The 44,105-nt window shown below is 65.5% G+C and carries 47 protein-coding genes, 1 pseudogene and 1 riboswitch; of the genes and pseudogenes, 22 read left to right on the top strand and 26 right to left on the bottom strand.

What is annotated here, in order from left to right; translation table 11 throughout:
• From TBU01S_RS17690 to TBU01S_RS17680, 3 genes are all read left to right on the top strand, one after another.
• Positions 1-416: FAD-binding protein (locus tag TBU01S_RS17690; protein ID WP_217999655.1), on the top strand; the 416-nt coding region annotated here is incomplete at its 5' end.
• A 309-nt stretch (positions 417-725) separates the two neighbouring features.
• The gene (locus TBU01S_RS17685) at positions 726-1,013 is read left to right on the top strand and encodes a CopG family ribbon-helix-helix protein (RefSeq protein WP_068638551.1); all 288 of its coding nucleotides are present in this window, start codon (positions 726-728) and stop codon (positions 1,011-1,013) included.
• Positions 1,010-1,231, top strand: a complete 222-nt coding sequence (locus tag TBU01S_RS17680) for a type II toxin-antitoxin system RelE/ParE family toxin (RefSeq protein WP_245650969.1) — start codon at positions 1,010-1,012, stop codon at positions 1,229-1,231. Before TBU01S_RS17685 ends, TBU01S_RS17680 begins: the two co-directional genes overlap by 4 nt.
• A 231-nt stretch (positions 1,232-1,462) precedes the next feature.
• On the opposite strand, the gene TBU01S_RS17675 is transcribed toward TBU01S_RS17680, so the two are convergent.
• On the bottom strand, positions 1,463-2,401 hold the full coding sequence (locus TBU01S_RS17675; protein ID WP_068638550.1) for a LysR family transcriptional regulator: 939 nt from the start codon (positions 2,399-2,401) through the stop codon (positions 1,463-1,465).
• A gap of 161 nt (positions 2,402-2,562) precedes the next feature.
• Here TBU01S_RS17675 and TBU01S_RS17670 point away from each other — a divergent pair, with 161 nt between their 5' ends.
• The 14 genes from TBU01S_RS17670 to TBU01S_RS17605 all read left to right on the top strand — a co-directional run bounded on the left by TBU01S_RS17670 (position 2,563) and on the right by TBU01S_RS17605 (position 15,850).
• Positions 2,563-3,423 carry an HTD2 family dehydratase gene (locus TBU01S_RS17670; RefSeq protein ID WP_068638548.1) on the top strand — a complete coding sequence of 287 codons (861 nt, stop codon included), beginning with the start codon at positions 2,563-2,565 and terminating at the stop codon, positions 3,421-3,423.
• 106 nt (positions 3,424-3,529) lie between these two features.
• A complete protein-coding gene (locus TBU01S_RS17665; protein WP_068638546.1) occupies positions 3,530-4,696 on the top strand; it encodes an acyl-CoA dehydrogenase family protein in 1,167 nt (388 codons plus the stop codon).
• A 22-nt stretch (positions 4,697-4,718) separates the two neighbouring features.
• The gene (locus TBU01S_RS17660) at positions 4,719-6,089 is read left to right on the top strand and encodes an MmgE/PrpD family protein (protein WP_068638545.1); all 1,371 of its coding nucleotides are present in this window, start codon (positions 4,719-4,721) and stop codon (positions 6,087-6,089) included.
• Between the two features lie 10 nt (positions 6,090-6,099).
• Positions 6,100-7,317, top strand: a complete 1,218-nt coding sequence (locus TBU01S_RS17655) for a CaiB/BaiF CoA transferase family protein (protein ID WP_068638543.1) — start codon at positions 6,100-6,102, stop codon at positions 7,315-7,317.
• The gene (locus tag TBU01S_RS17650; RefSeq protein ID WP_068638541.1) at positions 7,317-8,162 is read left to right on the top strand and encodes an HpcH/HpaI aldolase/citrate lyase family protein; all 846 of its coding nucleotides are present in this window, start codon (positions 7,317-7,319) and stop codon (positions 8,160-8,162) included. The genes TBU01S_RS17655 and TBU01S_RS17650 overlap by 1 nt, the downstream gene beginning before the upstream one ends.
• A 46-nt stretch (positions 8,163-8,208) precedes the next feature.
• Positions 8,209-9,237, top strand: coding sequence for a TRAP transporter substrate-binding protein (locus TBU01S_RS17645; protein ID WP_083953698.1), 1,029 nt, complete (start codon positions 8,209-8,211; stop codon positions 9,235-9,237).
• A 64-nt stretch (positions 9,238-9,301) separates the two neighbouring features.
• Positions 9,302-10,039 carry a TRAP transporter small permease gene (locus TBU01S_RS17640; RefSeq protein WP_083953697.1) on the top strand — a complete coding sequence of 246 codons (738 nt, stop codon included), beginning with the start codon at positions 9,302-9,304 and terminating at the stop codon, positions 10,037-10,039.
• Complete coding sequence (locus TBU01S_RS17635; RefSeq protein WP_068638539.1) at positions 10,036-11,319, top strand: TRAP transporter large permease; 1,284 nt, start codon at positions 10,036-10,038, stop codon at positions 11,317-11,319. Before TBU01S_RS17640 ends, TBU01S_RS17635 begins: the two co-directional genes overlap by 4 nt.
• A gap of 84 nt (positions 11,320-11,403) precedes the next feature.
• Complete coding sequence (locus TBU01S_RS17630) at positions 11,404-11,793, top strand: VOC family protein (RefSeq protein WP_068638537.1); 390 nt, start codon at positions 11,404-11,406, stop codon at positions 11,791-11,793.
• The gene (locus TBU01S_RS17625; RefSeq protein WP_068638535.1) at positions 11,774-12,265 is read left to right on the top strand and encodes a PaaI family thioesterase; all 492 of its coding nucleotides are present in this window, start codon (positions 11,774-11,776) and stop codon (positions 12,263-12,265) included. Before TBU01S_RS17630 ends, TBU01S_RS17625 begins: the two co-directional genes overlap by 20 nt.
• Positions 12,262-13,479, top strand: coding sequence for an MFS transporter (locus TBU01S_RS17620; protein WP_245650968.1), 1,218 nt, complete (start codon positions 12,262-12,264; stop codon positions 13,477-13,479). Before TBU01S_RS17625 ends, TBU01S_RS17620 begins: the two co-directional genes overlap by 4 nt.
• Before the next feature lie 100 nt (positions 13,480-13,579).
• Entirely contained in the window at positions 13,580-13,999 is a 420-nt protein-coding gene (locus tag TBU01S_RS17615) for a TRAP transporter large permease subunit (protein ID WP_068638533.1), read from the top strand.
• A gap of 51 nt (positions 14,000-14,050) precedes the next feature.
• Positions 14,051-14,944, top strand: coding sequence for an NAD(P)-dependent oxidoreductase (locus TBU01S_RS17610; RefSeq protein WP_068638531.1), 894 nt, complete (start codon positions 14,051-14,053; stop codon positions 14,942-14,944).
• Between the two features lie 27 nt (positions 14,945-14,971).
• Positions 14,972-15,850 carry an AEC family transporter gene (locus TBU01S_RS17605; protein WP_068638529.1) on the top strand — a complete coding sequence of 293 codons (879 nt, stop codon included), beginning with the start codon at positions 14,972-14,974 and terminating at the stop codon, positions 15,848-15,850.
• 103 nt (positions 15,851-15,953) lie between these two features.
• Here TBU01S_RS17605 and TBU01S_RS17600 read toward each other — a convergent pair whose 3' ends face one another.
• The 5 genes from TBU01S_RS17600 to pdxH all read right to left on the bottom strand — a co-directional run bounded on the left by TBU01S_RS17600 (position 15,954) and on the right by pdxH (position 22,231).
• Positions 15,954-16,457: an alcohol dehydrogenase catalytic domain-containing protein gene (locus TBU01S_RS17600; protein WP_068638527.1), complete on the bottom strand. Its 504-nt coding sequence runs from the start codon at positions 16,455-16,457 to the stop codon at positions 15,954-15,956.
• A 67-nt stretch (positions 16,458-16,524) separates the two neighbouring features.
• Positions 16,525-17,646, bottom strand: a complete 1,122-nt coding sequence (locus TBU01S_RS17595; RefSeq protein ID WP_245650967.1) for a ribonucleotide-diphosphate reductase subunit beta — start codon at positions 17,644-17,646, stop codon at positions 16,525-16,527.
• Between the two features lie 104 nt (positions 17,647-17,750).
• Entirely contained in the window at positions 17,751-20,612 is a 2,862-nt protein-coding gene (locus TBU01S_RS17590) for a ribonucleoside-diphosphate reductase subunit alpha (RefSeq protein WP_068638523.1), read from the bottom strand.
• A 36-nt stretch (positions 20,613-20,648) separates the two neighbouring features.
• Positions 20,649-21,161, bottom strand: coding sequence for a GNAT family N-acetyltransferase (locus TBU01S_RS17585; protein WP_068638521.1), 513 nt, complete (start codon positions 21,159-21,161; stop codon positions 20,649-20,651).
• Positions 21,162-21,318: 157 nt separating this feature from the next.
• Positions 21,319-21,533: riboswitch (cobalamin riboswitch) on the bottom strand.
• A 50-nt stretch (positions 21,534-21,583) separates the two neighbouring features.
• Positions 21,584-22,231: a pyridoxamine 5'-phosphate oxidase gene (gene pdxH / locus TBU01S_RS17580; RefSeq protein WP_068638520.1), complete on the bottom strand. Its 648-nt coding sequence runs from the start codon at positions 22,229-22,231 to the stop codon at positions 21,584-21,586.
• A gap of 259 nt (positions 22,232-22,490) precedes the next feature.
• Between pdxH and TBU01S_RS17575 the strand changes: the two genes are divergently transcribed.
• Positions 22,491-23,474, top strand: a complete 984-nt coding sequence (locus tag TBU01S_RS17575) for a D-2-hydroxyacid dehydrogenase (protein ID WP_068638518.1) — start codon at positions 22,491-22,493, stop codon at positions 23,472-23,474.
• Between the two features lie 42 nt (positions 23,475-23,516).
• Here TBU01S_RS17575 and TBU01S_RS25010 read toward each other — a convergent pair whose 3' ends face one another.
• Together TBU01S_RS25010 and TBU01S_RS17565 are read right to left on the bottom strand one after the other, a co-directional pair.
• Positions 23,517-24,671, bottom strand: a complete 1,155-nt coding sequence (locus tag TBU01S_RS25010) for a methyl-accepting chemotaxis protein (protein ID WP_068638513.1) — start codon at positions 24,669-24,671, stop codon at positions 23,517-23,519.
• Between the two features lie 77 nt (positions 24,672-24,748).
• Complete coding sequence (locus TBU01S_RS17565) at positions 24,749-25,105, bottom strand: hemerythrin domain-containing protein (protein WP_068638511.1); 357 nt, start codon at positions 25,103-25,105, stop codon at positions 24,749-24,751.
• Positions 25,106-25,228: 123 nt separating this feature from the next.
• Between TBU01S_RS17565 and TBU01S_RS17560 the strand changes: the two genes are divergently transcribed.
• Positions 25,229-25,720: an RrF2 family transcriptional regulator gene (locus tag TBU01S_RS17560; protein WP_068638509.1), complete on the top strand. Its 492-nt coding sequence runs from the start codon at positions 25,229-25,231 to the stop codon at positions 25,718-25,720.
• 96 nt (positions 25,721-25,816) lie between these two features.
• Here TBU01S_RS17560 and TBU01S_RS17555 read toward each other — a convergent pair whose 3' ends face one another.
• Entirely contained in the window at positions 25,817-26,701 is an 885-nt protein-coding gene (locus TBU01S_RS17555) for a class I SAM-dependent methyltransferase (protein ID WP_068638507.1), read from the bottom strand.
• A gap of 438 nt (positions 26,702-27,139) precedes the next feature.
• Here TBU01S_RS17555 and TBU01S_RS17550 point away from each other — a divergent pair, with 438 nt between their 5' ends.
• Positions 27,140-27,946, top strand: coding sequence for a hypothetical protein (locus tag TBU01S_RS17550; RefSeq protein ID WP_088178895.1), 807 nt, complete (start codon positions 27,140-27,142; stop codon positions 27,944-27,946).
• Position 27,947: 1 nt separating this feature from the next.
• A complete protein-coding gene (locus tag TBU01S_RS17545) occupies positions 27,948-28,817 on the top strand; it encodes a toll/interleukin-1 receptor domain-containing protein (protein ID WP_068638505.1) in 870 nt (289 codons plus the stop codon).
• 26 nt (positions 28,818-28,843) lie between these two features.
• Here TBU01S_RS17545 and TBU01S_RS17540 read toward each other — a convergent pair whose 3' ends face one another.
• The 3 genes from TBU01S_RS17540 to TBU01S_RS17530 all read right to left on the bottom strand — a co-directional run bounded on the left by TBU01S_RS17540 (position 28,844) and on the right by TBU01S_RS17530 (position 31,471).
• On the bottom strand, positions 28,844-29,326 hold the full coding sequence (locus TBU01S_RS17540) for a YbaK/EbsC family protein (RefSeq protein WP_068638502.1): 483 nt from the start codon (positions 29,324-29,326) through the stop codon (positions 28,844-28,846).
• A 59-nt stretch (positions 29,327-29,385) separates the two neighbouring features.
• Positions 29,386-30,513 (bottom strand): AI-2E family transporter, encoded by a 1,128-nt coding sequence (locus tag TBU01S_RS17535; protein ID WP_068638500.1) that lies wholly within the window; start codon positions 30,511-30,513, stop codon positions 29,386-29,388.
• Positions 30,514-30,682: 169 nt separating this feature from the next.
• Complete coding sequence (locus TBU01S_RS17530) at positions 30,683-31,471, bottom strand: AraC family transcriptional regulator (RefSeq protein ID WP_068638498.1); 789 nt, start codon at positions 31,469-31,471, stop codon at positions 30,683-30,685.
• A gap of 136 nt (positions 31,472-31,607) precedes the next feature.
• Between TBU01S_RS17530 and TBU01S_RS17525 the strand changes: the two genes are divergently transcribed.
• On the top strand, positions 31,608-32,597 hold the full coding sequence (locus TBU01S_RS17525; protein ID WP_068638496.1) for a bile acid:sodium symporter family protein: 990 nt from the start codon (positions 31,608-31,610) through the stop codon (positions 32,595-32,597).
• Between the two features lie 122 nt (positions 32,598-32,719).
• Here TBU01S_RS17525 and TBU01S_RS24025 read toward each other — a convergent pair whose 3' ends face one another.
• From TBU01S_RS24025 to TBU01S_RS17465, 14 genes and pseudogenes are all read right to left on the bottom strand, one after another.
• Positions 32,720-33,748: a beta propeller repeat protein gene (locus TBU01S_RS24025; protein WP_157659193.1), complete on the bottom strand. Its 1,029-nt coding sequence runs from the start codon at positions 33,746-33,748 to the stop codon at positions 32,720-32,722.
• Complete coding sequence (locus tag TBU01S_RS23225; protein ID WP_083953695.1) at positions 33,705-35,303, bottom strand: PAAR-like domain-containing protein; 1,599 nt, start codon at positions 35,301-35,303, stop codon at positions 33,705-33,707. The genes TBU01S_RS24025 and TBU01S_RS23225 overlap by 44 nt, the downstream gene beginning before the upstream one ends.
• A gap of 16 nt (positions 35,304-35,319) precedes the next feature.
• On the bottom strand, positions 35,320-36,006 hold the full coding sequence (locus TBU01S_RS24020) for a hypothetical protein (RefSeq protein WP_157659192.1): 687 nt from the start codon (positions 36,004-36,006) through the stop codon (positions 35,320-35,322).
• Entirely contained in the window at positions 36,003-36,362 is a 360-nt protein-coding gene (locus TBU01S_RS24015; protein ID WP_157659191.1) for a hypothetical protein, read from the bottom strand. Before TBU01S_RS24015 ends, TBU01S_RS24020 begins: the two co-directional genes overlap by 4 nt.
• The gene (locus TBU01S_RS17505) at positions 36,359-37,465 is read right to left on the bottom strand and encodes a DUF2169 family type VI secretion system accessory protein (protein ID WP_068638488.1); all 1,107 of its coding nucleotides are present in this window, start codon (positions 37,463-37,465) and stop codon (positions 36,359-36,361) included. Before TBU01S_RS17505 ends, TBU01S_RS24015 begins: the two co-directional genes overlap by 4 nt.
• A 9-nt stretch (positions 37,466-37,474) precedes the next feature.
• Positions 37,475-38,014 carry a DUF6484 domain-containing protein gene (locus TBU01S_RS17500; protein WP_068638486.1) on the bottom strand — a complete coding sequence of 180 codons (540 nt, stop codon included), beginning with the start codon at positions 38,012-38,014 and terminating at the stop codon, positions 37,475-37,477.
• Complete coding sequence (locus TBU01S_RS17495) at positions 38,004-38,954, bottom strand: type VI secretion system Vgr family protein (RefSeq protein ID WP_068638484.1); 951 nt, start codon at positions 38,952-38,954, stop codon at positions 38,004-38,006. Before TBU01S_RS17495 ends, TBU01S_RS17500 begins: the two co-directional genes overlap by 11 nt.
• 89 nt (positions 38,955-39,043) lie before the next feature.
• Positions 39,044-39,976 carry a hypothetical protein gene (locus tag TBU01S_RS17490; RefSeq protein ID WP_068638482.1) on the bottom strand — a complete coding sequence of 311 codons (933 nt, stop codon included), beginning with the start codon at positions 39,974-39,976 and terminating at the stop codon, positions 39,044-39,046.
• Positions 39,977-39,987: 11 nt separating this feature from the next.
• The gene (locus TBU01S_RS24010; protein WP_157659190.1) at positions 39,988-40,185 is read right to left on the bottom strand and encodes a hypothetical protein; all 198 of its coding nucleotides are present in this window, start codon (positions 40,183-40,185) and stop codon (positions 39,988-39,990) included.
• Positions 40,186-40,436: 251 nt separating this feature from the next.
• Positions 40,437-41,117, bottom strand: a complete 681-nt coding sequence (locus tag TBU01S_RS17485) for a GAD-like domain-containing protein (RefSeq protein ID WP_083953694.1) — start codon at positions 41,115-41,117, stop codon at positions 40,437-40,439.
• Positions 41,093-42,205 (bottom strand): polymorphic toxin type 15 domain-containing protein, encoded by a 1,113-nt coding sequence (locus TBU01S_RS17480; RefSeq protein WP_157659189.1) that lies wholly within the window; start codon positions 42,203-42,205, stop codon positions 41,093-41,095. The genes TBU01S_RS17485 and TBU01S_RS17480 overlap by 25 nt, the downstream gene beginning before the upstream one ends.
• A complete protein-coding gene (locus tag TBU01S_RS17475) occupies positions 42,181-42,540 on the bottom strand; it encodes a DUF4150 domain-containing protein (RefSeq protein ID WP_068638476.1) in 360 nt (119 codons plus the stop codon). Before TBU01S_RS17475 ends, TBU01S_RS17480 begins: the two co-directional genes overlap by 25 nt.
• Entirely contained in the window at positions 42,530-43,804 is a 1,275-nt protein-coding gene (locus TBU01S_RS17470) for a DUF2169 family type VI secretion system accessory protein (RefSeq protein ID WP_068638474.1), read from the bottom strand. The genes TBU01S_RS17475 and TBU01S_RS17470 overlap by 11 nt, the downstream gene beginning before the upstream one ends.
• A gap of 2 nt (positions 43,805-43,806) precedes the next feature.
• Positions 43,807-44,105 (bottom strand): annotated as a pseudogene (locus TBU01S_RS17465) (hypothetical protein); the annotation flags it as partial.

Below are 44,105 nucleotides of genomic sequence, written 5' to 3'. Positions count from 1 at the left end.
TGGGCGTGGCGGCGCTGGCCGGCCGCGAGCTGACCAAGAGCGAGCGCCCTGAACTGGGTGCGGCCAAGGTCATCGTCTCGGGCGGCCGGGGCGTGGGCAGCGGGGAGAACTACCACACGCTGCTCGAGCCGCTGGCGGACAAGCTGGGCGCGGCACTGGGCGCGAGCCGTGCGGCGGTCGATGCGGGCTTCGTGCCCAACGACTACCAGGTGGGCCAGACGGGCAAGATCGTCGCGCCGCAGCTGTACATCGCGGTGGGCATCTCGGGGGCGATCCAGCACCTGGCGGGGATGAAGGACTCGAAGGTGATCGTGGCGATCAACAAGGACCCGGAGGCGCCGATCTTCCAGGTGGCCGACTACGGCCTGGTGGGCGATCTGTTCGAGGTCGTGCCGGAACTGACCGCGGCGCTCTGAGCCGGGCCGGGGACGGCGCCGGCACGGCTGTCCCCGCGTACCGTCGATGGTTTTTTCGTCCGGAGATCGCTCCTCTCCCCTCCTGCTGATTTCCGGAACGAATTGCGGCTTGGCTGACCCATGGTTCGCCAGGCCGTTTTTTTTTGACTCCATCCCGGCACTTCACTGGACTGCGTCGTAGCTCGACACAGCAGATTTATCGAGAACTTGCACGCAGCCGAAGGAGACGCCGAAGTTCTGACCGTGGAGAATGTCAGCACTCGGTTTGTGCTACGCTGCACTTGTTCTGTAACACATGAGAGTCATGCCATGAGCGAGGCTACGTTTACCTTCCGGGTGGATCAGGAACTGAAAAACGAATTCACCATGGCTGCCAAGTCCCGCGACCGCACGGGCGCGCAATTGCTGCGCGACTTCATGCGCGATTTCGTGCGCCAGCAGCAGGAAGCGGCCGCACATGATGCTTGGTTTCGCCAGCAGGTGCAGATCGGCCTGGACTCGGCCAATGCGGGCGATCTGATTTCGGCGGCAGAGGTAGAAGCCAGGTTCGCGGCCAAGCGGTCGGCCACCCGTCGCCGCCTTGAAGCAGCCAAATGATGGAGCTGTTCTGGACGCCAGAGGCGACCCAAGACCGTGACGAAATCTACGACTACATCGAGGCCGACAACCCCGTCGCCGCCCTGGCTTTGGATGAGTTGTTTGCCGAGAAGGCGGGCCGCCTGCTCGATCATCCCGGCTTGGGTCGGCCTGGCCGCATCGCCGGCACTCGCGAACTGGTCGCGCACCAGAACTACATCATCGTTCATCGTCTATGACCTGGCCGGCGACCTGGTGCGCGTGCTGCGTATCCTGCACGCTGCTCGGCAGTGGCCGCCGCTCCAATCCTGACCGCCGGCTGGCTGCTGGAAAAATCCTTCGCTGAACTGCTCTGCACGCCGCGCAGGATCGCGCCATCAGCCACTCCCGCTTCCTCCATCCATGCTCCCATGTGGGAAACCCCGCAGCCGACGCGGTCCATGGCTGGCGATACGCGAGGGGCTGCTACGTCAGGAAGCCCCGCCGGAGGGCGGGAGGATGCCCGCCCGGCTCTCCGCATGGCCGGGGTAGTCCATGATGCTTTCGATCAGTGCCAGCGTATGGCTCGGCAGCGAGTCGCCGCAGCGCGACAGCACGTGGCGCTCGCGTAGCGCCCAGTCCTCGTCGAGCGTCTTGATCGAGATCGCCATGGTCTTGCTGTTCCGCCGCGCGGCGGACTCGGGGACGATGCCGACGCCGACGCCGGCTTCGACCATGCGGCAGACCGATTCGAAGTTGCTCACCTGGACCCGGATGTGCAGCCGCTTGCGCGCGTTCTGCATCAACTGGTCGACGAAGGCCTGCAGGGTGCTGCCCTGGTGCAGGCCGATGTAGTCGTAGTCGATGATGTCGGCGAAGCGAACCTTGTCGAGCGCTTCGAGCGGGTGTCCCGGGGTGACGGCCAGCACCAGGCGGTCGGTGCTGAAGGTATGGAGTTCGAGTCCGTCGGCGGTGATCGGGCCGGAAGTGATGCCCAGGTCGGTGGTGCCGTCCAGCACGCCGCGGATGATTTCCGAAGTGGGGCGCTCCTGCAGATTGACGTCGACCTTGGGATGGGCGGCGAGGAAGGTGGCGAGCACTTCGGGCATGAACTCGGTGACGGCCGTGGTGTTGGCGAAGATCCGGATGCTGCCCTGCACCCCTTCGCCGAAGCGCTGCAACTCCGATTTCATGTGCTCGATCTCGCTCAGCACCGTGCGCGCATGCCGCAGCAGGCTCTGGCCGGCCGGCGTCAGCGCGACGCCGCGCGGCGTGCGGTACAGCAGCCGCACGCCGGCATTGGCTTCGAGGTTCTTCACGCGCGCGCTGACTGCGGGAAGCGACAGGTAATTGCGCTCCGCAGCTTTCGTCAGGCTCTTGGTTTCGGCGATGAGACTGAAGAGGGTCAGGTCGCGCAGATCGATGTTCATGCCGTCGTTCCGGTCATTATCCCCTCGAATGTTATGGCTTCGATGGGCGTTCGGGGCTTCGATTGTCGTTAAGGCAGGGTAAAGGAATGGCGAATTGTGATCGTTCGGCACCGGGCGGATCATGTTTCGCAGAAAAACATATGTGTGGAAAAGGAGAGTTTATGGAGACTGGGGCCAACAGCACGAACGCCGATCTGGCAGCGTGGGTGGGGCGGGAGGAAGTTCGCAGCGACCGCGTCGATCTGCGCATCGCCCAGGCGCTGGCCGCCACGTTCGACCATGAGCCGTCGGCCATCGCCGACGGTGATGCGCTGCCGCCGCTGTGGCACTGGGTGTATTTCACGCCCAATGCGCGCGCCAGCGAGATCGGCCCCGACGGCCACCCCCGGCGCGGCGGCTTCCTGCCGCCGGTCGAACTGCCCAACCGGATGTGGGCGGGCGGGCGGCTGCGCTTCGAGCGGCCCCTGCGCGTCGGCGAAAGCCTGCGCCGGGTGTCCCGCATCCTGAGTTGCGAGCGCAAGAGCGGCCGCAGCGGCGACCTGGTGTTCGTCACCGTCGAGCACACCATCTCGGGCGCCGACGGCGCCGCCGCGCTGGTCGAAGAGCACGACATCGTCTATCGCAACGCCTCGCCCGGCGGCGGCAAGCTGGCGGGCGAGGCGGTGCCGGCGCAGGCCGACTTCCGCCGCAGCATCGATCCCGACCCGGTGCTGCTGTTCCGCTATTCGGCGCTGACCTTCAACGGCCACCGCATCCACTACGACCATCCCTACGTGACCCAGGTCGAGGGCTATCCGGGCCTGATCGTGCATGGCCCGCTGATTGCCACGCTGCTGCTCGAAGCCTTCCGCCAGGCCCACCCGGACAAGCGCATCACCCGCTTCTCGTTCCGCGCCGTCGGGCCGCTGTTCGACATCCACCGCTTCGACGTCTGCGGCCGCATCACCGGGCCGGATTCGGCCGAATTGTGGACCGACGAGAACGGGCGCCTGACGATGAAGGCCGTCGTCGGCTTCGAGTAATCCGCTTCTCTTCCACTTCCGCTTCACCGACCGATGCGCTTCGGCAACGAAGCGCAGGGGCGCGCCTTGGCCGCGATTTCCCCGCTTACCACCACAGGAGACAAGCATGTCCACTCTGAACGCCCCCGACCAGCACCAGGACATCCGCGACGCCGTCCGCAGCCTGTGCGCGGAGTTTCCCGATGAATACTTCCGCAAGATCGACGAGCAGCGCGGCTACCCCGAAGCCTTCGTCGACGCGCTGATCGGCGCCGGCTGGCTGTCGGCGATGATTCCCGAGGAGTACGGCGGCTCCGGCCTCGGCCTGACGGCGGCGTCGGTGATCATGGAAGAGATCAACCGCTCGGGCGGCAATTCGGGCGCGGTGCATGGCCAGATGTACAACATGGGCACGCTGCTGCGCAACGGCAGCAAGGCGCAGAAGGAGAAGTACCTGCCCGACATCGCCGCCGGCAAGCTGCGCATCCAGTCGATGGCGGTCACCGAGCCAACCACCGGCACCGACACCACCAAGATCAAGACCGTGGCGGTGAAGAAGGACGGCCGCTACGTGGTCAACGGCCAGAAGGTGTGGATTTCCCGCGTGCAGCATTCGGACCTGATGATCCTGCTGGCGCGGACCACGCCGCTGGCCGAGGTCAAGAAGAAATCCGAAGGCATGTCGATCTTCATCGTCGAGCTGAAGGACGCCGTCGGCAAGGGCCTGACCGTCAGGCCGATTCCCAATCTGGTCAACCACGAAACCAACGAGCTGTTCTTCGACAACCTCGAGATCCCCGAGGAAAACCTGATCGGCGAAGAGGGCAAGGGCTTCAAGTACATCCTCGACGGCCTCAATGCCGAGCGCACGCTGATCGCCGCCGAATGCATCGGCGACGGCTACTGGTTCATCGAGCGCGCGGCCCGCTACGCCAACGAGCGCATCGTGTTCGACCGCCCCATCGGCAAGAACCAGGGCGTGCAGTTCCCGATCGCCGACGCCTTCATCGAGATCGAGGCCGCCAACCTGATGCGCTTCAAGGCCTGCGAGCTGTTCGACGCCCACCAGCCCTGCGGCGCCCAGGCCAACATGGCCAAGTACCTCGCCGCCAAGGCCTCGTGGGAAGCGGCCAACGTCTGCATGCAGACCCACGGCGGCTTCGGCTTCGCCAACGAGTACGACATCGAGCGCAAGTTCCGCGAGACCCGCCTGTACCAGGTGGCGCCGATCTCGACCAACCTGATCTTCTCCTACGTCGCCGAGCACCTGCTCGGGCTGCCGCGTTCGTTCTGAGTCCGCCCTGGGAGTTCGCGCGATGATCGATCAGAACACGCCCGCCGACGCGCTGTGCGCCTTCGTCGCCGGCCTGCGCTACGAGCAGTTGCCCGTGCCGGTGGTGGAGCGCTGCGAAGAACTGTTCCTCGACTGGATCGCCTCCGCGCTGGCGGCGAAAGGCATGCATCCGCTGCCGCAGTTCGAAGCCTTCGCCCACGCCATGGGCCCGGCCGGCGGGCCGGCGGAAGTGCTGGCCAGCCGCGGCCGGACTTCGCCCTACTTCGCCGCCTGGGTGAATGCGGCGTCCTCGCACCTGGTGGAGCAGGACGACCTGCACAACAGTTCGGTGCTGCATCCGGCGACGGTGGTGTTTCCCGCCGCGCTGGCGGCGGCGCAGGACGTTGGCGCTTCGGGCGCCGAGTTCATCGCCGCCTGCGTGGCCGGCTACGAGGCGGGGATCCGCATCGGCGAATTCCTCGGCCGTTCGCATTACCGCATTTTCCACACCACCGCCACGGTCGGCACGCTGGCGGCCGCCGTTGCCGCCGGGCACGTGCTGAAGCTGCCGCCGGAGCAGATGCGCAACGCCATTGGCTCGGCCGGCACCCAGGCGGCGGGGCTGTGGGAGTTCCTGCGCGACGCTGCCGATTCCAAGCAGCTTCACACCGCGCACGCGGCGGCCAGTGGGCTGGCGGCTGCCTATCTGGCGCGCGGCGGGGTGACTGCGGCGCGGCGCATTCTCGACGGCGAGAAAGGCATGGCCGCAGGCATGTCGTCCGATGCCGATCCGGCACGCCTCGGCGACCGGCTCGGCAGCCGCTGGGCCTTGCTCGAAACCTCGTTCAAGTTCCACGCCTCCTGCCGCCACACCCACCCGGCGGCGGATGCGCTGCAGGCCGTGATGAAGCGCGAGGGGCTCGCCCATGGCGACATCGAATCGGTGCTGACGCGCGTGCACAAGGGCGCGATCGACGTGCTCGGCGTCGTCGATGTGCCGACGACCGTGCATCAGGCCAAGTTCTCGATGGGCACGGTGCTGGGCCTGCTCGCGGTGCACGGCGATGCCGGCCTCGAGAGCTTCCGCGACCATGCGCTGAGCGACCCGGCGGTCGCCGCCTTCCGCGACAAGGTCGGCATGACGCTCGACGACGAGGTCGATGCTGCCTACCCCAAGCGCTGGCTGGGCCGGGTCGAGGTCAGGACCAGGTCGGGCGCCTGCTTCCAGGGGGCGATCGACGACCCCAAGGGCGATCCGGGCAACACCTTGTCGCGCGCCGAGCTCGCCGACAAGGCGCGGCGCCTGGCGGCTTTCTCCGGCGCCGCCAGCCCGGCCGAGATCGACGCCCTGATCGGGCGTGTGTGGCAACTGCGTACCGCGCCCCGCATCGGCGCGCTTCTTCCATCTTCCTGAGAGTGGGACCATGACTGCGACCCTGACCGATACCCACAAGCCGCAAGCCGGCTCGCTGCCGCTCGAAGGCGTGACCGTCGTCTCGCTCGAGCACGCCGTCGCAGCGCCCTTCGCCACCCGCCATCTGGCCGATCTCGGCGCCCGCGTGATCAAGATCGAACGCCCCGGCGTCGGCGACTTCGCCCGCGCCTACGACCACCGCGTCGATGGCATGGCCTCGTATTTCGTCTGGGCCAACCGCTCCAAGGAAAGCCTGACGCTGGACGTCAAGCAGCCCGAGGCGCAGGAAATCCTGCACAAGCTGCTGGCCAAGGCCGACGTGATGGTGCAGAACCTCGCGCCTGGCGCGGCCGCGCGCCTGGGGCTGTCCTACGAGGCGCTGTCGCCGGCAAACCCCGGTCTGATCGTCTGCGACATCTCCGGCTATGGCGAAGGCGGCCCCTACACCGAAAAGAAGGCCTACGACCTGCTGATCCAGAGCGAGTCGGGCTTCCTGTCCACCACCGGCACGCCCGAGGAGCAGGCCAAGGCCGGCATCTCGATCGCCGACATCGCCGCCGGCATGTATGCCTATACCAACATCCTCGGCGCGCTGATCGGGCGCGGCAGGACCGGCCGCGGCCGCCGCATCGAGGTCGCGATGATCGACGCCATGGTCGAGCTGATGGGCTTCCCGATGTACTACGCCTACAAGGGCCAGGAGCCGCCCAGGCGCTGTGGCGCGTCGCACGCCACGATCTATCCCTACGGACCCTTCCTTGCCGGCGATGGCCGCACCGTGATGATGGGCCTGCAGAACGAGCGCGAATGGGCGGTGTTCTGCGACAAGGTGCTGGGCGATTCCGGCATCGCGGCCGACGCGCGCTTTGCCAGCAATGCGCAGCGCGTGGCCAACCGCGACCCGCTCCGCGCCGTGATCGAGCAGGCCTTCGCCGGCTCCAGCGCCGAGGAGGTCCTCGGCAAGCTCGATGCGGCAGGCATCGCCAATGCCAGCGTCAATACGATGAGCGACATCTGGGCCCACCCCCAGCTCCAGGCGCGCAAGCGCTGGACCACGGTGGATTCGCCGGTCGGCCCGCTGCCCGCGCTGCAGCCGCCCGGCATGGGCGGCGACCATCCGGCGCGCATGGACCCGGTGCCCGCGCTCGGCGCCCATACCGACGCGATCCTCGACGAACTCGGCTACGGCGGCCGCATTGCCGAGCTGCATGCAAGGAAGGTGGTGTGATGGAAGAAAAACTCGATCTGGCGCGGGCGCGGACCTTCCTGTTCGTGCCGGCGAGCCGCCCGGAGCGCATCGCCAAGGCCGTCGCCACCGGCACCGACGCCGTCATCGTCGACCTGGAGGACGCGGTCGCGCCCGCCGACAAGCCGGGCGCACGCCAGGCGCTGCTGGCCTGGCTCGACGCCAATCCTGCGCAGGCCGTGGTCGTCCGCATCAATGCCGCCGGCACCGACTGGCACGAGGACGACCTGCTGGCCTGCCGGCATGCGGGCGTGGCCGGGGTGATGCTGCCGAAGGCCGACAGTGCCGCCCAGTTGCGGCATGCCCGCGCCAGCAGTGGCAAGCCGGTGCTGGCGATCATCGAAACCGCGGTCGGGCTGGATGCGCTGCGCGAGATCGCCGGCGCCGAAGGCTGTGCCCGCCTGGTGTTCGGCAAGCTCGACCTGGCCGTCGAGCTGGATCTGGTGCCGGACGAAGCCGATCCCGAGGAACTCGTCTTCCTGCCCTGGCGGGCGATGCTGGTGCTCGCCAGCCAGCGTGCCGGCCTGCCGGCGCCGGTGGACGGCGTGTTCACGGTGATCAGCGACGCCCAGGCGCTGCAGCGCTATGCCACGCGCGCGCGCCGGCATGGCTTCGGCGCGCAGTTGCTGATCCATCCCTGTCAGGTGCAGGCCGTGGCCGCGGCCTTCACCCCTTCGGCCAGCGAGATCCAGTGGGCGCGCGCGGTGCAGCAGGCCGCGGCGGCCGCGGGCGGGGGCGCTGCGGTGGTCGAGGGTCGCATGATCGATGCCCCCGTCATCGCGCGCGCCGAGCGTGTACTGGCCGTCGCCGCCACCTTCGGCCTTTGATCAGCCGTTTTTTTGCAGTCGTTCTTACAACAAGCAGGAGGAGACCATGAGCAAATTTTCCCATCTTCGCCGTACCCTGATCGGCGGCGCGCTGTCGCTGGCCCTGGCACCCTTGTCGACGCTTGCCGTCGCCGCCGAGCCGATCGTCATCAAGTTCAGCCACGTCGTCGCGCAGGACACACCCAAGGGCAAGGGGGCCGACAAATTCAAGGAACTGGCCGAGAAATACACCAATGGCGCGGTCAAGGTCGAGGTGTATCCCAACAGCACCTTGTACAAGGACAAGGAGGAAGTGGAAGCGCTGCAGCTGGGCGCGGTGCAGATGCTCGCGCCGTCGCTGTCGAAGTTCGGTCCGCTGGGCGTGCGCGAGTTCGAGGTCTTCGACCTGCCCTACATCTTCGACAGCTACGAGGCCCTGCACAAGGTCACCAAGGGCCCGGTCGGCCAGCAGCTGCTCGACAAGCTGGAGCCGCGCGGCATCAAGGGCCTGGCCTATTGGGACAACGGCTTCAAGGCACTGAGCGCAAACACCCCGATCCGGACGCCGGCGGACCTGCGTGGCAAGAAACTGCGCATCCAGTCGTCCAAGGTGCTCGAAGAGCAGATGCGTGAAGTGAGGGCCTTGCCGCAGGTGATGGCCTTCTCCGAGGTCTATCAGGCGCTGCAGACCGGCGTGGTGGACGGCACGGAAAACACCTTGTCGAACTACTTCACGCAGAAGGTCCATGAGGTGCAGAAGCACATGACGATATCCGACCATGGCTACATCGGCTATGTGGTGATCACCAACAAGCGCTTCTGGGACGGCCTGCCCGCCGAGGTGCGCAGCCAGCTCGACAAGGCGATGGACGAGGCGACCGACTACGCCAACCAGATCGCCAAGGAAGAGAACGACCAGATGCTGGAAGCGGTGCGCGCCTCGGGCAGGACCGAGATCCACATGCTGAGCGACGAAGAGCGTGCGGCCTTCATCAAGGCGCTGCTGCCGGTGCACAAGAAGATGGAATCGCGCGTGGGCGCGGCGACGATCAAGTCGATCTACGAAGCCACCGGCTTCGATCCGGGCAAGTTCTGAACGCTGGCCGGCTGATGCCCTGCTGCGCCCGTCGGGGCGCGGCGGGCCTCATGGGGGAGTCACCATGGTACTGAAACTACTCGATCGCCTGGAAGAGGTGCTGGTCGCCTTCTTCATCGGGGCGGCGACCGTGATCATCTTCGTGGCGGTGGTGCACCGCTACCTGTCCGGGTTCGAGATACCGGGGCTGCAGGACATGCTGCTGGACATCAACCTGGGCTGGGCGCAGGAGCTGTGCATCATCATGTTCGTGTGGATGGCCAAGTTCGGCGCGGCCTACGGCGTGCGCACGGGCATCCACGTCGGCGTCGATGTGCTGATCAACCACCTGTCGGACGCGGTGCGCCAGAAGTTCATCATCTTCGGTCTGCTGGCCGGAGCGCTGTTTACCGGCATCATCGGCACGCTGGGCGCGCACTTCGTGTGGGAGAACGGCATGGCCTACGCGGTGCTGAGCACGCTGGGCGCGGACACGGGCCACTTCTTCGAAGGCCCGGTCACGCCGGACCTGGAATGGCCGACGTGGATCGTGTATTCGGCGATTCCGCTGGGCTCCTACCTGATGTGCTTCCGCTTCCTGCAGGTCACGGCCAGCTTCTGGCGCACGGGCGAGCTGCCGCACCACGACCACGGCCACGTCGACGGCATCGACGAGGAAGGGCACGTGCCGGTCGATGTGAACTACTTCGAAATGGACGACGACCTGCACCCGCACGACCTCAAGCACAAGCACCCGCCGTACGACAGCGACGACAAGCGCAATGGCAGCCATCGCAACGGCGGCCAGGGAGGCAAGCCATGACCGCCGCGATCATCTTCGTACTGCTCACGGTCCTGATGCTCACCGGCATGCCGGTGTCCATTTCGCTGGGCCTGACGGTACTCACCTTCCTGTTCTTCTTCACCGACGTCCCGCTCGAATCGGTGGCGCTGAAACTCTTCACCGGCATCGAGAAGTTCGAGATCATGGCGATCCCGTTCTTCGTGCTGGCGGGCAACTTCCTGACCCACGGCGGGGTGGCGCGGCGCATGATCGACTTCGCCACGGCGATGGTCGGGCACCTGCGCGGCGGGCTGGGCATCAGCTCGGTGTTCGCCTGCGCGCTGTTCGCCGCGGTGTCGGGCTCGAGCCCGGCCACGGTGGTGGCGATCGGCAGCATCATGATCCCGGCGATGATGAAGGCAGGCTACCCGAAGCCGTTCGGTGCGGGCGCGGTCGCCTCGGCCGGGGGCCTCGGGGTGCTGATCCCGCCCTCGATCGTGATGGTGATGTACGCGGTGTCGACCAACAGCTCGATCGGCGCGCTGTTCATGGCTGGCGTCATCCCGGGGCTGCTGTGCGCATTCATGCTCGGCTTCACCACCTGGTGGGTGGCGCGCAAGGGCGACTTTCCGCGCGAACCCAAGCGCAGCTTCGCTGACGTGTGGGTGGCGTTCCGGCGGGCGATCTGGGGGCTGGCGCTGATCATCGTGGTGATGGGCGGGATCTACTCGGGCATGTTCACGCCGACCGAAGCGGCGGCGATGAGCGCGGTGTACGCGTTCTTCATCGCGATCTTCGTGTACAAGGACCTGAAGCTGTCGGACGTGCCGAAGGTGCTGCTCAATTCGGCGAACATGAGCGCGATGCTGCTGTACATCATCACCAACGCGGTGCTGTTCTCGTTCATCCTGACCAACGAGCAGATTCCGCAGGGGATCGCGCAGTGGATCATGGACTCGGGGATGGGGATGATCGGGTTCCTGATCGCGGTCAACATCCTGCTGCTGGTGCTGGGCAGCTTCATGGAGCCCTCGTCGGTGATCCTGATCACGGCGCCGATCCTGTTCCCGATCGCGATGACGCTGGGGATCGACCCGATCCACTTCGGCATCATGATCACGGTGAACATGGAGATCGGTCTGATCACGCCGCCGGTGGGGCTGAACCTGTACGTCGCGAGCGGCATCAGCAAGCTGGGGCTCACGGCGATGGCCAAGGCGGTGTGGCCGTGGCTGGTGACGATGCTGGTGTTCCTGATGTTGATCACCTACGTGCCCATCATCTCCACCTGGCTGCCAACCGTGCTCGGAATGATGTAAGGGAATGCCTGACCAGGCCGTTCGCCCTGGGCGTGCCGCAGGGCCCGGTCCGAACGGCCATGAACAAAGCATGGAGTTTGTCCGATGAAGATCGACGCACTGGACCATCTGGTCCTCACGGTGGCGGACATCGACGCCACGATCGCCTTCTATGCCCGCGCGCTGGGCATGGAGGCGGTCACCTTCGGCGAGGGCCGTCGGGCCCTGTCGTTCGGCAGCCAGAAGATCAACCTCCACCCCGCCAGCGCGCCGATCCGGCCGCATGCGCGCACGCCGCAGGCGGGCTCGGCGGATCTGTGCTTCCTGACCGGCGTGCCGCTGGACGAAGTGATCGCCCATCTGCACGCCTGCGGGGTGGCGATCGAGGAGGGACCGGTGCCGCGCACCGGCGCGACCGGGCCGATCCGCTCCGTTTACTGCCGCGATCCCGACGGCAATCTCGTCGAGGTGGCCAATGTCCAGTCCGCCGCCTGAGCGAGCGCCCCGGTCCGGCGAGCCGGCTGCGCAGGACGGCGGCGAAGCGGTGTCGGCACCGCCCAGCTTCCGCAACCCCTTTCTCGACCTGCTCGGCGCCGTCGATGACGGCGTCGGGCCGGGATGGGCGCGGGTCGCGCTCGACTCGCGGCCGGAACTGACCAACATGCACGGCAAGGTTCATGGTGGCGTGCTGATGACCTTGCTCGACACCACGATGGCGCGGGCGGCGATGGCACGCCAGGGCTTCCGGCTGTCGGTGGTTTCGATCGGCGTGACGGCAAGCTTCCTCAGTCCCGGCAGCGGCCGGCTGCGGGTCCAGGCGCGCGCCATCGGCGGCGGCCGCTCCACCTGCTTCTGCGAAGCCGAGATACTCGACGCCGAAGGGCGGATCGTCGCCAAGGGCGTCGGCACCTTCAAGTACCGCAAGCCGCCGCAGGGCGGTGCGACGCCGCCGGAATCGATCGAATGAATGGCGGCGCCCGCAACAGCGAGGGGGCGATGCTCATCCCCCTGAGCATCACCCTGGCGATCCAGATCCTCGCCACCATGGCCGCGCTGACCGTACCGGTGCTGGCGCCGGAAGCGGCCCGTACCACCGACCTGCCGGGTGCCCTGGTGGGGGTGTTCATCGCCCTGGTCTATGTCGGCGCGATGCTGTCGACGCTGGCGAGCGGCAATCTCGTCGGCCGCTACGGCGCGATTCGCGTCAGCCAGGCCTGCCTGCTGCTGTCCGGCGCGGGGCTGGCTTTCGCCGCCGGCGGAACGGTGTGGTCGATGACCGTCAGCGCGCTGCTGATCGGTTTCGGCTACGGACCGATCACGCCGTCGAGCTCCCACATCCTCGCCCGTACCACGCCGGCGCACCGCATGGGCTTCCTGTTCTCGGTCAAGCAGACCGGGGTTCCGCTGGGCGGCGCGCTGGCCGGCCTGGCCGTGCCACCGCTGGTACTGCTGTCGAACTGGCAGGGCGCCGCGCTCGCGGTGGGCGCCGCCTGCGCAGTCATGGCGCTGATCGCCCAGGTGGTGCGCACCGGCTTCGATGCCGACCGCGACCCTCGGCGCAAGGTGTCGCTGGGTGGCGTGATGCGCCCGCTGGCCCAGGTCTTCGCCCATCGCGACATCCGCAACCTGGCGTTCTGCACCTTCTTCCTGAGCGCGATGCAGCTGTGCCTGACCACCTACCTGGTGACCTACCTGACCGCGGAATACGGTGCTTCGCTGGTCACCGCCGGCTTCGTGCTGTCCTTGTCCCAGTTCGCCGGCGCGGGCGGACGCCTGCTGTGGGGCTACGCCGCCGACCGCTGGAAGGCGCCGAACCTGGTGCTGTGCCTGCTCGCGTTCGCGATGGCGGCAGCTTCCTTGATCACCGCGCTGTTCGAGCCGGACTGGCCGCTCGTCGTCGTCATCGCTGTCAGCATGGTGTTCGGCGCCACCGCGATCGGCTGGAACGGCGTCTATCTGGCCCGCGTCGCCCAGCTCTCGCCGCCGGGCCAGGCCGGCATGTTGACCGGCGGCACCCTGTTCTTCACCTATTTCGGCGTCGTGCTCGGCCCGCCGGCCTTCGCCGCGCTGGTCGGCGCCACCGGCTCGTTCGCGGCCGGCTACGCGGGGATCGGCGGGGTGATCCTGCTGGTCGGCGTGGTACTGCTGTACGCGGAGCTGAAGGGGAAGGGCAGGCAATAGTGGCGTGCGCGGCGCGGTCCTTCGTGGTGCCGGCTCGTGTGCCGTCGGGGATACCTTCGGCAACAGGAGAGCAGAATGGAACGCGACTCGATGGAATTCGATGATTCCGTGGCAGAAGCGCGAAGGCTATCCGGGTGCCTTCGCTGCTGCGGCCACGGCTTCGTCGGCGACCATCGCGGGCCTGATCCCGCCGTCGATCCCGCTGATCCTGATGTTGAACCTGATCATGGTGACGGTGGGGATGTTCCTCGACCTGCCGGCGGCGATCCTGCTGCTCGGCCCGACCTTCGTCGCCATCGGCAATGCGATCGGCCTCGACCTGATCCAGCTCGGCATCATGATGGCGGTGAACCTGAGCATGGGCCTCTTCACTCCGCCGGTCGGCACCACGCTGTTCATCGCCGCGGCGATCTCGCGCGATAGGGTGGGAGCGGTCGTGCGAGAGCTGTGGCCCTTCTATCTGGTGGCGATCACGGTGTTGGCGCTGATCTCCTTCGTGCCGGCCTTCACCCTTTACTGACCCTGTGCGGCCCCTGCGCCGCAGGGGCCGCCACTTGGACAAGGACGTTTCATGAACACGATTGCATTTGCCGGGCTCGGTTCGATGGGCCTGCCGATGGCAAGAAATCTGCTCGCCGCCGGGCACCGCGTACGCGGCATCGACCTGAATGCTGCCGCGCTCGCCACGCTGGCGGCGAGCGGCGCCGAGCCTGCCGTCGATGCGGCCGGCGCCGCTCGTGGCGCCGAGGTGCTGATCCTGATGGTGGTCAACGCCGCCCAGGCCGAACAGGTGCTGTTCGACGACGGCGCGCTGCAGGCGCTGGACGAGGGCGGCATCGTCTGCCTGATGGCAACCTGCCCGCCGGCCGCGGTCGAGCGCATCGCCGCGCGCGTCACCGCCAGCAAACGCCGCTTCGTCGACGCGCCGGTTTCGGGCGGCACGGCCGGCGCGACTGCCGCCTCGCTGACCATCATGGCGGCCTGCGATCGCGCCACCTTCGACGCGATGCAGCCGGTGTTCCAGGCCATGGGCCAGCGCATCTTCCACGTCGGCGAGCGTGCCGGCCAGGGCGCCACGGTGAAGACCGTCAACCAGCTGCTGTGCGGCGTGCATATCGCCGTCGTCGCCGAAGCCTTCGCGCTGGCCGCCAAGGTCGGCGTCAGCCTCGACGTGCTGCTCGACATCATGGGTGGTTCGGCGGCGTCGAGCTGGATGCTGAAGGACAGAGGCCCGCGCATGTTGCAGGCCGAGCCCGAGGTCAGCAGCGCAGTCGACATCTTCGTCAAGGATCTCGGCATCGTGCTGGAGGCCGGGCGTGACGCCAGGGCAGCGCTGCCGATCGCCGCGGTCGCGCACCAGCTCTTCCTCGCCACGTCCGGGCGCGGCGACGGGCGTGCGGACGACAGCCAGGTCATCCGCAGCTACTACGCACTGAACGGCACCATGTCGGCAGCCCGGTCCTGATCCCGCATCCTGCAAAGAGAATCGCCAATGTTCGTCCAGATCGTGAGCATCGTCTTTCCGGTGTTCACCGTGATTGCGATCGGCTACCTGTATGGCCGCAAGCATCGCCCCGACATGATCGCCACCAATCAGGTCAATATGGGCATCTTCGTGCCCGCATTGATTTTCTCCGCGCTTGCGGGGAAGTCGGTGGATCTGGCCGAAGTGCAGATGATTGCGATCGGCGGCCTGCTCATCGTCCTCGGTTCGGGGCTGCTGGGGTGGCCGATCGCACGCCGGATGGGCTACGCCCCGAAGACGCTGTTGCCGCCGATGATGTTCAAGAACGCGGGCAACATGGGGCTGCCCCTTTCGCTGTTTGCATTCGGGGAGAAAGCGCTTCCCGCCGCGGTCGTCCTGTTCCTGGTCGAAAACGTCCTGCACTTTGCGGTCGCCACCTGCTGGCTCGGCCGGAATGCGAAGCTGTGGCTGGTCTTCCGCGAGCCGGTCGTGCTGGCGGGCGTCGCAGGCGTGCTGGTCAGTCTTTCGGATCTGGCGCTGTGGCCGCCGTTTCTGTCGGCGATCAAGATCATCGCGGACGTCTCCACCGGGCTGATGCTGTTCTCGCTCGGCGTCCGGCTGACTACCGCGCCGTTTGCACAGTGGCGCATCGGAGTCGTGGGGGCGGTGGCGACACCACTCACGGGAATGTTGATCGCCTATGTTTTCTGCCTTGCATTCGGCGTGTCCGCCCACGAAACGAGCATGCTGCTGATATTCGGCGCACTGCCGCCCGCCATTCTCAACTTCATGTTTGCCGAGCGTTATTCCCAGGAGCCCGAAAAGGTGGCGGCGATCGTGATTCTCGGCAATCTTTTCGCACCGCTTTCGATTTCACTGGCGCTGGCATTCAGTCTGGCATCATGAGTGCGGCTGGCCACAAGTTGAAGAGGAGTGAACGGAGCAGGTGCTCCGCCTCCTTCATATTTTCTTCTGCAACTCGCCCATGACCATGTCTGGCCAATGGCACTTACCACTCCACGCAGATCTTGCCGAAATGCTGCCCGCTCTGCTGGTGGGCGAAAGCCGCGGCGAGATCCGTGTATGAGAACACCTGGTCGATGATCGGCCGGGCTTCCATCAGTTCGAGCGCGCGGACGAAGTCCTGCTGGTCCCGCCGGCTGCCGACGATCAGGCCTTCGATCCGGGCGTGCCTGGCGAGTGCCAGCAGGATCGGCAGATTGGCCGGCCCGGCAGGCCAGACCGGGAAGAAAGTGGAAACGACATGGTCGCCGGGCCTGAACTCCGTCACGCCCTCGCCGACTTCTGCCACGGTACCGGCGCCGTCCGACAGCAGGATGCGGCCATCCTCGGTGGGGACGGCGGCGCAAGCGACGAGCAGGTCGTGGTAGTTCAGTGAGCTGGCCTTGATCGCGACGCGGATTTCGCCCTTGCCAGGGCGTCCCGGGTCTGCGACCTCGGCTTCGGCGATGTTGACCAGGCCGCCCGGGGCTTTGAGCGTGATTGCCTTCATGTCTTCCTCACAGGCTTGGAGTGGAAGGCAAGCTTAGCCCGGATCATGGCCGTGCGCCGCCCGTGTTTCACTCCCAGGCCAGTGCGCCGCCGGTCTGGTATTCGGTGACGCGGGTCTCGAAGAAGTTCTTTTCCTTGCGCAGGTTGGCCTGCTCGTCCAGCCAGGGCAGCACGTTCTCGGCGCCGGGGAAGGGCTCGGGCAGGCCGAGCTGGCGGGCGCGGCGGTTGGCGATGTAGCGGAACTGGCCCATGTGCTGGGCGGCGGAGTAGCCCAGCATCGGCTCGCGCAGCAGGTAGCCGGAATAGGCGGCTTCGGCCGCTTCCGCTTCCTGCCACAGCAGCGAGACCGCCTGCGGGTCGAGTTCCAGCTCTTCCTCGGCGATCAGCGTGCGCACGGCGCGGATGCCGAAGGCGCAGTGCAGCACTTCGTCGCGCATGATGTACTGCAACTGCTCGGCCGTGCCCTTCATCAGCCCGCGCCGCTGCAGCGCGAAAATCGGCGAGAAGCCGTTGTAGAACCAGCAGCCTTCGAAGATCGCGGCGAAGAACAGGTAGGAGAGGGCGAATTCGTGCAGCTTGTCGCGGTCGCCGAGATCGAAGTCGGCGCGCATCACCCGCTCCAGGCGGCGGTTGGCGAGCGCGATCTTGCCGTGGATCTCGGGCACGACGCGGTAGCGGTTGTAGATTTCCTGCTGGTCGAGGCCGAGGCTCTCGATGCAGTGCTGGTAGGTCCAGGTGTGCAGCGCCTCTTCGTAGACCTGGCGGGCCTGGTAGATCTGCAGCTCGGGCGCGGTCATCTTCTCCATCACCGCCAGGCCGATGTTGCGCATCGCCAGGATGTCCGAAGTCGTCAGGTAGGACAGCACGTTCTCGAACACGTGGCGCTCTGCCGGCGTCAGGCGGTGGTGGTAGTCATGGACGTCCTGCGCCATCGAGATTTCCAGCGGCGTCCAGTGGTTCTTGTTGGCGTTGAGGAAGAACTCCCAGGCCCATGGATACTTGAAGGGCGCGAGCTGGTTGATGTCGCCCTGGCCGTTGACGATGCGCTTGTCGGAGACGCGCACCGGCGCCAGCGCGCCAGGCCGCGCCTCGGGCGCGAGCATCGCAGGGGTGCGCGTGGCGTTCGTGCCCAGGCCGGGGCGCGGTGCAGGGGCGGCAGCCGTCGCCGGGGTAGGCGCTGCTGCTGCCATCGTTGTCGCAGTAGCCGATGCGGGGGCCGAGCCTGTCGGCGTGGGCACGGACGACGGTGTGCGCGGGGCGGGCGTGTCCCAGTCGTTGAAGTTGAATGCGCTCATTATTGGCAGGCCTCGCAGTCGGGATCGAGGATGGAGCAGGCCTTGGGTGCGGCGCTGCCGTAGGCGGCTGGGGCAGCATCGGGCTGGGTAGCGGCGGTGCCGGTGCTGGCGCCAGTCTTTTCCATTGCGGTCGCGCCCAGGGTACGCAGGTAGTAGGTGGTCTTGAGGCCGCGCAGCCAGGCCAGGCGGTAGAGTTCGTCGAGCTTGCGGCCCGACGCGCCAGCGACGTAGAGGTTCAGCGACTGTGCCTGGTCGATCCATTTCTGGCGGCGCGAGGCGGCTTCGACCAGCCACTGCGGCTCGATCTCGAAGGCGGTGGCGTAGCGTGCCTTGATGTCGGCCGGGATGCGCTCGATCGGCGCCAGCGAGCCGTCGAAATACTTCAGGTCGGAAGCCATCACCGGGTCCCACAGGCCGAGCACCTTCAGCTCGCGCACCAGGTGGGCATTGACCACGGTGAATTCGCCCGACAGGTTGGATTTGACGTACAGGTTCTGGTAGTCCGGCTCGATCGAGGCCGACACGCCGACGATGTTGGAGATGGTGGCGGTCGGCGCGATGGCGACGCAGTTGGAGTTGCGCATGCCGTGGCGGGCGATGCGTTCGCGCAGCGGCCCCCAGTCGAGAGCGGACGAGCGGTCCACTTCGAGCAGCGCGCCGCCTTCGCTGGCGCGGCCGCGCGCTTCGGCGAGCAGGGCCAGGCTGTCCTGCGGCAGGATGCCGCGATCCCACAGGCTGCCGCGGAAGCTGGAATAGCGGCCGCGTTCCTCGGCCAGTTCGGTCGAGGCCCAGTAGGCGGCATGGCAGACCTGCTCCATCGAGCGGTCGGCGAATTCGACCGCGGCGTCGGAGGCGTAGGCCAGTCCCATCACGTGCAGCGCGTCGGCGAAACCCATGATGCCCATGCCCACCGGACGGTGGCGCAGGTTGGCGGCGCGGGCCTTGGGCGTGGCGTAGTAGTTGAGGTCGACGACGTTGTCGAGCAGGCGCATCGCGGTGCGCACGGTGCGCTGCAGCTTGCCGCTGTCGAGCTGCCAGGTGTGGCCACCCTCACCGTCGGCGCTGCGCACCAGGTGGGCCGGCAGGTTGACCGAGCCGAGGTTGCACACTGCGGTCTCGTCGTCCGAGGTGTTCAGCGTGATCTCGGTGCACAGGTTGGAGCTGTGCACCACGCCGACGTGCTGCTGCGGCGAGCGCAGGTTGCAGGCGTCCTTGAAGGTGATCCACGGATGGCCGGTCTCGAACAGCATCGTCAGCATCTTGCGCCACAGCTGCACCGCCGGCAGCTTCTTGCTCAGGCGGATCTCGCCCGAGGCGGCGCGCGCTTCGGCGGCGAGGTAGGCGGCCTCGAATTCCTGGCCGTACAGGTCGTGCAGCTCGGGCACGTCGGAGGGCGAGAACAGCGTCCATTCGGCGTTGCCCAGCACGCGCTTCATGAACAGGTCCGGAATCCAGTTGGCGGTGTTCATGTCATGGGTGCGGCGGCGCTCGTCGCCGGTGTTCTTGCGCAGTTCGAGGAATTCCTCGATGTCGAGGTGCCAGGTTTCCAGGTAGGCACACACCGCGCCCTTGCGCTTGCCGCCCTGGTTGACCGCCACCGCGGTGTCGTTGACCACCTTCAGGAAGGGGATCACGCCCTGGCTCTGGCCGTTGGTGCCCTTGATGCGGCTGCCCAGCGCGCGCACCGGCGTCCAGTCGTTGCCCAGGCCGCCGGCGAACTTCTGCAGCATGGCGTTTTCCTTGATCGACTGGTAGATGTCTTCCAGGCTGTCGGCGACCGTCGTCAGGTAGCACGAGGACAGCTGCGAATGGCGGGTGCCGCTGTTGAACAGCGTCGGCGTGCTGCTCATGAAGTCGAAGGAGGACAGCAGCAGGTAGAACTCGATCGCGCGCGCCTCGCGGTCGATCTCGTTCAGCGCCAGGCCCATCGCCACGCGCATGAAGAAGGTCTGCGGCAGTTCGATGCGGCGGCCTTCCACGTGCAGGAAGTAGCGGTCGTACAGCGTCTGCAGGCCGAGGTAGTCGAATTGCAGGTCGCGCTCGGGTTTCAGTGCCGCCGCCAGCCGGCTCAGGTCGAAGTCGGCCAGCCGCGGGTCGAGCAGCTCGGCATCGATGCCGAGCTGGATTGCTTGCGTGAAATGACTGACGTATCCGCCTGAAGGGGCGGCCATGTCGGCCTGCGAGGCTTCGTGGCCCAGTACCTCGACGCGCACCGCGGACAGCAGCAGGCGCGCGGCGACGTGGCTGTAGCCGGGTTCGCGTTCGATCAGCGTGCGTGCCGCCAGCACCAGCGACTGGCGCACGGCGGCGACCGGCACGCCGTCGTAGAGGTTGTGCAGCGCATGTTCGAGCACGGTGTCGGCGGACACGTCGGCCAGCCCTTCGCAGGCTTCGCGGCAGGTCGCGAGCAGCGCGGCGCGGTCGAGCGGCCGGCGCTGCCCGCCATCGACGACGTGCAGCACCGGCGCGTCGCCTGCGGCGTCCATGCCGGCGGCCTTCTGCGCGGCGCGTTCGGCGGCGCGGCGTTCGCGGTAGAGCACGTAGGCGCGGGCGACGTCGTGCTCGCCCGAACGCATCAGCGCCAGTTCGACCTGGTCCTGGATGTCCTCGATGTGCAGCATGCCGCCGTCGGGCAGGCGGCGGGTCAGCGCGCCGACGACGGTTTCGGTCAGGCGGCCGACGAGATCGCGCACGCGCGACGAATCCGCGCCCTGGCGGCCCTCGACGGCGAGGAAAGCCTTGCTCATGGCGACGGCGATCTTGCCCGGGTCGAAGGCCACCACGGCGCCGTTGCGGCGGATGACTTCGAAAGCGGTCAGTTGCGGGTCGATGCGATGGAGGGAGTCGGGGAGTCGGTCCACGGGATGTCCTGTCTGGAAGTGAGTGTGTGGAGGTGTTCAGGCGGCGGCGCGGCTGCGGGAGAGGCTGGCAGGAGCCGGGCTCGGCAGTTGCAGCGCCAGCGGTGCGGCGGGGTTCCCGCCGCTGCGGCGGAAGCCGTGGAGGCCGGCCATGTGCAGCACGGCGGGGCTGATGCTGTAGCACAGGACGCGTGCTGCGCCGCCGCGCTGCGCCATGGCAATGACGTGGCTGAACAAGGCATGGCCCAGGCCCTGGCCGCGGTATGGGCGCGTCACGCTGAGGCCGAAGTCGACGTCGCCATCGTGCATCGCGATATGTGCGAGGGCCACGATGTCGCCGCGGGCGTCGTTCAGGCCGTGGACGTGGTCCCGGACGTAGTCGAGGCGGGCGACGTAGCTGGCCAGTCCTTCGTCGCGGATGCCGTGGCCGAAGCGCAGCATGCGGTCGTCGGTGCCGAGCGTCAGCAGGTGGGCGAGGATGCGGGGCGCGTCATCGGGGCCGAAGCGCGTCATCGGGCTCAGCGCAGGAGCGGGGCGAGCGAGGTCTGACATGGCGGAGATCCGGTACGGGCAGGGCGGATCTCCGGCGGCTGGACGCGGCGCATCGCCCGCATGGACACGCCATGCGGTGCTGCCCGGCCGTCAGGAAAGCGAACAAGTGAAATGGTCTGAGCCATGCCTCTTGTCAGGGACACCCCGCCCCAAACTGTTGAAGGTGATGTGCATGGCAGGTCTCCTGACTCACGGGTCGTCGCCTTGCGCCAGCCTTCCCGGAACGTGCTGCTGTTCCAGTGGCGTGAGGGGGCGCAGGACTCGCCGATTACAGTTGCGGGGGCAGTTCCGGGTTTCGCGCGCGGGCGCGGCACCGGATTCCCTTTTCATGCCTGCCGGTGTCGGCAGGCAACCATGAACAGGGGCGCAGATTAGCCCCGGCCTTCCGGGCTGTCAAACCGGCCATGGGCGGGCAGGCGGCCTCAGGGCGCCAGCCGCTGCCGCCGCCAACTGCCGTCGTCCTGCAGCCGGTAGGCGATGCGGTCGTGCAGGCGGGATGCGCGGCCCTGCCAGAATTCCCAGTAGTCGGGCTCCAGGCGGTAGCCGCCCCAGTGCGGCGGACGGGGCGGATTGAGGCCGAACTTGAGTCCGTAGTCGGCCGCGCGCGCGACGATCGTGCCGCGCCCGTCGATGACCTCGCTCTGCGGCGAGGCCCAGGCGCCGATCCGGCTGCCGAGCGGACGGCTGGCGAAATAGCGGTCGGACTCTTCTGCCGAGACCTTTTCCACCCGGCCTTCGATGCGCACCACGCGCTCCATCTCCACCCAGTGGAACTGCAGCGCGGCAAAGGGGTGGACTTCCAGCTCGCGGCCCTTGCGGCTGTGGTAGTTGGTGTACCAGACGATGCCGCGCGCGTCGTAGTCCTTGATCAGCACGATCCGGGTCGATGGGCGGCCGTTTTCGCCCACGGTGGCGACCGTCATCGCGTTGGGCTCGGGAACGCCGCGCGCGAGGGCTTCCGACAGCCAGCTCTCGAATTGCCGCAAGGGTTCGCTGGCCGCTTCGTGCTCGTCCAGCGCGCCCTGCTCGTAGCTCTTGCGCAGGTCCGACAGGGGGGTGTTATTGCTCATGCCCGATCTCCGAGCTCGTGAATGAAGCCGGGCCGGCCGGAGAAGGCCGCCGGAAGGGCGGGATTGTACGCCGGGGCCGGCGTATCACGGCCTGGATGCCGGATAACCGCCCGTTTCGGTCCGGAGATGGTCCAGACGAGCGCGGCCCGGCCGTCATCCGGCGTGCAGTTGCCGCCGGAAACGCGGCCAGCACACAGCTGTGCGGCGACTCGCGGATAATGGCTGCGCCCAACCCACCTTCTTCCCGCAGGAGCCGACCATGGAAAAGATCGTCTTTCTCGACCGCGACACGCTGGCGCCGCAGATCCGCGTGCGCCGCCCCGGCTTCACCCACGACTACGTGGAATACGCGCGCACCACGCCCGCCGAGCTGGCCGAGCGCCTGGACGGGGCGACGATCGCGATCACCAACAAGGTGCCGCTGCCTGGCGAGGTGCTCGAACGCTTGCCCTCGCTGCGCATGGTCGCGGTGGCGGCGACCGGTACCGACCAGGTCGACAAAGCCGCCTGCCAGCGCCTCGGCGTGGCCGTGGCCAACATCCGCGGCTATTCGGTGAATACCGTGCCGGAACATACTTTTGCCCTGATCCTGGCGCTGCGGCGCAACCTCGTCCCGTACCGCGACGACGTGCTGGCGGGCGAATGGCAGAAGTCCGGGCAGTTCTGCTTCTTCAACCACCCGATCCGCGATCTGCACGGCGCGCGGCTGGGCATCATCGGCGAGGGCGATCTCGGCCAGCGCGTCGCCGGCATCGCGCGCGCTTTCGGCATGCAGCCGCTGTTCGCCGCGCACAAGGGCAAGACCGGCTGCGGCCGCTTGTACACACCGTGGGACGAGGTGCTGGCGGACAGCGACATCATCACCCTGCATTGCCCGCTGACGCCGGCCACGCGCGGCATGATCGGCCTGGCGGAATTCCGCGCCATGCGGCGCCGGCCGCTGCTGATCAATACCGCCCGCGGCGGGCTGGTGGACGAGCATGCGCTGGCGCAGGCGCTGGACGAGGGCCTGATCAGCGGCGCGGGCTTCGACGTCGCCGACGGCGAGCCGCCCGCGGCCGGCAGCCCGCTGCTGCGCATCGCCGCCCGCCCCGACGTGATCCTGACGCCGCACGTCGCCTGGGCGTCGGACGAGGCGCAGCAGACGCTCGCCAACCAGTTGATCGACAACATCGAGAACTTCGTCGCCGGCAGACCGAGCAATCTGGTGCAGGCCTGGCCAGGCACGCCGGGGCGCGCCTGAAGCGATGCCGGCCTGCCGTGATGCGCTTGCCGGCGGGCGTTTTCAGCGGCTGCCGCCCCTCCTGCCGCCTCCGGAGGGATCCGATGGGCCGGGGCGTCTGCGCGCGACGCTGCTTTCCAGCATCCGCTCGAGGCCCCGCATCACGGTCAGGTTCGCGCTTTCCATGGCCTGCAATTCGGTCAGCGCGTCTTCCAGTCTGCCCTGTGCGTGCAGTTCGACGGCGCGCAGTGCATGCACGTGCACTGCGCGATGCGGCGTTTCGAGCTCGGCGTAGCCGGGCAGGCCGGCGAAGCGCTCGCGGCCTTCGCCATCGTAGTACCACTGGCCGAGCCGGCAGTGCTTCTCGTCGGGCAGGGCGTCGGCGCGCAGCGTGGAAACCCCGAGGAAGACCTTGTACACCTCGAGTTTCAGGGTGAGTTCGTCGATGTTGGCGAGTTCCACGTTTGCGAGCACCGCCGACGAGGTCACGGCTTGCTCCATCCGCCGCGACAGATCGAGCAACTGCTTCATGCTGAGCACCGCCTGCGCGCTGTCCGTGGCGTAGTGGCTGGCGTCTTCCGCGCCGGCTTCCATCACTTCGCGTGCGGTGCGCGTCTCGTCCCGGATGTTTTCGACCAGGGAGGCGATCTCGGTGGTGGCGCTGGCAGTGCGCTCGGCCAGCTTGCGCACTTCGTCGGCGACCACGGCGAAGCCCCGTCCGGCCTCGCCGGCACGTGCGGCCTCGATCGCGGCGTTGAGCGCGAGCAGGTTGGTCTGGTCGGCGATTTCCTTGATCAGGCGGACGATGCCGCCGATCTCGTCGGCGCGGCGGCTGAGGGTCGTGACGTTCTTCGATGCCGCGTCCATGCGCTCGAACATGGTGTGGAGATTGCCGGCGATCTGCTCGAAGGCCGTGCGGTTTGAATCGGAGTGAGCGGCGGCTTCGAGGGCGGACGCCTTTTCGTCGTTGAGCGTCGTCGCGAGCCGGAAGAAGGATTCCTGCACGCCGCCGAGCGAGTTGCCGAAACTTCCCAGGCTCGCGAAAACGCCATCGAGGATGGTGCGTTCGCGGCGCAGGGCTTCGGCTTCGGCGCGCAGTCCGATCTGCTCCGCTTCGAGGGCGTGCACGCGCGCCTGCAGGCTTGCATTGGCTTGCTGTAGCAGTTGGTTCTCGGCTTCGCTGCGGCGTAGGTTCGCTTTCTGTCGGGAGAAGAACATGTTGCGCTCGGGAGAGGGGGCCGGGGCGGGCCGGAGGCGTCGTATGGAACGGTGGGGTGTCGGTGCCGGGGCGGGCGTTAGGCGCCGGCTTGTGCGAACAGGATTTCGATGGCCGGGAACAGCTCGCGCTCCTCGAAGCGCACATGCGCGATCAGTGCTTGTCCGGCCTCGGTTTCGCCCGTGCCATGCGAGATGGCGGCAAACAGCGTGCGCAGCTGTGCATGTTCGGCGTACAAGCGCTCGGCCAGGGCGAACTGGCCATGCTTCTGGAGCAGGGGAGCAAGGTCGCGTTCTTCCTCGTCAAAGTGCGCCATCAGAGCGGCGTGCTCGGCGCGCAGTTCGTCCGCGGCACCGCCGGCGACGAGATGCCGCCCCAGGCGGAGTGCGGTGTGGTGTTCGCGGGACAGCTGGATGAGCTTGGGGTGGCGTTTCATGCTGGATCTTCCGGCGGCGTCGGGATTGATGTTAAATGGCTCTCTTAAAGAGTCAACAAAAATGAATCTATTGGTGTTGAATTTTCACGTTCCTGATCCAGCGACTGCCGGAGCGATGCCCGCATGAACATCACCCAGCACACCGACTACGCTCTCCGCCTGCTCATGTATCTCGGCGCCTGTCCGGAGCGGCGCGTCACGATCCGGGAAGTGGCGGAGCGGTTCGAGATCTCGCGCAGCCATCTGATGAAGGTGGTCACCGAACTGGTGGCCAAAGGCTTCGTGGATGGCGTGCGGGGAAAAGGCGGCGGGCTGATGCTGGCGCGTTCGCCGGCTGCCATCGGCCTCGGCGAAGTGGTTCGCCAGATGGAGCCCTGCCTCGAGCTGCTGGAGTGCTTCGGCACCGGCTCCCGGTGCCTGCTCGATTCCGTCTGCCGCCTCAAGGGTGCGCTGGGACAGGCTCTGCAGGCCTTTCTGGCCGAGCTCGACCGGACGACGCTTGCCGACCTCCTCGGCCACGACGGGCAGTTGCAGAGGGCGCTCGGTCTGGACGAGCCGCATCCTGCATCAGGCAGGCCGGCGATCCCGATCCGGACGGCTGCAGGGCGGCGTTGAACGGTCCGGCGTGGGCGGGGCGGAGCAGCCGCTGCGGCGCTGCTCGCGGCCGTGCGCCGCGCCGGCCACGCTGCGCCGGGAGCTTGAGCGGGGGGCTCAGTCCGCTGCGCCTGCATCGGCGGCGGTGCCGCGCGGTTCGCTGCCCATCAGCTCGCCGGCGAAGAAGCGCCCTTCCAGCTCTTCCAGTCCCAGCGTCTGCAGCATGGCGCGCAGGCGTTCGGCGGCGCGGCGGCGCGGCAGGTCCTTGTAGCTGGCGATGATGAGTTCGTTCTTCATCGAATGCTCCCAGCCCACCAGTTCGGTGACGCTGACCTGGTAGCCGTGCGATTCGAGCTGCAGGCAGCGCAGCACGTTGGTGGCGTGGCTGCCGAATTCGCGCGTGTGGATGGGGTGGCGCCATAGCTCGGCGAGGCTGTCGCGCAGCGCCTGCTGCTTGTTCTTGCGCAGCACGGCGGCGACTTCGGCCTGGCAGCAGGGCACCAGCACGATGAAGCCCGCCCGTTTTTCCAGCGCGAAGCGGATCGCGTCGTCGGTGGCGGTGTTGCAGGCGTGCAGCGCGGTGACGACGTCGATGCGTTCCGGCAGGCGGTCCGAGCCGATCGATTCGGCCACCGTTAGCTTGTGGAAGCGCATGCCGCCGGAAAAGCCCAGCTTGTCGGCCAGCCGGCGCGAGCTCATCACCAGCTCGTCGCGCGTCTCGATGCCGTGGATGCGGCCGGCGGGTGCGTGCAGCTTGAAGAACAGGTCGTACAGGATGAAGCCGAGGTAGGACTTGCCCGCGCCGTGATCGACGAGCTGGATGTCCGGCCGCGCGGCCAGCGCTTCGGCCAGCAGCGGCTCGATGAACTGGTACAGGTGATAGACCTGCTTGAGCTTGCGCCGGCTGTCCTGGTTCAGTTTGCCGTCGCGGGTCAGGATGTGGAGCTGCTTGAGCAGCTCGATCGACTGCTCGGGGCGGATTTCGGGGTGCTGGGCGTTCATCGGCGGGGCGGGCGCGGGGGCCGTGCTGCGGTGGAGCGCGCAAATGTACCCTGGTCCCGCGGCGTGTCCAAGCATCGCCTGCTTGCCGCTTCACCGCCGCGCCCGTGGCCGGCGGTGCGCGAACGGGGGCGGCAGGTCGGATGCGGTCGGCGGAGCGTCATGGGGGCTGGGCGTCGTCCAGGCACTGGCGCCGTGCGCCGCCCGCCGCCGTGGACTAGCATGAAGCAAGGCGGGAGCGGGCCTGGTTGTTGCCTGCCGATACCGGTTTGCCGACGTGCCGTGGGGGAGGGGGCGAACATGAATGCGTTCGATGCTTGCCGAATGTCTCGCACTTCGATTCCGCCTTCTCTTGGCAGGGCCTGTCGGGCGGGCATGGTGCTTCTGCTGGCGGTGTTTTTGTTGTCGCTCGCCGGGTGCGGTGCGCGCGAGGAGGCGCCAATGAGTGCGCCTCCGCCGGCGGGGGAAGCGCCATCCGCGCCGGACCCGGGGGATAGCGGAGAGCCGCCGTCTGCGATGGAGCCGCCACCTGCGGCGGAATTGCCGGCCACGGCGCCGTCCGCTGGCCGGGAGACCTTGCCGCCGACCGCAAGGCCGCGGCCGAGCGCGAACGGTGGGCCACCCGCGAACGGCGGACCACCCGCCGCCGCGCTGCCCGGCTTCCCCTGGCCGCCTCCGCGCTATTCGGCGTTTTCTCCCATCGAGCGCGCATGGCTGGCGGAGGGCGAAGCGCCGGTGCTGGGCGACGTGGCCGTGCGCCTGGAGCGTGCATTCGATGCCGCCGGCTACGGCGAGCGCAGCTATTACCGGATACCGGGCGGCTTCGCGCTGGTGTCGCGCATCGAGCGGATACGGGAGGATGCCTCGTCCTTCGAGCCGCCCGCGCGCTGGACCGTCGAGGCCGCCCGGGTGCGCGAAGGTTTCATCGACCACATCCGTGCGCTGTTCAATGCGCCGCCAGGTTTTTACCGGGTCATCGTGTTTGCCGTCACCGACGAGGATTTTGCCGCGGCCGAGCGTGCGCCGACCTCCGCCGAGGCGCGCGAATGGGTAACGGGCGGTGGCCTGCGTCTGCCCGAGGGAATTGCGCTGCAGCCCTACGGTGCGCGCCACTATACGACCGCCCTGATCTATGAATTCGAGCGCCGGGGCGAGCAGCCGCAGGCCAGCGTGCGAATGCCGAGTCCCGCGACAGGGCGGATGCATCTCGAGAAAGCGGGTTTGTGGCAGGCTCTGGCGGTGCGCTGAGATGGACGGCACGAGCGTGGATGCGGGGTGGAGCGTGTTGCGCCGGCTGGCGCAGTTTTCCCTGTCGTTCGCGCTCGCCAGCCTGCTCGCCACGGCGGCGACCCTGGCCTGGCTGCCCAATGCAGCCGCGCTGGGGGAATGGATCGTGATTTCGACCGGAGGCATGGTCGGGCTGCTTGCCTTCGCGTTCGGCACCATGATCAGCCTGCGCAAGCCGCATGCGCGCAAGCTGGGCTTCGTCACCGTCGCGGCGTCCTTCCTGGCTGCGGTGCTGTTCGGCCTGCTGGCCATTGCGGTGCCCGAATCCGCTGTGCAGTTCATCGCCTGGCTGGCGGTATTGCTGGCCTACGCGGCATATGCCACGCATCGCCTGGTGCGCTGGCCGACCGGGGTGCTGGCGGACGAGCCGAAGTCCAGCCTCGGCATTTTCATTTCCTACCGCAGGGACGACAGCCGCGAGAGCGTGGGCCGCATTCACGACTACCTGAGGCAGGGCTTCGAGGATGAGCATCTGTTCCTGGATGTCGATCGGCAGGCCGCGGGCGAGGACTATCGGACGGTCATCGGCCGTGCGCTCGACGCGGCCGAAGTGGTGCTGGTGGTGATCGGCGTGCGCTGGCTTGCGCCGGCCGCGGCCGATGGCGGGCGCCGCATCGACGACCCGGAGGACATGGTCAGGATCGAGATCGAGACCGCGCTGGCGCGGGGACGGCGGGTGGTGCCGCTGCTCGTCCAGGGCGCGGCCATGCCGGCCGAAGCGCAGTTGCCTCCGTCATTGAGCGAACTGGCCTACAAGACTGCGCTGCCGGTCAGGCCGGACCCCGATTTCAAGCCGGACATGCAAAAGCTCATCGCTGCGCTGCGCGCCTGAGGGCAGGCAGGGCCGCCAACCGCCGTTTATTGCCTGACGTCGCTCCATTCGGCGACGGTCAGCGCCTGCAGTTGCGCGGGGCTGAGCGGGAACACCGAGAAGGGCGTGCCGGCGGCGGCCCACAGCCGGGTGAAGCGCTGCAGGTCCGTGTCCAGCAGCAGCCTGACCGGCCGGGCATGGCCGATGGGGGCAACGCCGCCGATGGCGTAGCCGGTGGCTTCGCGCACGAAGTCGGCGTCGGCGCGGCCGATCTTTTCGCCGACTAGCGCCGCGACCTTGGTTTCGCTGACGCGATTGTCGCCGCTGGCGACGACGACGACCGCCTGGCCGCTTTCCTTGCCGCGGAACACGACCGACTTGGCGATCTCGGCCACGCTGCAGCCGATGGCCGCGGCGGCTTCGGCGCTGCTGCGAGTGGGCTGTTCGAACTCGACGACCTGTGCCGTCACGCCGGCGTCGGCAAGGTATTGCTGGGTGCGGAGGGCGGTGGGGTGCTGAGCGGGTTTCATGTGAGGCGTACGGGGTGATTGGCGAAAGCGTGCAAGGATAAGGCGAAATGCCGCGCGCTTCAGCTGGCCGGCCGGTCGGTGCCGGAAGGTGGACGCGCCGCATCCGGTTCCCGCGCGTCCGGCTGGTGGCCGCCCAGGTCGGAATCCTCGATCCATTCGCGCCATACCGCCATCAGCACCGCCAGCACCACCGGCCCCAGGAACAGGCCCACGAGGCCGAACGCCGCCAGGCCGCCGAGCACGCCGAACATCACCAGCACGAAGGGAATGCGGGTGGCGTTGCTGATCACCAGCGGCCGCACCAGGTTGTCGACCCAGCTTACCACCAGCGCGCCCCACAGCAGCAGGCCGATGCCGGCCGCGGTTTCGCCGCTGATCAGCAGCCAGGCGCCGATCGAGCCCCACGCGAAAGGCGTGCCGAAGGGAATCATGGCGATCAGCGCGGTGATGGCGCCGAGCAGCACCGGCGCCGCCACGCCCGCCCACCAGTAGCCCAGGCCGGCGACGAAGCCCTGCGCGAGCGCGGTGGCGACCAGCCCCCAGACGACCGCCTTGGTCATCGAGCCCACGGCCGCCAGGTAGTCGTCCACCCGCTTGCCGAGGAAGCGCTGCAGCAATCGATGTACCTGCTGCAGCAGGCGCTCGCCGTCGCGATACAGGAAGAACACGGTGATCAGCGCGAAGCCGAGCTTGGCTGCGTTGCGCCCGACGTCGCCGATCAGCGCCACCGCCACGTCCGCGCCCTGCCGCACCCAGTCGGTCAACTGGACGCGCAAGGCTTCGGGGTCGTGCGTCAGTTCGTCGAGCAATTGCTGCAGATCGTCGCCGATCCAGGGCAGGTTGCGGACGAACTCGGGCAGGGCGAGCGTGCCGTGGCGGACTTCGGCGGTGATGGCGGCGATCGCCAGCCCCAACTCGTTGCGCAGCAGGCTGGCCAGCCACAGCGCGGGCAGCACGACGGCGGCGCTCAGCAGCAGGCTCATCAGCAGCGCGGCCAGGCCCGGGCGGCGCGGCATGCGGCGCTTCAGCCGGCGATGGAGCGGCCAGGTCGCATAGGCGATGATGACCGCCCAGGCGACCGGCACGATGAAGGGCTGCAGCACCGCATAGCCGAGTACCAGCAGCCCGCCGAGCAGCAGGCCGAGGATGATGCGGCGGATGATTTTCTCGGCGACCTGGTCGATCATCTGGACTCCATGGAACGCTGGATCGCGAGGAGGCGATGGCGCGCGCAACGCTCGCCGCCGTCCTTGCCGTCTCCGGACGGGGTGTCGGACGATGCGAAGACAACTGCGACATTACATGCTTCCCGCGGTACTCGCATCTGTGCTGCCGAGGGGGCCTGCGAGCGGAGATTCAATCGACCGCGCGTGCGCCTGCGAACTCCCCCGGCGTCGTGCCGAAATGCTCGCGGAAGCTGGCGATGAAGGCCGACACCGAATCGTAGCCGCAGACGATGGCGACGTCGGTGACCCGCTCGCCGGCCTCCAGCATCGGCAAGGCGCTGATCAGGCGCAGGCGCTGCCGCCAGCGGCGGAAGCTCAGGCCGGTGTGGGCGCGGAACAGCCGTGCCAGCGTGCGTTCCGAGCAGCCCAGACGCCGTGCCCAGACGGCCAGCCCGTCGCGTGAATCGGGTTCCGCCTCGAAGGCTTCGCATACCCGGCGCAGGCGCGGCTCCTGCGGCAGCGGCAGCATCAGGCCGAGCGCGGGAGCGCCTGCGACCTGATCGAGCAGGACGGCCGCGAGCCGCCCGCCAGGGCCTTCTTCTTCGTATTCGGCCGGCAATTCACCGAAGGCGCGAACCAGTTCGCGCAGCAGCGGGCTGACCGCGAGCACGCGGCAGCCGCCTTGCGAGTCGGGCAGGGCAGAAGGTTCGATGTAGAGGCTGCGGATCACGGTGTCCGCCGAGCCGCGCACCTGATGCACGACCCCGGCGGGAATCCACACGGCACGCTGCGGCGGCGCGATGAAGCGGCCCGCGTCGGTGCGCACGTCGAGCACGCCGGCCGTGGCATGGGCGAACTGGATCCACGGATGGGCGTGGGGGTAGCCGAGCGCGCGGTTGGTCAGCGATTCGGCATGGCCATAGATCGGCCGCGGCAGGCGGGTGAGTGTGGCGAGGTCTTCCGGAGGGCAGGGTGGCATGTCCGGTCAGCGACATCGGTCGTTCGATTGGCGTTAGCCGGCAGTATCGCCAGCCGTTAGGCTTGCATGCAAGCATGCCGCGTGTCCGATCCCGGGCCTGCTGCTCTCCCGATCCCACCACTCCGCCGAACAAAAAATGAAATTCCTGCAACTGCTGTTCGATCGCTTCACCCTCATTCTCATCGCCGTCGTCGTGCTCGCCACGATCCTGCCGCCACAGGGCCGGTACGTGGCTTTCTTCGACGGGCTGACGCATGCCGGGATCGCGCTGCTGTTCTTCCTGCACGGCGCGCGTCTGTCGCGCCGCGCGATCATCGACGGCGCGATGCACTGGCGCCTGCACCTGCTGGTCTTCCTATGCACTTTCGCGCTCTTCCCGCTGCTCGGCATGGCGCTGCAGCCGCTGATGAAGCCGCTGCTGGGCGACGCGCTGTGGCTCGGCATGCTCTACCTGTGCCTGCTGCCGGGCACGGTGCAGTCGGCGATCGCCTTCACCTCGATCGCGCGCGGAAACGTGCCGGCGGCAGTGTGCGCGGCATCGGCATCGAGCCTGGTGGGCATCGTGGTCACGCCGCTGCTGGCCGGTCTGGTGCTCGGCGGCACCGGCGCCGGCATGCCGCTGGGCGAGTCGATCCTGAAGATCGGCGTCCAGCTGCTGCTGCCTTTCGTGGCCGGGCATGCGCTGCGGCCGTGGATCGGCGCCTGGGTGGCGCAGCAGCAGCGCTGGCTGCGCTACGTCGATCAGGGTTCGATCCTGCTGGTGGTGTATACCGCCTTCGGCGCGGCGGTGCTGGAAGGGCTGTGGCGCACGGTCCCGGTCCCGGCGCTGGCGCTGCTGACAGGGTGCTGCATCGTGCTGCTCGCACTGATCCTTGCCACCACCACCTGGCTTGCCCGCCGATTCGGCTTCAATACCGAGGACGAGATCACGATCGTCTTCTGCGGTTCGAAGAAGAGCATGGCGACCGGCGTGCCGATGGCCCAGGTCCTGTTCGCCAGTTCGACCGTGGGCCTGGCGATCCTGCCGCTGATGGTGTTCCACCAGATCCAGTTGATGGTGTGCGCGGTGATGGCGCGGCGCTATGCGGAGCGTGATGGCAGCGAGGTGGTGGTCATAGCGCGCTGACCGAGGGGTTTTACGCTGGGTGGAGTACCGCGTCGGTGGTTTCCAGCCGCTCATGCGGTCAACTGGCGTTTGGTGTCCACTGGGAGATGATGGCGGGTATGAGCGCCGATTCCGAGCTTGGGTCAATCCAGATAAGATGCCACAAGGGTTCTCCACTCCTTGCCGTCATAAGCTTTGACGACCTCGGGGCTGGCGATGACAAGCAGGCCGTCGTGGGCGTCCATATGGCCGTAGATTGGTATTTGCTGGCCGTTGTGAGTGATGGGCTGGAGTTGCTTGCCGTCCCAGGTGCGTGCCTGATAGTCGGAGGCGAGCCAGAGCTTGCCGTCGAACCACAGTACGTCATTCCACAGAATGGAGGAGGCGCCCTGATAAATGAGCTCCCATGTGGACAGTTTTCCGCGCCACAGGCTGCCACCTTCACCGGAAATATAGACTTGGCCATCTCCGGCGCAGGTGACCGTGGCCAGCTGTACGTTGCTGGGGAAGCCTTGCTGGGTCCACAGCTTGCCGTCGAAGTGCCAGACATCGCCGTGGCCGCCGACGGCATACATGTCGGTTTCGCTAAAGGCATCCATGTCGTTGAAGCCTTGGGCGGTATCGGCCTCGACTGCGGGGAAGCCAGCGTCGATCTTGATCCATTTGCCGATATCCTCCCGCTTATAGATAGCTCTTCCCCCTCCGACTGAATAAGCATAGTCGTTGATGCACTTCACCCGTGCGGTCATGGGGACTTTGCCGGGGGCAATGAATTCATCAGCAGTATCAACGCCGCCACCCATAATATTCACTTGGCCGTCATTGTTACGCGAAACAAGCAGGCCTTGAGGAAGTGGTTTGCGGGAAACGCCGACTCTGGGTTTATTGTAACCTTCGAGTGTAGTGGCTCCGAACCTATCTCCTGTGGGAGAGGATAGGCTGAGCACGAATAGTTTACTTCTTATGTCATGATCAAAAATTAATGATGCTTCCTCAGGAGATGTTTTTTTTCTAAGGCAAAAATAGACGACGCTTTTTTCGCGAACTGCGCAGTCAGTGATGTGCCATGACTGGAAATGTTTAGCCCACAAATCTTTCTTTATGTATTTCATTTTTGCCTCGATGGGATTAAATCGATCCGCCGCTTCCGTCTGTCTCAACGGGGTTTCCATTCTTGTTTACTGCTTTAAGTCTACTGCCTCTACACATTTGCGAGTAGTATGATTCCAATTGTGCTTTGATGCATTTCTTTGAGCACTTTGAAAGTGGAAACGCTTCGGCATGAGAGTTCGCAGCAGCGTTTATTGCGTCATCCACACTCATGGTGCCGTCGCCTGAGACTTTACCGTTCCTTGCCAGAGCTCCGACCTGTCTATCCATTGCGTCATGCACACGTCCATGGCTGCCAAAATTCTGGCTGGTGCCTTCCACGCAGACCGTTGGGGCTACATTGTGGTCGTAATTGGGACATGCGCCACGAGCCATGGCCCCATAGATCAGATGGTGTCCTGTTTGTCCTTTGCAGCATCCACCGCCTCTCGCGGACTCGACGTTCGAGCGTCTTCTGCCACCAGTCGGGTTGCCGGCACCGTCAGCACTATAGGGTACGAGGTTGCACTTTCGGGCGCGGGTGCAGGCATTGAGAGTGGCAAGCATGTCCTGTCCCGCGGTGGCAATTTCTTGTGCTTTGGAAAGTTGTTCGTCTGGTGGAAGACTCTTTAAGTTCTTGAAATTGTCCGCCAGGGACTGCAGATCGTTTCCTTTTTGCCGCAGAATGTCCAATTGCTCTAATGCTTCGTTGGCTGTGGCCTTTATTTCAGCAACGTCGCCAATTGCAATTGCGGCGTCTACGGCACTCCATACGCCCATGGCGGCATTGCCCAGGACGGGCAGGGAAGAACCTGCCAATTGCTTGACAGCGGCTTTGGCGCCTACTTTGGCTGCCGCTCTCATGGCGGCGTTGGTTGCTAGATCCGTCAGGACGGACTCCAGAACATTCATGGCGTTGAGTTCATCGGGCAGAGCTAGAAAAAGATCGGCCAGTTGGTCAGCGTACTCCTTGGCCTTTTCAATGGAGTCCAGACTGACTTCCAGCCCTGCGCAGTGGTCGTCCGTCCAGTGCCAGCCACTGCCGTCGCGGCGCCCAACGTCGCTGCGCTGCTTGCGGCCCTGCAGGATTCTTGAAATTTTGCTTTTCCCTTGAATCTCTTTTTTAGTATCCGAACTTTCCTTGTCAGGCTGGCAGGCGCGTGCGATACGTTTTTCTTCTTTTGCGCAATCATGGTTCCATATCCAGCTGCGAGAAATATAGGGGAACAGCGGCGTGTTCGATGGCATGGAGCCATGATTGTGGCTGACCATGTCGGTATGCCGATCCACGCCTAGTCCTTCAAAAACGACATCCAGGGACCAGGACCTGAAATAGGCTTTCCCCTTGATGACGCTGGTTTTGTCACCTTTGGCAAATGCTTCGGTAGCAGGTTCATTGCCTGTACTGGTGGAAAAGTAGGCCTTGTCCTCGATGGCTACCGTCTCGCCTGCAATGAATACCGTGCAGGTGCCGTTGGTGATGTCCGGCGCGAAGGCGACATTGCCGTAGGGAACGAGTATCGGCCCGCTTTTGGGAGGAGGAGGACTCCAGCACGGATCGGGGAAGGCGGTGGTTGCCACGCCATCGGTCGATTTGCAGGCGATTTCCAGGTCGTTGGCGTAAACGTGCGTGCCCATGGCGCGTCATTTCCTTTTAGCGGTGATGGATGGCCAGAGCAGCACGCTGCCCGTTCTCGTTGCCAAGATGCAGTAAGCCTCGAGTGCCGAGGTCATCGGGCGCCATTTCAGCGCCGATCCAGGACAGGATCAGCGGACCAAAGGCCGCACCGATTTCGCCAACCGATTGAGCGGCAACCCTGTGGGGAAAGTATGCCACTTTCCGCGTCATGACCCGGTCCATGGCCAGTGCGGCCTCCTTGAAGTACCACTGCTCGCCGCCAATGGCGCTGGCATGGAACAGGAGGTCATCAGCGCTCCAGTTCGCGCTTTGCAATGCGTTACGCAGCGCCTTCGTCAGGCCCATGGCGCGTAGCGACGTAGCTTCATCAAAGGGGCTGGCCGGCTCATGGGCGGTGCCAACGCCTTCAATCCAGAGGGCGTGTCCGCTTGACTGCCGAGGCGTCAGCGCAATGGCGGCCGCGGCTTCTCCCGGAATGAACCCGTCCGGATTGATCGAACAACGGATGCGCTCTTGCGCCAGAAAATGTTCAATGCTTGCCGCATCCAGGAAACTGTCCACACCAACGATGATGACGTATTCCGGCGGTGCTTCTCCCGCAAACATACTGCCGGCACCGAGGAGTGCATCTGCGATGCCGGCTTTGCCCAGGCAGCCGAGGATAGTACGAGGGTCGTAATCCTCCTCTGGGCGATTGCTCACCAGGAGGTCGATGATATCGCGATGAAATCGGGTACCGCGCTCCCGCTCCGCACCGATGAGAATGATGGGGGAAGCTGGTCAGAAGTTAAAGGCAAGCCGGCAAGACATTCGGTCATGGCAGAGCGGTACATGTGTTGCAGGCGCGACTGCCCCCAGGTGGGAACGTCATAAAGCATTGCAACATTGATCGGTTCACCTGCCGTATCGACGAAGCTGCCTTGGCGGAAATGATTCAGGCGTGCCCGGATGGCAGCTGACGTCGACGCCGTGTCATTGCCCACCGAGCAGCAGACACCGGCCGATGCAACACGCAAGGGCATGAATCGCGATTTATTGGTTTGAGAGATGACGCTCATGCGGCCTCCTGCACTTGTCCGCAACCTGGGCAGCCCACGCCGTCCAGCCCCAGGCGTCGGGCGTCCCACCAGGCCGGATCGACGTTGCCGACCGCGACGGTGTCGAACTCATGGATGCGGCGGCGTATGGGGGTGCTGGCACGCCAGACGGCCGAGAAGCGGCCTGCCTCGGTTTCGAAGAACAGCGTATCGACCGGTGGCGAGAGGATTTCGGTGCTGTAATCGGTGCGCAGGATACGCACCCTGAGTGCGTCGAAGCGGGGCAGGGTGAAGCTCAATGTGGGGTGGCGGGGCAGCAGATGGGTGAGCGTGACTGTTTCTCCGCCAGCAGGATAAGGAATCTGTTGATCCGTCGGCGCGCACTGAAAGAACCGTTCATCGAAGTCTTCCGGCAGAAACGGGGCAAGCTCGCGCCTCCAGGCGTCGTCATAGGTTCCCCCATACTGGTTGCGGGGGGCCCAGTGCCGGGCGATGGCACTGAGTGCAGTCGGCATCAGTGCATCGTCGTTGGGCTTTTTGATGGGCTTGCCCGGTGCGTGGAGATTTGCGATCGGCTCGCCTGCCAGGGTGTGCCATGTCTTCGGCCCACCCCAGCCGATGCCGGCGAGGTTGTGCTCGAAGGCTTCGCAATGAACGTGTTTGCCGTCCTGGTAATGGCGCATGCCACCGAAAGCGTGCCCATGGTGAAGCGGCAGCGTCGTGAAAGGCGCGGGCTCGGAAGGCGTCAGGCCGAGCACGCCCCGTTGCCACTGGCGGTTTCCAGTGACGCAGACGGTCTTGTGCCAGGCGCCGATACGCACTTCGGCTTCGAGATATTTGAGCGGTCGCTGGTCGGGTGCATGGGCGCAGGCGTCGAAGAGCAGGTCGCAACGGGGTTTGTGCCGTACGAAGTCGTCGCCATAACGCATTGCGCTTTCGCCCGGGGCGCCGTAGTACTCGTCGCTGACGACCAGCGGGCACGGCGACAGGGGGCGTGGGCGCTGGCCAGGCTCGGGAATGCGCCAGGTGGCCTTGGCAACGACGACCAGGTGTTCGCGGCCAGTGACGTCCAGCGCGGTCGACAGGGCCACGTCGAGGTGTTTGGAGAGGCAGACGAGTTCCATGCGCGCTGCTCAGTTGATCTGCACGGAGCCGCCGCGAATGCGCTGCCCCGCCTCGGCGTGGCTGGTGATGTAGCGGCCACGCAACTGAATGCGCCCGTCGGCTTGCAACAGGATCACGGCTTCTCCGCAACGAAGTTCGAGTTCCTCGTCCGCTTGCACAACGACTCGGCGTGGGGACGATTCGGTGCGGGCTTCCGTCGATTCAGGGGCAACTGGCGTATCCGCAGGCGGCACCCAGACCCGTCCCAGAATCACGGGTTTGCGGGGGTTGCCATCCTGAAAGCCCAGCACGAACCGTGTGGCCCCGACATCTTCCTGCCTGAGCGGGACCATGGAGAGGGCAGGAAAGGGGCCTTCCTTGAAACTGTCCGCTTGTACCTGCGCAAGACCTGTGTCGTCGAGATGGTGCAGCGTACCGATCGTCAACCCATCGATCTGGCTCGGCAGGCTGTGCCGGAGGCTTTCACGTTCCAGCAGCACTTGCAGCGTGCTTTCGGGAGGCGTCGCTGCAGGCAGCGGCGATGCTTCGGCATGCGGATCAGTTTTCAAGGATCTTGGCTCCTTTCATCGTGATGTTGCCATCGGCCTTGACGACTTGTTCGCCCGTCATCGTGATCGTGCAGTCATGTCCATTGATCGTGATGGTGCCGTCGGCTTTCATGACGAGGGTGGAGGCGCCGACCTTGAGGGTGATGGATTCGCCCGCCTGCAGGGTGAGGTTCTGCCCCACGGTGGTGGTCTTGTCGATGCCGATCTGGCTGGTCTGGCTGAGCCCCACGAGGGTGTTCATGGCCATGCCGACGTTCAGGCTGTAGCCCAGGCCGACGTTCTCCATGCGCCCGAGGCCGACGTTCTGCATATAGGCCATGGCGATGGTCTCGGTCTTGTTCTTGCCGACCTTGATGGACCAGTTCTTGCCGATGCGGTCGGTCTCGTTCTTGTCGACGGTCTTGTTGCGGCTCTTGTGGATGGTGAGCGATTCGTTGCCATCGACCGTGCGGGTCCGGTTCTGGTGCACGGTCAGCGTTTCGTCCAGGTCGACCGTCTCGGTGCGCCAGCCGTGGACGTCGATCTTCTCGTTGCGATCGACGATCTCGGTGCGGTCGCGGTGGATGGTGTTGAACTCGTCGCGGTCGATTTCCTTGCTGCGGTCGTTGCCGACCCACTTGGATTCGTCGTTCTCAACCTCGGTCAGGTAGTCCTTCTGGGCGTGGAACCAGACCTGCTCGGCGCCCTTCTTGTCCTCGAAGCGCAGCGCGTTGGCGTCGCCCGCGCCGTCGCGCAGGCCGGCGCCGGCCGCCCCGCCCTTGCTCGAGCGGGTGAGGATGCCCGACTGGGTCTGGTTGGCCGGCAGCGCCCAGGGGGGCATCTGCTCGGCGTTATAGACGCGCCCGGTGATGATCGGGCGGTCCGGGTCGCCGTGCTCGAAGTCGACGATGACTTCCTGGCCGATGCGCGGCAGGTGGATGGCGCCGAAGCCCGAGGCCACTCAGGGTGAGGTGTGTAAAAGTGAGTTCCCCAGCATACGGAGAATTTGGTCTTTGCATAATCGACTACAAAGAAGAAGTGAGCTCGAAACTACTGAGCCGGCACCCATCCGATGAAACTGTCCGGAAACTCCTGCCGGAATCTGACAATGACCTGATCGAGCAGCGGGGTGGCTGGCACGTCCAGCGGCACGGGCGCTGGCAGTTGCGCCAGCGGCTGCTGCATCAAGGGATGATCGAAACGCTTGGGATTCTCCAGTCCCGCCCATTCACGGAGGCGTAGCCAGCATAGGATTTCGTAGGGGAACAGCATGACGTCTTCGGCATCGAACTCGTCGATTTCGTCATGGGCGGTATTACGGGCCTCTTGGGCATGGAAGTCGGCCATCGCGCATACCCAGTCGTGCACCTTGCCCGGATCGGTAGTGAGCCAGTCGTCGAGCACAGTCGCATACGGGCTCATATCGGGAGGGTAGGAGTAGAGCGAGGTGTCGAATTTCGGCCCACCGGCTTGGGCATAGAGGCGCAGGATGAACCAGAAGTGGCGGTAAATTTCCCCTGCGCGGTGCCGATCCGTATGCCGCAAATCGAGCAGGGAGGTGTCGAGGCCGCGAATCAAGGCTTGACCGATCCGGCTCGCGGCATCTTTCCAGCCAGCTATGACGGCAAGGGAGAAATAGAGTACGGCTTCATTCTGGAGCACTGAACCGCCCCCATTGAATTCTGCGAAGGCCGTCTCGAAGTGGATATAGGCTTCGGCATGGCGCACAGCAAGAGCTAGGTCTGTGTATCCGTTGCTGCCTTCGTTCAACACTGCGTGCTCGTAGTGGACAAGATGCCGGAAATAAATTTTTCGAGCACGGCTACCGAGAAGAGAAATTTCATCTTCACCGGCCAGATAGGCCTCAAACAAACCGGGGGGTCTATCCCTGAAGTTTCGGATCAGGGTTGGATTGACAATCCATTGCTTGAGCCATTTGCTGACATTCTTCTGCAACTTGACGACTTCTCTCTTGCTATCCATGTATCAATTCCTTATTCATTGGCAAGCCAGGGTTTTGAGCGGGAAGGTTTGTTCGGATTCTTCGCGCATCCCTTCGAGATGTCGTCGATAAAGACTTCACGTTTTTGGTAGGCTACAGGCTTTCCTGCCTCTTTCGCTTCGTTTATCCATTCGCGCGCGGTCTTGGCATTTTTTTGCTTCCGGTATTTTCCCATAGTTATCTTTGCCATCAGCCACTCGTGTCAAGCGGTCATTCGTATATTTTTCCTCACCCATACCGGCCTGATCTCTGGAGAGAGAAGGCGCGCTGCTCCCTTCCTAGGGCGTTGAGAGTTGGTCACACCAATTGTTTCCGTCTTGGCCGGGATTCGAAAAGAAAAATTCCCTGCATGGCTTATCACCATGCAGGGAGTCGGATAGGTGGCAGGGCTGGAAGTTTATGATGATCGCGTGATGTAAATGGCGAAAACCACGGCTGCGACTAATTCAGGGTGATTACCTGCGGCGGCTCCATCTGCTGCGCGATGTGATGGTAGACCTCCAGCTTCACGATATCCAGATTACTGACGACTTCCTTTCCACCCAGGGCCGGACGGTGCTTGTAGCCATACATCTCGTCACTCTTGAGTTGACCAAGGGCCTTGAGTGCTCGGGTGAACATCGGGCTCTCTGATTCGTCTGTTTCGTCAAAATATTCAATATCGCTGTGTCCCCAAAAACGTTGAAGCTTAATTGCTTCCCGAGCGTCGTCGAGTGGAGTGGAATCGTTCAGAGGGTCGTAAAAAATGATATTCAAATTAGGGTCTATAATAATAGCCTTACCTTTGGATTTACCCCATACGTAAAGGCATCCAAAAGCATTTCTGGCAATCACGCTCAAATCGTTGCGGTTCTCAAACGGGCTTCCATCCAGCCACATGTCCAGTAAGTCCTGATATTCAGCAGGGTTGGTCATCCATACAAGACCATTGTGGAAACCACAAGCGCCTACTGCTCGCCAATACACGAAGAGTTGCTCGGGAAGCTTGCCGCGGTATGTTTCAATCACCGACTCCGGGATGGGTGTGCTGTCGTGCGGCTCACCAAAGTCTTCCAGAAAACCGTCAAAATCTTCATCGAAACGGTAATTTGTCATCATCATTTCCTTGGGCTGGGTTTGCATCCGGCTGCCCGGGCTTCACGTTTACCGCAGGCGCGCAGCTCCACATTCATTTTCTCATTACCTTCACCGGCCTGTTTCCGTCGGCAGGCCTCGGCATCCATTGAATTGATCCGATCGCCTCGCCACTGACTGCCAATATGTTGGTTGGTATCGCTGAAGCCGAAATCGGCATCGCTCAACACACCGTTGTCACCGATTACATCCCTGCCGCCAGCAACCATATCTTGATTGTGCAAGGGATTTGTCTGGTCGCGTTCGCGTTTGGCTTTGGCTGAGCCCATCCGCTTGGCATCGCTACGCCCAAGGCCTTGATCACGAAACTGATCAGAATATCGCTGTGTCTGCTCTTTTTGTCGCTGATTCTTTGCCTTCCTTGTGACAGAAAGATCACGCCCAGGTGCCTTCGCGACACTTTGCCCCGTGCAAGGGTTTGTTCCGGTAAAGCCACCGCGCTGGGCAAGATACTCATCGACGCTCATGGCGTTGATGCCGTCCTGTTGGTGCTTGAGCTGGCGATCATACTCATCACGTCCACCTTTGGCTCGGTCTTGGGGGCAGAAGCATTTGACGCGTTGCCTTCGACCTCTCGCCCTATCCTTCCCGCCGCCGCTACCTTGAGTCTTCTTTGCCCCCTGCTGGGATGCCTGCTGGGCGGTCTCTTTGCCGACAGCCTTGCCAGTGCCCTCGACGGCGGCGCCGACAGCCCGCTTGCCGACCTTGGCGCCGGTGGCGGCCATGCCCAGCCCGGGCACCATCGCCGCTGCGCTCAGGGCGGCGTTGACTGTGTCACCCTCGGCCAGATAGATCAACGCATTGGCCCCGTCGGCTATCTCGCCGACCACCGGGATGAGGCCGACGACGTCGAGCACCCCGTGAGTGACGGCGCTGCCCCAGCGCCCCCACCAGCCGGTTTCCTTGGCGGTGGCCTGGATGGGCGGTGCGCTGTTGCCGTGCGGATTCGACCCGGTATCGGGGACGATGATCCCCTGGGTGTTGCCCATCGGCCCGGGGGTGGGCTGAGCATTGGGCTTGACCTGGGCGGAGACGGTGGGGCGCTTGCCGCTCATGGCTTCTTCCAGTTCATCCATACCGAATCGCCGGTACGCACGATGGGCTGGCCATTGACAAAGACGTTGCTGCTCTTGTCGATGTTGTGGCTGATGGTGGTATGCGTGCCCGAGACGACGCCTTTGCCCGCGCCGGGTTCGTCGCCCTTGACCTTATCGACGAAGCTCTCGTTGTGCAGATAGACGGGCTTGCCCTGCAGGAAGACGTTCGGCGAGCACTGCTGGCTCTGGTCCATCGTATGGGTGATGGGGTAGGGCACCGGAGAGCCTTTCTTGCTGGGAGTGATGCACACGTCGGGTGCCAGGCTGACCAGACGGAAGCGGCCATCCTTGGAGACGATGTTCTCATCGGCCATGCGCCGTCTCCGGTGTGTAATACGCCTGTGTGCCTGGCGGCCAGGTACCGAGTTCGAGTGCCCGTACTCCGGTGCGCGCGCTGACCGTGGCACGGCGAACCACCGAAAGGGTGGCGGCTGTTGGATCGATGATGACCGTGTCGATGTGCATCGGTGCGAACAACAGCGGACCGGCCTGCAGGCGCAACAGCAACTGCAGGTCTTGCCGGGGCAGGGCGAAGCGGATGCCGCCGCCGTTGGCGGGCGGGTCTGGCGTCAGATTGGCCAGCGCGATGATTTCGCCGCCCTGGGGATAGTCGATCTGTTGATCCTGGGGCGCGCAGTTCCAGTAGCGATAGTCGTGGTCGAGCGGCGACTTCGGCCACTGCGTGGCTTTCCAGGTCTCGTCGTGCGTGCCGGCCAGCTTGAGCCGGGGTTGCCACCAGCGGCCGATCGGTCCCAGCCCCAGTGCCGGATAGTCGTCCTGGCCCTTGAATGGCTTGTCGGGTAGCTCGATTTGCGGTGCTAGGTGCAGGGCCGCTTCGACTTGTTCCCAATCGGGCGCGGACGGGTGCTGCACGTCGCGGACCATGCCAACCGCCTCGAGCACCTGTGCTGGATTACGGCCGCAGCCGATGGGATTGACCGCGTCGTAGGCGGGCATGCGCGCCAGGGCGCGGGCAACCTTGTCCCTGTCCGCTTCACTCAGGCCCGGGGCATCTTCGAGCCGTTCCAGTACGTTCTGGAGGGCGATGGAATTGGGGCCGCCGCAGGCCAGCTCGTAGAGGATGGGAACTTGCGTGGCGGGCTCGGGTGCGGTGAGCGACCAGCCCAGCATCCCCTTTGTCTGGTGGCGCGGGCCGGTGACCTGGAGGACCTTGTAAATCGCATTGCCGAAGGCGAAGCCGACCGCCCAGCGATCCTTGGGTCTGCCGCCGGGGCTGTAGGCGTGCGCGTTGACGACGAGGACGTCGCACTTGGGTTTGTACGGTGCGTAGTCGCTCTCCTGGATGAGGCTGGAGGTGTTGACGCCAAGGCGGAATTCGTCCGATTCGCACAGCGGGGCCTGTTCTTCGGGTGGAAGCAGTTCCGGCACGGGGACGGCGCCCGCGCCGGCGTCCAGCGTGCGCAGGCTGTAGGTCGTCCGGCACACCATGACGTGGAAGAGCTCGCCCTGCGGGTCGACATGCTGGAAATACTGACTCGGCCAGGGGGTGTGGTTGCTCACCTCCGGCAGCGGGGCGCTCGCCAGGGGGGCGGGAAGCGTGTTGTCCGGGCCGTTCATGGTCAATTGATGTCGATCCGCTCTGAGTCGAGGCCGATGTGTTCGCTGCCGACGACATCGATGCTTTTGCCGTTGATCGTGATGGTGCCGTCGGCTTTCATGACGAGGGTGGAGGCGCCGACCTTGAGGGTGATGGATTCGCCCGCCTGCAAGGTGAGGTGCTGCCCCACGGTGGTGGTCTTGTCGATGCCGATCTGGCTGGTCTGGCTGAGCCCCACGAGGGTGTTCATGGCCATGCCGACGTTCAGGCTGTAGCCCAGGCCGACGTTCTCCATGCGCCCGAGGCCGACGTTCTGCAGGT

This window comes from Thauera butanivorans NBRC 103042 (assembly GCF_001591165.1).
In the GTDB taxonomy this organism is placed as follows: domain Bacteria; phylum Pseudomonadota; class Gammaproteobacteria; order Burkholderiales; family Rhodocyclaceae; genus Thauera; species Thauera butanivorans.
This window is presented reverse-complemented; position numbering and strand designations above follow the sequence as displayed.

Bases quoted from the DNA above. Each gene is read 5' to 3' on its own strand.
- TBU01S_RS23225 (WP_083953695.1), bottom strand. From the start codon at position 35,303: ATGGGCACGCACGTTTACGCCAACGACCTGGAAATCGCCTGCAAATCG.
- TBU01S_RS17540 (WP_068638502.1), bottom strand. From the start codon at position 29,326: ATGAAACCCGCTCAGCACCCCACCGCCCTCCGCACCCAGCAATACCTT.
- TBU01S_RS17665 (WP_068638546.1), top strand. From the start codon at position 3,530: ATGTCCACTCTGAACGCCCCCGACCAGCACCAGGACATCCGCGACGCC.
- TBU01S_RS24015 (WP_157659191.1), bottom strand. From the start codon at position 36,362: ATGAGCGTCATCTCTCAAACCAATAAATCGCGATTCATGCCCTTGCGT.
- TBU01S_RS17660 (WP_068638545.1), top strand. From the start codon at position 4,719: ATGATCGATCAGAACACGCCCGCCGACGCGCTGTGCGCCTTCGTCGCC.
- TBU01S_RS17480 (WP_157659189.1), bottom strand. From the start codon at position 42,205: ATGGATGAACTGGAAGAAGCCATGAGCGGCAAGCGCCCCACCGTCTCC.
- TBU01S_RS17655 (WP_068638543.1), top strand. From the start codon at position 6,100: ATGACTGCGACCCTGACCGATACCCACAAGCCGCAAGCCGGCTCGCTG.
- TBU01S_RS17470 (WP_068638474.1), bottom strand. From the start codon at position 43,804: ATGAACGGCCCGGACAACACGCTTCCCGCCCCCCTGGCGAGCGCCCCG.
- TBU01S_RS17620 (WP_245650968.1), top strand. From the start codon at position 12,262: ATGAATGGCGGCGCCCGCAACAGCGAGGGGGCGATGCTCATCCCCCTG.
- TBU01S_RS17630 (WP_068638537.1), top strand. From the start codon at position 11,404: ATGAAGATCGACGCACTGGACCATCTGGTCCTCACGGTGGCGGACATC.
- TBU01S_RS17680 (WP_245650969.1), top strand. From the start codon at position 1,010: ATGATGGAGCTGTTCTGGACGCCAGAGGCGACCCAAGACCGTGACGAA.
- TBU01S_RS24025 (WP_157659193.1), bottom strand. From the start codon at position 33,748: ATGGAAACCCCGTTGAGACAGACGGAAGCGGCGGATCGATTTAATCCC.
- TBU01S_RS17535 (WP_068638500.1), bottom strand. From the start codon at position 30,513: ATGATCGACCAGGTCGCCGAGAAAATCATCCGCCGCATCATCCTCGGC.
- TBU01S_RS17585 (WP_068638521.1), bottom strand. From the start codon at position 21,161: ATGTCAGACCTCGCTCGCCCCGCTCCTGCGCTGAGCCCGATGACGCGC.
- TBU01S_RS17675 (WP_068638550.1), bottom strand. From the start codon at position 2,401: ATGAACATCGATCTGCGCGACCTGACCCTCTTCAGTCTCATCGCCGAA.
- TBU01S_RS17615 (WP_068638533.1), top strand. From the start codon at position 13,580: ATGATTCCGTGGCAGAAGCGCGAAGGCTATCCGGGTGCCTTCGCTGCT.
- TBU01S_RS17600 (WP_068638527.1), bottom strand. From the start codon at position 16,457: ATGAAGGCAATCACGCTCAAAGCCCCGGGCGGCCTGGTCAACATCGCC.
- TBU01S_RS17485 (WP_083953694.1), bottom strand. From the start codon at position 41,117: ATGCAAACCCAGCCCAAGGAAATGATGATGACAAATTACCGTTTCGAT.
- TBU01S_RS17530 (WP_068638498.1), bottom strand. From the start codon at position 31,471: ATGCCACCCTGCCCTCCGGAAGACCTCGCCACACTCACCCGCCTGCCG.
- TBU01S_RS17610 (WP_068638531.1), top strand. From the start codon at position 14,051: ATGAACACGATTGCATTTGCCGGGCTCGGTTCGATGGGCCTGCCGATG.
- TBU01S_RS17575 (WP_068638518.1), top strand. From the start codon at position 22,491: ATGGAAAAGATCGTCTTTCTCGACCGCGACACGCTGGCGCCGCAGATC.
- pdxH (WP_068638520.1), bottom strand. From the start codon at position 22,231: ATGAGCAATAACACCCCCCTGTCGGACCTGCGCAAGAGCTACGAGCAG.
- TBU01S_RS25010 (WP_068638513.1), bottom strand. From the start codon at position 24,671: ATGTTCTTCTCCCGACAGAAAGCGAACCTACGCCGCAGCGAAGCCGAG.
- TBU01S_RS17545 (WP_068638505.1), top strand. From the start codon at position 27,948: ATGGACGGCACGAGCGTGGATGCGGGGTGGAGCGTGTTGCGCCGGCTG.
- TBU01S_RS17640 (WP_083953697.1), top strand. From the start codon at position 9,302: ATGGTACTGAAACTACTCGATCGCCTGGAAGAGGTGCTGGTCGCCTTC.
- TBU01S_RS17550 (WP_088178895.1), top strand. From the start codon at position 27,140: ATGAGTGCGCCTCCGCCGGCGGGGGAAGCGCCATCCGCGCCGGACCCG.
- TBU01S_RS17670 (WP_068638548.1), top strand. From the start codon at position 2,563: ATGGAGACTGGGGCCAACAGCACGAACGCCGATCTGGCAGCGTGGGTG.
- TBU01S_RS17635 (WP_068638539.1), top strand. From the start codon at position 10,036: ATGACCGCCGCGATCATCTTCGTACTGCTCACGGTCCTGATGCTCACC.
- TBU01S_RS17490 (WP_068638482.1), bottom strand. From the start codon at position 39,976: ATGGATAGCAAGAGAGAAGTCGTCAAGTTGCAGAAGAATGTCAGCAAA.
- TBU01S_RS17650 (WP_068638541.1), top strand. From the start codon at position 7,317: ATGGAAGAAAAACTCGATCTGGCGCGGGCGCGGACCTTCCTGTTCGTG.
- TBU01S_RS17475 (WP_068638476.1), bottom strand. From the start codon at position 42,540: ATGGCCGATGAGAACATCGTCTCCAAGGATGGCCGCTTCCGTCTGGTC.
- TBU01S_RS17605 (WP_068638529.1), top strand. From the start codon at position 14,972: ATGTTCGTCCAGATCGTGAGCATCGTCTTTCCGGTGTTCACCGTGATT.
- TBU01S_RS17625 (WP_068638535.1), top strand. From the start codon at position 11,774: ATGTCCAGTCCGCCGCCTGAGCGAGCGCCCCGGTCCGGCGAGCCGGCT.
- TBU01S_RS17505 (WP_068638488.1), bottom strand. From the start codon at position 37,465: ATGGAACTCGTCTGCCTCTCCAAACACCTCGACGTGGCCCTGTCGACC.
- TBU01S_RS17595 (WP_245650967.1), bottom strand. From the start codon at position 17,646: ATGGCAGCAGCAGCGCCTACCCCGGCGACGGCTGCCGCCCCTGCACCG.
- TBU01S_RS17685 (WP_068638551.1), top strand. From the start codon at position 726: ATGAGCGAGGCTACGTTTACCTTCCGGGTGGATCAGGAACTGAAAAAC.
- TBU01S_RS17560 (WP_068638509.1), top strand. From the start codon at position 25,229: ATGAACATCACCCAGCACACCGACTACGCTCTCCGCCTGCTCATGTAT.
- TBU01S_RS17645 (WP_083953698.1), top strand. From the start codon at position 8,209: ATGAGCAAATTTTCCCATCTTCGCCGTACCCTGATCGGCGGCGCGCTG.
- TBU01S_RS17525 (WP_068638496.1), top strand. From the start codon at position 31,608: ATGAAATTCCTGCAACTGCTGTTCGATCGCTTCACCCTCATTCTCATC.
- TBU01S_RS17565 (WP_068638511.1), bottom strand. From the start codon at position 25,105: ATGAAACGCCACCCCAAGCTCATCCAGCTGTCCCGCGAACACCACACC.
- TBU01S_RS17555 (WP_068638507.1), bottom strand. From the start codon at position 26,701: ATGAACGCCCAGCACCCCGAAATCCGCCCCGAGCAGTCGATCGAGCTG.
- TBU01S_RS24010 (WP_157659190.1), bottom strand. From the start codon at position 40,185: ATGGCAAAGATAACTATGGGAAAATACCGGAAGCAAAAAAATGCCAAG.